Genomic DNA, 47205 nt, shown 5'->3' with positions numbered 1-47205 from the left:
GGCCAGCCGGGCCTGCCCTGGCGGGCCAGCCAGGGCCAGCGCTCACGCAGGGCCATCAGCGGGTTCAGCAGCGCGCGCCAGCGGCGCAGCCGGGGCAGCCACTGGGGCAGGGCAGCGATCAGGCGCTCGCGCAGCGGGCGGGGCGTGCGGGCCCAGCGCTGGGCCAGGGCCTCGGTGCGCAGCAGGGCCATGTCCACGCCGTTGGGGCATTCGCGCTTGCAGCCCTTGCAGGCCACGCACAGGTCCAGGGCCTCGTGCAGGCGCGGGTCCTCGAAGGGGCGCTCGCCCAGCTCGCCGTCCAGCGCGGCGCGCAGCATGGCCGCGCGGTGCTGGGTGCTGTGGGTGCTGTCCTGCGTGGCCCGGAAGCTGGGGCACATCACACCCTTGGCGTCGGCGCGCTGGCAGGTGCGGCTGCCGATGCACACCGCCGCGGCCTTGCCGAAGCCCGCGCCGTGGGCCGGCAGATGGGCATAGGCATCGCCGGCGCCGTAGGCGTCGTAGGCCGTCCAGTCCAGTTGGAGCGGGGGTTCCTGCATGGCGGGCGGGCTCGGTGGCGGTGTCAGGCCGGCGTGTCCAGCACGGCCTTGAGGTTGACCGTGACGTTGTTCTTGATGGCGGCCTGGAAGGGGCAGATGCCCTGGGCGCGCTGCACCAGGTCGTCGGCGGTGGGCTGGTCCAGCGGGCCGGCCAGGTAGACCACCATCGACAGGGCCATGCGGTAGCCGCCCTCAAAGTCCTGGAACTGCGAGAGCTTGGATTCCACATAGCAGCCCTTGACCGGCAACCGGCCCTGGCGGGCGATGTGGCGTACCGAGTGATCCAGCGCGGCGGCCAGTGCGCCACCCACCAGCATCTCGGGGTTGGGGCCGGGGGTGGCGTCGGGGGCGCCGCCCATCTCGGGGGGCACGCTCAGCTTGAGCTTGAAGCCGCCGTCGTCGCTCTGCATCTGGCCGCTGCGGCCGCCCTGGCTGAGCATGGTGGTGGCATAGACGAGGTCCATTGTGTGCTCCGTTCAGACGGTCTTGCCCTTGAGCAGGCGGGCCCGCTCGCTGGGCGAGTAGTGGTTGAACAGGCCTTGGGCGTCGGCCGCGCGGCGGTTGGACAGGCGGATGGCCTCGATCTTGCCGGCCGGGGCGATGCGCGAGACGGCCTTCTCCAGCGTGGTGCTGCCGCAGTGCGGGCAGGTGGGGGTGGTGCTGGCGCGCACCAGCAGCTCGAAGTCCGACCCGCATTGCGGGCAGTGGTAGTCGAAAAGCGGCATGGATCAGGCTCCTGCAACAGGGGTGGATGGGGCGCGCTGCGCGGCGGGCGCGGCGCAGCGTTCGAGGGGCGAGGCGCAGCCCTCCAGGCTGGCGCGGGCGGTGCTGGCGGGCGTCAGGCCCACCCAGGCATTGACCTCGGCGGTGTCGAAGCCGACGCAGCGGCTGTCGTTGTCCAGGCGCTGCATCAGCGGGCGGCGGATCAGCAGCGGCTCGGCCAGCAGCAGGGCCAACGCAGCCTCGGCGTCCAGGGCCTCGGGCTGCACTTCGCCGTTCTTCACGCGCGGGGCGGCCCGGTTGAACCACTGGGCCACCGGCAGCGGGGCGAGAAAGGCCAGCAGGCGCTCGCGGGTCCAGGGTTCGGCCAGCAGGCTGCGCACCTGCAGGGTGTGGCCGGCGGCCAGCAGGGCGGCTTTCTGGCGGGCGTTGCCACCGCAGCCGGGCTTTTCAAAGAAGAGCAGGGCGGTCATGCGGATCTCCTTCAGGCGGCCTGCCGGGTGGCGCTGCGCAGCAGGTGCAGGCATTCAACCGTGGCGGCCATGTCCAGGGCGCTGAAGTCGTCCTGGGTGCGCCGATGCGGGTCGGCGCCCAGGGCCAGCAGGGTGGCCACCACCTCGGCCTTGCCGGCCGAGGCGGCGTACATGAGCGCGGTGGCGCCGGTCAGGTTGGCATGGTCCAGCGGCACGCCGCGGGCAGCCAGCGCGCGGATCAGGCCCGGCTCGCCGTTCACGCAGGCCAGCCACAGGGCGTTGTTGCCGTCGCCGTTGGTGGCGTCCAGCGGCACGTCCAGGGCCAGCAGCTCGTCCAGCACATGGTGGGCGCCGCGCCAGGCGGCGTGCATCAGCGGGGTGTTGCCGTGCGGCCCGGGCGCAGCGGGCTCGCTCGGGTCGAAGCCCTGGGCCGTGAGCCAGGCGGCCAGGCCCGCGGGCACCGGACGGGTGACAGTCGCGCTGGGCGTGGCGGGCGGGGCCGGCGGGAAGACGGCCTCCAGCGGCTGCGGGCCGTACAGCCGGCCCCCGCCATCGACGGCGCTCCAGCCGCCGATCAGGTCGGCCACCTCGGTGAAGCCGAAGTCGGCGAACATGCCGGCCCAGGTCTGGCTGGCGTTGCCGTGGTAGCAGTAGATGAAGACCGGCCGGCTCTTGCGCTCGCGCATCAGCAGGGCTTCGTGGTTGCGGCCGTCCAGCCGGGTGCAGCCGGCCAGGTGGCTCATGGCGTGATGCCGGGCCTCGCGGGCGTCCAGCAGCAGGGCGTCGGGCCGGGCCTGCAGCCAGGCACCGGCCTGGGCCGCCGTCAGGCGGTGAAAAGGTCGCTCGTTCATGCGGGGCTCCTGGAGGTGTCGGCCAGGCGCTCGGGCCAGGCCGGCAGGTGGGCGTAGGGCGCGGTGGTGGCGATGCGGCTGTCCGTCAGCGCACGGCCGATGGTGAAGTGGTAGACCGACTGCAGGGCGGCCTGTGGCGCGGCGGTGGGCGTCAGGCCGATGAGCTGGTGCAGGGCGTCGTCGAAGAAGCAGCCGATGCCGGTGCCGGCCAGGCTCATGGCCTCGGCCTGCAGGTACAGGGCCTGGCCCAGCAGGCCGGCCTCCATCAGGCGCTCGCGGTAGGCCCAGGGCGTGGGCAGGGGCTGGAACTCGGCCAGCAGGGCCAGGCCCAGGATGGCGTCCGAGCCCAGGGCCTGGTGGCAGTTGAGGGTGCGCAGCGTGCCGGCCAGGGCCGGGTTGGCGGCCAGGCGCCACAGCGGTAGGTCGGCCGGTGCCTCGGCCACCGGCGCCCAGTCCAGCGACACCGGCAGCTGGCGACGCAGCAGCGTGGCGCCGGCCTCGCTGCGGGGCAGCAGGTAGGCGCCCGGCGCCAGGCCGTCCACCCGGTGGGCGAAGAGCAGCACATGCACATGGTCCGCCTCGGGCAGGGCGGAGAAGGGCAGGCGACCGGGTAGCAGGGCCTGCAGCAGGGGCCACAGCGCCGTGCGGTCCAGCCGGGCCTGGGCGTCGAAGCGCTGGGCGCTGCGGCGTCGGCGGATCAGGCTGGCGGCCGGCTCGGGCGCGGCCTGCGGTGGGACGGTGGTGGCCTGCGGCAGGGGGGCCTCGGCGGTGGCCGCGCCCGCCGTGGGCCGGGTGGCCTCCAGGGTCTGGTCGATCACCGGCCAGCGGTACATCGGGTGCGCGTCCAGCCGGTTGGCCTGGCCTTGCCACAGCGGCTGGCTCAGCCAGTCGCCCGGCAGAGGCGCCGCGGCGGTGTCGGGTGGCCGCAGCTCGAACAGCAGCTCGGGCTCCTCGCACTCGGCGCCACCGGGGAAGTCCATGTCGCGGTCCAGACCCAGCCAGGCGGCCAGATCCGCCGCGGCCACCGGGCAGGGCTGCAGCTGCCAGCCCTGCAGCGCGGCGGCATAGGCCAGGGCCCCGGCGGCGTGGCCGGCGTCCAGCAGGCAGTAGCGCAGGGCGCGCTCGCCGTACTTCCAGGCCTCGCGCCAGGCGATGCTGCTCTGAGCCACAAAGACGCGTGGCGATGTGGGCGCCGGGCTGGCCGGCAGCGCGGCACGCAGCTCCAGCGCGTGTTCGTGCGGGGCGTAGTGGTGTACGCCATCGGCCAGGCCGGGCACGCCCTGGCACAGCAGCCAGCCCTCGGTGGGGTGCAGGTTGCCGCTGGAGGGATTGATGCGCACCGACCAGCGGTCCGGCCCAGCCTGCTTCCAGGCGGCCAGGGCCAGGCTCAGCTCGAACAGCGCGCCCAGGCTGGCCAGGCTGAAGGGCTGGGCCGCCACGGCGCCGGGCCGGTGCAGCGCGTCCCAGGGCGTGGCCGGGTCCTGGGCGAGCAGGGGCAGGGGCTGCAGCGGGGCCCCGCGGTAGCGGCGGAAGGGGTCGGGCTGGGCGTCCCAGTCCAGGGTCTCTGGGCCATTGGCGTAGCGTTCCAGCCGGTGCTTGCTGCGCTCGTGGTAGGCCGCGGCCAGCGCGCTGCGTTGCACACGCAGGGCGTCGTCCGCCGGGGCGAGGAGGGTGTCAGACATGGGGGGCCTCCGCCAGGCGCTGGGACAGGGCCAGCAGGCCACTGGTCTGGTCGGTGATGGCCTGCACGGTGGCGGGTTGCAGGCGCTGCACCCAGCGCGGCGGCAGGCCGCTGGCGCCGCAGCGGGCCCCGGCCAGCATGCCCACCAGGGCGCCGGTGGTGTCGGCGTCGTCGCCCTGGTTGACGGTGGCCACCAGGGCCTCCTCGAAGAAGGGGTGCTGCGTCAGATGGTGCAGCACGGTCTGCACCGTGTCCACCACATAGGCGGTGGCGCGGCCGGGGTAGGGCGTGAAGCGGAAGGCGGGCTGGGCCTGTACCCAGGTCGCGGCCCAGCGGGCCGGCAGGGCCGGATCCTCGCTGTGCAGCAGGGCGCGCAGCAGCTGGCCCAGGCCCAGCGTGGCGGCGTCGGACAGCGGGTGGTGGTGGGTGATGCGGGCCTGGGCCAGCGAGACCTGTTCGAACAGGGTGTCGTCGCCCAGCGTGGCCAGGGCGGCGGGCAGGTTGCGCATCAGCGCGCCGTTGCCGCCATCGCCCTCGTTGGGCGGGCCGGCCAGCGTGCCCTCGTTCACATAGCGCAGGATGCCGCGGCGGCAGGTGTGGCCGCAGTCCACCGGCTTGCCGCGCCACCAGCGCACATAGGCCTGCGCGATGCCTTCGGTGAGGGCGGTGTCGCCCGCGGCCAGGCCGCGCAGCGCGCCTTCGCCCCCCAGCAGCAGGGCGTCGCCCAGGGCCAGGCTCATGGTGGTGTCGTCGGTCACCTGGCCGCGGGCCAGGCGCAGCCAGCCGCCGCCGATGATGTCGCGGTGCACGCCGTACTGGGCCTGGATCTCGCGGGGGCGCATGAACTCGACGGTGGCGCCCAGGGCGTCGCCGATGGCCAGGCCCAGGTAGGCGCCCAGGGCCTTGTCGTAGAGCCGGGCGAAGCGGCCGTCGGTGTCAGACATGGACGATCTCCACCTCGACATCGCCGCCCAGGGACAGCACCTCCTGCTCGCCCTGCAGCACCTGGCCCGGCAGCAGACCGGGAAAGACCAGCAGCTTGCAGGCCGGCAGGGCGGTGCGGAAGACCGTGTCGCCGAAGCAGCCGGCCTCCGTTGCATCCAGGCTGAAGGAGACCAGGTTGTTCAGGCGCAGCGTGCCCTGGCGGCGCAGGGGGCCCGGGCCCACGCGCTGCTCCTCGCTCAGCAGGGTGCCGCGCCAGAGCGTGATGTGGCGCGCGCCGGGCGCGCTGTGCCCCGGGATGCCAAAGCGCGCCAGGGCCCATTGGCAGAACTCGTACAGCAGGTCGAGCTGCTGGTGGATGTTGTTGTTGTGGTAACGGCTGGCGGCCTTCTCTTCCAGGTAGCGCACCCAGGGCGGCGAAGGAAAGCGGCCCAGCGGCGCGCGGTGGAAGCGCGGCACCAGGCCGAAGCGGCTTTCCACCCAGCCCTTGAGCACGGCGCCGGCCGGGCCGTTGGCGTCCATGCCCCAGCCCTGCAGCAGCTTGCGCCAGCTGCTGCGCCAGCGCCGCTGTTCGGCCGGGCCCAGGCGGGCCAGTTCGGCCGCATCAGGCTTGCGCAGGCCGAAGGCGGTGCCGAGGTAGTGGTCGAACATCTCGCGCGCCTCGTTCAGGCTGTCGGCGCGGGCCAGCAGCGCGAAGAGGCCCGGGTGGGCCTCCCGCGTGCCGGCGATGTGCAGGGCCTGCGGATGCGCATGGAAGGCGACGCTGGCCAGCACCGGGGCGGGCACACCGACCAGGTTGGTGCTGTACCAGCGGTGCGGTTGCGCATGGTCATCCTCAGAGTGCACGGGCTGTTTACCCAGCGACCGCCGCGGATCCGGCTCTGCCGGTCCGCCAGCGGTGCCCCCTTGAGGGGGCGGCCGAAGGCCGTAGGGGGTGGGCCATCAGACCGGCCGGTTTTCGTACAGGTTGCGCACCGGGCCCATCAGCGCCAGGCCTTCCTCGTAGCTGATCTTCGGGAAGCTGTCGCTGAAGCTCGCGGCCTTGTCGGCCACGGCGTCGGTCTTGCCGGCGGTGTCGAGCTTCTTCAGGTCGCCCTTGTCGATGTAGAGCAGCTGCAGCAGCTCGTTGTAGACGGTGGATTCGTCGATCGGCAGGACGTAGAAGGTCGCGCCGCCGTACTCGCATTGGTACTTCTTCGAGATGTCGATGTTGTCGACGAAGAGGAAGTACTTGCCGGTGGGCGAGAGGGTGTCGCCCAGCACCTCGGCCAGCATCTTCAGGTACTCGAAGCTCAGCAGGAAGCAGGCGAGGAAGGGGATGGTGCTTTCACCGGCCTGGGCCACCGCAATGACCTGGTCCGAGGAGATTTCGGGCGGACGGGCCTCGTCGGCCTTCTTGACCTGGAACTTCAGGGCGATGTCACCGCGGAAGCCGAAGCGGCCGGGCTTGTGGGTGGCGGCCTTGAGCACGCTGTTGAGCAGGCGGCCTTCGGACTCGAGGCGGGCGAAGGCGGTTTCCTGGATGGTGGTCATGTCGAACTCCGGGTGGGGGGTGGAACAGTTGCGGCAGGGGAAACAGACACTCCGGCGGCGGCCGCCGACGCATGCGTGGCCGGGGTGGCATGGGGGGCGACTTCCATCGGCCGGCCGGGGTGCGGGCGCGTGGCGCCGCCGTCCTCGGTGTTGCGGATGAAGTCGGCGATCTTCCAGAAGGCGGCGTCCAGCTCGGCGCGCAGGCCTGGGTCGTCAATGCATTCGGCCAGGGCCTGGCGCATGCAGGCCATCCAGGCGTCGCGCGCGGCGGCGTCGATGGCGAAGGGTTGGTGGCGTCGGCGCAGCATGGGGCTGCCCCGCTGGCCGCTGTAGTCCTTGGGCCCACCCATCCATTCGCACAGGTACTGCACCAGCACGGCCTTGGTGTGGCCCAGGTCGGGCGCGTGCATGGCGCGGATGGTGGCGGCCTCGGGCCGGCTGTCCATGGCGCGGTAGAAGGCGTCGACCAGACGCACCACGGCCACCCGGCCACCCACGCGCGCCCAGTGCGGGTTGGCGGGGGGGGCCGGTCGAGCGGGGAGGGCGGGCGTGTTCATGGCCCTGAAGACTGCAAACCCCGTACCACCTGCGCTTCAGGGCCGTCGTGGGTTCCTTCTTCAGGGTGTTCGCCGACGGCCAAACCCCTGCGTTTCCCTGGGAAAACGCGTGGTGCGCGCTCGCCGCGCGCTCACGCGGGAGCCGCGTGTGTCGGCTTGCGACGGAGGTCCGACAGGCTCACGTCGCGAACCTGTCTTTGTCGGGTTTCGAACATTCCCTGTCGCGCCGCCTTGTCCGGGGTCAAGACGATGTTTTCCCAGGAAAAACAAGCACTTGGCGACGCGCCACCAACATGGCACGGCCGTTGCAATGACGAGGCTGCGCGGCACCCGTGTACGTCCCACGAGGCTTCAGAAGAAGACCATAGAGGCACCCAAGGCTGCAACGAGATCGCGACAAACGCATGAGCCCTCAACCTCGGTTTCGCTAGATCACTTACTTGGAGATCGCAATGGCTGCACTTCGTCAAATCGCCTCTACGGCAAGGGTGGGATCGGCAAGTCCACCACCTCGCAGAACACCCTGGCCGCTCTGGCCGAAATGGGTCAGAAGATCCTCATCGTCGGCTGTGACCCCAAGGCCGACTCGACCCGCCTGATCCTGCACGCCAAGGCCCAGGACACCATCCTGTCGCTGGCCGCGGAAGCGGGCTCGGTGGAGGACCTGGAGCTCGAAGACGTCATGAAGGTCGGCTACCGCGACATCCGTTGCGTGGAGTCCGGCGGCCCGGAACCCGGCGTTGGCTGCGCTGGCCGCGGCGTGATCACCTCGATCAACTTCCTGGAGGAAAACGGCGCCTACGACGGCGTGGACTATGTGTCCTACGACGTGCTGGGTGACGTGGTGTGCGGCGGCTTCGCCATGCCCATCCGCGAAAACAAGGCCCAGGAAATCTACATCGTGATGTCCGGCGAGATGATGGCCATGTACGCGGCCAACAACATCTCCAAGGGCATTCTGAAGTACGCCAACAGCGGTGGCGTGCGTCTGGGTGGCCTGGTCTGCAACGAGCGCCAGACCGACAAGGAACTGGAACTGGCCGAGTCCCTGGCCAAGATGCTGGGCAGCCGCCTGATCCACTTCGTGCCGCGCGACAACATCGTGCAGCACGCCGAGCTGCGCCGCATGACCGTGCTGGAGTACGCCCCGGACAGCAAGCAAGCCGGTGAGTACCGCACCCTGGCCAACAAGGTGCACGCCAACGCCGGCAACGGCACCATCCCCACCCCCATCACCATGGACCAGCTGGAAGACCTGCTGATGGAGCACGGGATCATGAAGCAGATCGACGAGTCGCAAGTCGGCAAGACCGCCGCCGACCTGGCCGCCTGATCACGGCCTTGGCCCGCACCGGGCCGGCGGCAGCCGCCGCCCGGTGCCCCAACCCCCCGCGCTGGAACCTGACGGAGCATCCACCATGAGCATCACTGTTGAAGACCGCAAGGCCGAGAACAAGGCCCTGATCGACGAAGTCCTGAAGGCCTATCCCGAAAAGATGGCCAAGCGTCGCGCCAAGCACCTGGGCACCTACGAAGAAGGCAAGCCCGACTGCGGCGTGAAGTCCAACATCAAGTCGCTGCCGGGTGTGATGACCATCCGCGGCTGCGCCTACGCCGGCTCCAAGGGCGTGGTGTGGGGTCCGATCAAGGACATGATCCACATCTCCCACGGCCCGGTGGGCTGCGGCCAGTACAGCTGGGCCGCCCGCCGCAACTACTACATCGGCGTGACCGGTGTGGACACCTTCGTGACGATGCAGTTCACCTCCGACTTCCAGGAGAAGGACATCGTCTTCGGCGGTGACAAGAAGCTCGACAAGATCATCGACGAGATCCAGGACCTGTTCCCGCTGAACAAGGGCATCTCGATCCAGTCGGAATGCCCGATCGGCCTGATCGGCGACGACATCGAGGCGGTCTCGAAGAAGAAGTCCAAGGAATACGAAGGCAAGACCATCGTGCCGGTGCGCTGCGAAGGCTTCCGCGGCGTGTCCCAATCGCTGGGCCACCACATCGCCAACGACGCGATCCGCGACTGGGTCTTCGACAAGACCGATCCGAACAAGCGTCCGGACTTCGTCTCGACCCCCTACGACGTGGCCATCATCGGCGACTACAACATCGGTGGCGACGCCTGGTCCAGCCGCATCCTGCTCGAAGAGATGGGTCTGCGCGTGATCGCCCAATGGTCCGGTGACGGCACCATCGCCGAGCTGGAGAACACCCCCAAGGCCAAGCTCAACGTGCTGCACTGCTACCGCTCGATGAACTACATCAGCCGGCACATGGAAGAGAAGTACGGCATTCCCTGGGTGGAATACAACTTCTTCGGCCCGAGCATGATCGAGAAGAGCCTGCGCGAAATCGCCAGCCACTTCGACGACACCATCAAGGCCAACGCCGAGAAGGTCATCGCCAAGTACAAGCCGATGGTCGAGGCGGTGATCGCCAAGTACAAGCCGCGCCTGCAGGGCAAGAAGGTCATGCTGTATGTGGGCGGCCTGCGTCCGCGTCACGTGATCGGCGCCTACGAGGACCTGGGCATGGAAGTGGTCGGCACGGGCTATGAGTTCGCCCACAACGACGACTACCAGCGCACCACCCACTACATCAAGGACGGCACGCTGATCTATGACGACGTGACCGGCTACGAGTTCGAGAAGTTCGTCGAGAAGGTCCAGCCGGACCTGGTCGGCTCGGGCATCAAGGAAAAGTACGTCTTCCAGAAGATGGGCGTGCCTTTCCGTCAGATGCACAGCTGGGACTACTCCGGCCCGTACCACGGCTACGACGGCTTCGCCATCTTCGCCCGTGACATGGACATGGCCATCTCCAGCCCGATCTGGGGTCTGTCCAAGTTGCCCTTCAAGAAGAAGGCGGCTTGAAGCCCGGCTCGTCCCCTGCCCATCCAACCTGAATCGTCTGGAGCGCCACCATGCCTCAAAACGCCGACAAGGTCATTGACCACGAAATGCTGTTCCGCGAGCCGGAATACCAGGAGCTGTTCAAGAACAAGAAGGAGAACTTCGAGTTCAACCACAGCGACACCAAGGTCCAGGAAATCCGCGACTGGACCAAGTCCCGCGACTACATGGAGAAGAACTTCGCCCGCGACTCCCTGGTCGTGAACCCGGCGAAGGCTTGCCAGCCCCTGGGCGCGGTCTACGTGGCCAATGGCTTCCACAAGACCCTGTCCTTCGTGCACGGCTCGCAAGGCTGCGTGGCCTACTACCGCTCGCACTTCAGCCGCCACTTCAAGGAGCCGACCAGCTGCGTGTCTTCGTCGATGACGGAAGACGCCGCTGTGTTCGGCGGCCTGAACAACATGATCGACGGCCTGGCCAACACCTACAACCTGTACAAGCCGGACATGATCGCCGTCTCGACGACCTGCATGGCCGAGGTGATCGGTGACGACCTGAACGCCTTCATCAAGACCTCGAAGGAGAAGGGCAGCATCCCGGCCGAATTCGACGTGCCGTACGCCCACACCCCGGCCTTCGTCGGCAGCCACATCACCGGCTACGACAACGCGCTGCTGGGCGTGCTGCAACACTTCTGGGACGGCAAGTCGGGCACCACCGCGCCGCTGACCCGTGTGGCCGATGACTCGATCAACTTCATCGGTGGCTTCGACGGCTTCGTCGTGGGCAATATGCGCGAAATCAAGCGCATCTTCGACCTGTTCGGCGCCAGCTACAACATCATCTGCGACCCGTCCGAGGTGTGGGACACCCCCACCGACGGCGAGTTCCGGATGTACGAAGGCGGCACCACCAAGGACACCGTCGAGAAGGCCCTGAACGCCAAGGCCACCATCGTCTTCCAGGAGTACTGCGCCGAGAAGACGATCAAGTACCTGAAGGACAAGGGTCAGGAAGTCGTCGTGCTGAACTGCCCGGTGGGCGTGGCCGGCACCGACCGCTTCATCCAGGCCATCGCCGACCTGACCGGCAAGGACGTGCCCGATCAGCTGATCAAGGAACGCGGCCGCCTGGTGGACGCCATGGCCGACAGTCAGGCCCACCTGCACGGCAAGCGCTTCGCGATGTACGGCGACCCGGACCAGCTGCTGGGCCTGACCGAGTTCATCCTGGAACTGGGCGCCGAGCCGGCCCACGTGCTGTCCACCAACGGCACCGAGGACTGGGCGACCAAGGTCCAGGCCCTGTTCGACGCGTCGCCCTACGGTGCCGGCTGCAAGGCCTACCCCAAGCGCGATCTGTGGCACATGCGCAGCCTGATGAACGTGGAGCCGGTGGACTTCCTGATCGGCAACACCTACGGCAAGTACCTGGAGCGTGACACCGGCACCCCGCTGATCCGCATGGTGTTCCCGATCTTCGACCGTCACCACTACCACCGCTTCCCCACCTGGGGCTACGAGGGTGCCCTGCGCACGCTGGTGATGTTCCTGGACGAGTACTTCGAAACCCTGGATGCCAACACCATCATCCCGGGCAAGACGGACTACAGCTACGACATCATCCGCTGATGTCCCCCCAACCGGCCCGCGGCCTGCCGCGGGTCGGTCCCGTTTTCCTGCTTCCCTCCAAGGAGCCCGCGATGTCCGAACGAGTTTGGGTCAAGACCACGCTGGACGGTCGTCTGGTCGAGGTGATCAACGGCTGGATCTGTCTCGCGGGCCAGCCCGAGACCGACGAGATCGTCGTCCTGGAGGAGCATCCCAACCGGCAGGCCATTCTGCAGGCCGTTCCCAAGGCCACCCACATGGCCGGTCGCCTGCCGCTGACGCTGGCCGAAGCCTCGGTGGCCCAGGCGGCGCTGCGCCGCCACCATGACAGCTTCGATGGCACACCGCTGGCGGTGTCCGAGCGGCTGCGCCAGGCGGTCTGGAAGAAGGCCTGCGCCGAAGGCGTGGAATAAGGGGATATCGGCCATGATCTTCGTGGTCGAACAGCCCGAGTCCGCGCCAGCGAACTGCTGGTTCGCCTACGACGCCGACGACTTCCTGCGCAAGGTCTGCGCCCAGGACCCGCTGGAGGCCTGGGCCGTGCACGATGTCATCACCGCCCGCGAGCTGCTGGAGATGGCCGATCGCACGCCCGAGAGCGCCGATGCCCGCAGCGCCTGCCCGGCCATCTGCGCCCTGGCCGACGCCCATGGCTGGGACACCCCGCTGTACCGGGCCGACCACCTGCTGGGCCTGGGCCAGCTGCGGCCCGAGCCGGTGACGCCGCTGGATGCCGGCCTGGCCGCGCTGCAGGCCCGCGGCGGCCAGTGGCGGGTCTATGGCCATGAGGACGTGGCCCTGGCGGCGGTGGACGCGCCGGACCCCCTGTTCGATGCCCCGGGCGGCTGGCGTGCCCGCTGGGCCCTGCGCGAGCAACTGATTGCGGTCGAGGTGCTGGCCGACGACCACTGAGGGGCCCCGGGGCTCAGGTTTTCCCCCGGCAGTCCGATAGGACGGAGAATCCCCCGCTTCTGTCCGGAGGCGGGATGCATTCCAACCGGGTGGCGTCCCACCCGCCTCTTCCTCCTGTCCCCGCCCCGCATGCTCCGAGGTCTGCTGCTGTTCCTGTGCATCGCGCTGTCCAGTCTGACGGCGTGGGCGGAGCCGTTCGGCCGCTGGAACGGCTGGGACGACCGCCTCTTCCAGCGCATCGCCAACACCAACGGCGAGCCCAACGACCTGGGCGTGATGGCCATGGCCCAGGACGCCACCGGCTTTCTGTGGGTGGGCACCCAGCAGGGTCTGGTGCGCTGGGACGGCTACCGGCTGCGCACCTATTCCGCCGACTTGAACGACCCGCAGGGCCTGCCCGACGGTTTCATCCAGTCGCTGTGGGTGGGGCCGGATGGCACGCTCTGGGTGGGCACCGCGGCCCACGGCCTGGTGCGCTACCGTGCCGCCACCGACGACTTCCAGCCGGTGGGCGGAGGGCCGGACGGTCTGCGCCATGTGGGGGTGAATGCGCTCGCGGGTGCACCGGGCGGCAAGCTCTGGGTGGGCACCCCGGCGGGCTTGGACCGGCTGGATCCCGTCAGCGGCCATGCCGAGCCCACCTCTCTGGGGGGCAGCCTGAAGAGCCTCTCGGTGAACGCCCTTCTGACCGATCGGGGCGGCCGCCTGTGGGTGGGCACCGGCTGGGGCCTCTTCCGTGGCCGTGCCGATGGCGGCGATCTTCAGGCCGTCAACCTGCCCGGCGTGCCGGCCAGCGATTCCCGGGTGAGCCACCTGATCGAGGATGGCCACGGGCGCATCTGGGTGGCTGTGGACCACCACGGACTGCGGGTGCTGGACCCGGCCAACGGCACGGTCCGGCAGGTCGGCGGGGTCGCGCTCAGCGGCCAGGGGCTGCGGGCCGAGAACATCCGTGCCCTGGTCGATCCCGGCCAGGGGCAGATCTGGGTCGGCACCCAGGCAAGCGGCCTGCTGCTGGTGGACGAGACCACGCTGGTCACCCGCAGCATCCACCGCAACGTGGGCAGCCCCTATGGCCTGGACAGCGACGGCATCTGGTCGATCTTCAAGGACCGGTCCGACGTGCTCTGGGTGGGCACGGCCCGCAGCCTGCTGCGCCACAACCTGCAGACCAGCTTCGTCCACACCATCCTGGGGGGCGATGGCCCGCGAGACACGCTTCGCAGTGATGATGTGCCTTCTGTCAGCCCGATGCCCGATGGCCACATCTGGCTGGGCGTGGGCAGCGAAGGGGTGGACATCGTGGATCCCGAGCGCGGCGTGGTCGGACGCATCCGCGCCGATGCGTCGCGCCCCCGCACCGCCTTGCCCAATGAGTGGGTGCTGTCCGCCCTGCCGCTGCCCGGAGGCAAGGTGCTGATGGGCACCCGCAAGGGCTTGTACACCGCCACCCTGGCCGGCCAGCAGGTGCGCCGGCTGGAGGTGCCCGGGCGCCGCGCCACCGAGGATGCCGCCTACCTGGTGGACGGCTGGACCGGCTACTGGGTGGGGGGCAACGATGGCCTGTGGCGGTTCAGGCTGTCTGCCCGGGGACCGGCGCGGGCCGACCCACCCGATGCCCGCGTCCTGCTGAGCGACCAGCGCGTGCAGGCCATGACCCGGGGCACGATCCACCACCTCTGGGTGGGCACCTCCAACGGGGTCAACCTGCTCAACGAGCTGACCGGCGATGTGCGGCGCCTGGGGGCCGGCGCCGGAGCACCGAACCCGGCGCTGGCCAGCGCCAACGTGATGTCCCTGCTGGTGGACCAGCGGGGCTGGCTGTGGGTGGCCACCGGCGGGACCGGCCTGTTCGTGGTCGAAGACCCGGAGGGGGTGGCCCCACGCATCCGGAACCTCGGCACCGCCCAAGGCCTGCCCAAGGACTTCGTCAACAAGGTCCTGCAGGACAAGGGCGGCCAGATCTGGGCCAGCACCGACCAGGGCATCGTGCAGATCGATCCTGCCACCCTGGAGGTGCGCAGCTATGGCGCCAAGGACGGGGTGGCGCTGGCCCTGTACTGGGGCGGCTCGGGCGGGCGCACCGCGCAGGGCGAACTGATCTTCGGCGGCCTGGGGGGCATCAGCGTGGTGGTGCCCCAGGTGGTGGGCTGGCGCGCCTTCCAGGCGCCAGTGGTGGCCACCGAGGTGTGGGTGGGCGGCAAGCCCCAGGCCCTGGGCGGCTTCAACCAGCCCGGGCACGCCGGCTTGCTGCGCCTGCCGCCGGGCGTGCATGACCTGGCGGTGGAGTTCGCGGCCCTGGACTTCCTGGCGCCCGCGTCCAACCGCTACGCCTACCGCCTCAGCGGCTACGACGACGCCTGGGTGAACACCGACGCCAGCCGGCGCCGTGCGGCCTACACCAACCTGCCGCCGGGCGAATACATGCTGGAGCTGCGCGCGTCCAACGCCGACGGGCTCTGGACCGAGCCGCCGCTGGCGATCCGGGTCGAGGTGCAGCCGGCCTGGTACCAGCACATGCTGGCGCGGGTGTTGATGGGGCTGCTGGTCGCCCTGGCGCTGTGGGGCCTGATGCGGGTGCGCACCCTGTGGCTGACCCGACGTCAGCACGAACTCGAGCAGTTGGTGGCCGAACGCACGGCCGAGCTGCAGCAGCGCACCGCCGAACTGCAGCTCAGCCAGGCCAAGCTGGCCGAGATGGCCTACTTCGATGCGCTCACCGGCCTGCCCAACCGGCGCATGCTGGCCGAGCACTTCGAGCGCCTGGCCAGCGCCGTGCGGCGCGAAGGGCAGGGTGGCTTCGCCCTGCTGCTGCTGGACATGGACCGCTTCAAGCAGATCAACGACAGCTTGGGCCACGCCGCGGGCGATGCCCTGCTGCAGGCCACGGCCGAGCGCCTGCGCCAGGCCGTGCGCGAGGTGGACACCGTGGCCCGCATCGGCGGTGACGAGTTCGCCATCCTGCTGTCGGGCCTGAGCGAGCCGCAGGCCATCGAGCCGGTGTGCCGGCGCATCGTCCAGGCTTTCGAGACCCCGGTCGTGTTCCAAGGCCAGGCCATGAACACCAGCCCCAGCTTCGGTGTGGCCTGCTATCCGGCCCAGGGGGGCACGCTCGACGCCCTGTCCCGCGAAGCCGACCGTGCGCTCTACGAAGCCAAGGGCGCCGGGCGCAACACCTGGCGTTTCGCGGCCACCGGCCCGAGCGTCTGAGTTCCACGGGCGGTAGCTGCCGCGCGGGTCACCGTCAAGTCGCCGGAGTCTTGTTCCGATATCCGAGAACCAGATGTGAACCGTCGAAGGGACGCTCTCATGAATACGTTGGGTCAGATGAAGGTGGGGCGACAGCTCGCCCTGGGGTATGGCGTGGTCATCCTGCTGATGGTGCTGATGGCCGGTCTGACCTTCCGCCAGCTGCGCAAGGTCGAGGCCGACAGCCATGTGCTGCTGAGCGAGCAGGCCGAGCGCCTGGCCCTGGCCCAGGAGTGGCGCGAGAACATCGTCGTCAACTCCCAGCGGGCCCTGGCCATCGGCGTCACCGCTGACGAGCGCCTGGCGGCCTTCTTCAAGGACGTGGTGAAGGCCACGACGGGACGCACGTCCGAGATCCAGAAACGCTACGTGGAGATGGAGACCACGCCCGAGGGTCTGCAGTTGCAGGCTCGGCTGGGCGAGGTACGCAAGCTCTACATGGCCGAGCGCGACGCGGTGATGAAGGCCCAGGGCGATGCCGATGCCCGCCTGACCGCGGGCGAGAAGTTCCGCGATGTGACCAACGCCTACATCGCCGAGGCCACCGAGATGGTGAAGTTCCAGCAAGGTCGCAGTGCCACGCTGGGGCAGCAGATCGATGCCGAGCTGGTGGCGGCCCGCAACACCCTGTGGGGCGTCACCGCGGTGTGCGCCTTGCTGGCTGCGGCGCTGGGATGGAACCAGGTGCGCAGCATCACCGCGCCGCTGGCCCGTCTGCAGGATGCCGCCCAGAGCATCGCCCAGGGCGACCTGAGCCGCGAGGTGCCGACCCTGGCAGGAGACTCCGAAGCCGCCCGGCTGATGCAGGACGTGGCACAGATGCAGGCCGCCTTGCGCCACCTGGTCAGCCAGGCCCGCCAGGCCACCGATTCGATCGAGGTGGCCAGCCGTGAGGTGGCCGCCGGCAACAGCGACCTCAGCGCCCGCACGGAGCAGGCCGCCTCCAGCCTGGAGGAGAGCGCCAGCTCGATGGAGGAGCTCACCGGCACCGTCAAGCACACGGCCGAGGCCGCCCAGACCGCCAACCGCCTGGCCGATGGCGCCGAGACCGTGGCCCAGCAGGGCGGGGTGGTGATGCAGCAGGTGGTGACCACCATGGACGGCATCCACCAGGCCAGCCAGAAGATCGCCGACATCATCGGCGTGATCGACGGCATCGCCTTCCAGACCAACATCCTGGCCCTGAACGCCGCGGTGGAAGCCGCCCGGGCCGGCGAGCAGGGCCGCGGCTTTGCCGTGGTGGCCGGCGAGGTGCGCAGCCTGGCCCAGCGCAGTGCCGAGGCGGCCAAGGAGATCAAGACCCTGATCGGCGCCAGCGTGGAACAGGTCAGCAGCGGTGCCCGCCTGGTCGGCGATGCGGGGCAGACCATCCGGCAGGTGGTGGACAGCGTGGCCCAGGTGCGCCAGATCGTCAGCGAGATCTCGGTGGCGGCCAGCGAGCAGAGCCGCGGCATCGCCGAGATGAACACCGCCGTCTCCCACCTGGACCAGATGACCCAGCAGAACGCGGCCCTGGTCGAACAGTCGGCGGCGGCTTCGGAGAGCCTGCGGCAGCAGGCCGGTCAGCTGGCGCAGGTCATCAGCGGCTTCCGCCTGCCGGCCTGACCCTGCTCACCGGCCCTGCCCGTGCTTCAGTGCGCGGTGGCCGGGTCGATCGGCTCGTAGCGCTGGCCCTGCAGCAGGGCGATGGGCGAGCGCCAGTAGATGTCGATGTTGTGCAGCGGATCGGTCAGGATCTTGCTCATCCAGGCCAGGCCCCAGGCCGGGCTGCGCAGGAAGCACAGCTGCAGGGTGCGCAGCAGCACGCCGCCCGTGCCCAGGGCCAGCCACAGCAGGCCCAGGTCGTGCCAGTAGCCGCTCAGGCCGAGCACGCCGACGGTGCCGGTGCTGGGCGTGATCAGCCCGAACAGGTCGCGCCGGGCCCACAGCAGCAGCGGCAGCGCCAGCCACACGCCGATCAGGATGGCCTTGCGCCGCATGTTGTAGCCGGCCTTGAAGCCTTCCTTGGCCGCGTAGCTGCAGCCGTTGATGTCGTCGTAGCCCTTGGGCTCGAAGAAGATGTGGCCCGATTGGCGGCTGACCATGCCCACGCACCAGCCGACGATGGCGGCGGCGGCCGGGTCCACGAACAGCAGCCCGTAGGCTACCAGGAAGCTGATGGCGCTGATCAGGTGCAGCGTCTGGTTGATGCGGCACTGGTGGTAGTAGCGGTGGTCGTCCCAGCGCAGGGTGCGCAGCTTGTCGAGGAAGGCGGGCACGGTGTGTGGCTCCATGGGGATTGAAACCCCGCCAGCGTGACCACGCGCCGTGACGGTTCCGGGTCGGCTGCATGACGTGACGATGGCAGTCCACCGGCTTCTGCGTCAGATCAAACGCCGTCGCCGGCGGCTGTGGGCTTTGTCGCAAAGCCGCCAAGCCTGTCGGGCCGGGGTGGATGCGCCAAGTGCTTGATCTGCCTCAGCTTCCTGGCGGGCCAGGGGCTGGCACCGAAGCTGCATGGACGCAGGCACCGCACCATGCGCGCACTGCGCCAGGAGGCTTCCCATGTCCGCGTCGCTGAAAGCCAAGATCGCCCAGGTCTTCGAGGAGCCCGGTTGTGACAAGAACCAGGGCAAGAGCGAGAAAGAGCGCAAGAAGGGCTGCACCAAGCAGCTCACGCCGGGCGCCGCGGCCGGTGGCTGCGCCTTCGACGGCGCCAAGATCGCGCTGCAGCCCATCGTCGACGTGGCCCACCTGGTGCACGGTCCCATCGCCTGCGAGGGCAACAGCTGGGACAACCGGCACAGCGCCTCCAGCGGCTCGCAGGTCTACCGCACCGGCTTCACCACCGACATCAACGAGCTCGACGTGATCTACGGCGGCGAGAAGCGCCTGTTCAAGTCCATCCGCGAGATCGTCGAGAAGTACGACCCGCCGGCCGTCTTCGTCTACCAGACCTGCGTCACCGCGCTGATCGGCGACGACATCGAGGCCGTCTGCAAGCGCGCCACCGAGAAGTTCGGCAAGCCGGTCATCCCGGTCAACGCGCCGGGCTTTGCCGGCCCGAAGAACCTGGGCAACAAGCTGGGCGCCGAGAGCGTGCTGGACTACGTCATCGGCACCGAAGAGCCCGAGACCACCACGCCCTACGACATCAACATCATCGGCGAGTACAACCTCTCGGGCGAACTCTGGCAGATCAAGCCGCTGCTGGACGCGCTGGGCGTGCGCATCCTGTCCTGCATCTCGGGCGATGGCCGCTACCACGAGATCGCCACCGCGCACCGGGCCAAGGCCAACATGATGGTCTGCTCCAAGTCGATGATCAACATCGCCACGCGCATGCAGGACCGCTACGGCATCCCGTACTTCGAGGGCTCGTTCTACGGCATCTCCGACATGAGCACCACGCTGCGCGAGATCGCGCGGCTGCTGGTGGAGCGCGGTGCCGACCCGGAGCTGAAGGACCGCACCGAGGCCCTGATCGCGGCCGAGGAGGCGCGGGCCTGGGAGCGCATCCGCGCCTACCGCGAGCGCCTGGCCGGCAAGAAGGTGCTGCTGATCACCGGCGGCGTGAAGAGCTGGTCGGTCGTCTCGGCGCTGCAGGAGGCCGGTCTGCAGGTGGTGGGCACCTCGGTGAAGAAGTCCACCAAGGAAGACAAGGACAAGATCAAGGAGATCATGGGCGACGACGCCCACATGATCGACGACATGACCCCGCGCCAGATGTACGCCATGCTGCGCGAGGCCAAGGCCGACATCATGCTCAGCGGCGGGCGCAGCCAGTTCATCGCGCTCAAGGCCCGCATGCCCTGGATGGACATCAACCAGGAGCGCCACCACGCCTTTGCCGGCTACGAGGGCATGGTGACCATGGTGGCCGAGATCGAAAAGGCCCTGTTCAACCCGATGTGGGCGCAGGTGCGCACGCCCGCGCCCTGGGAGCTGGAAGACCCGCTGCTGCGCGAGCAGGACGCGGCGCAACTGGCCAGCGAGGCGGCGGCGGGTTGAGGTTCTTTTGGTTTCTCGACCTCTGAGAGGTCTGCCTGCGCAGTGCAGTGGCGGGGGCGGCGGATGGGGCATGTCCCGCCCTCATGTCCCCCGCCCTCGGACGGCGTCCGAGGGCTCCTCCTTGACTTCGGGCGGAACACGCCCCATCCGCCGCCGGCCATCGGTGTGCCCTGTTGACCGGGCCAGTGAGACACGTGTGCCGGGGCGAGGGCGTCGGGCCGGGGCGCAGCGAAGTCAGGGAGGAGGTCCGGCCCTGGGGCCGGGCCGGGGGACATGAGCGAAGCCTCTGCCTGGCGTCCTCGCCCTCGCGGACCGCGCCGCAGTCAGCCTCTTCACAGGCCAATCACCGCAAACGCAGACTGATGACCCTGATCGAACCGCCTCAGGCCGCGTGCAACACCGGCGCCGGGCCCGCCAGGCAGACCCGGTCGCGGCCTTCGCGCTTGGCCTGGTAGAGCGCGGCATCGGCGCGGCGCACCAGATCCACCTCGGCCACGTCGGTGGCGCGCAGCATCGCCACGCCGAAGCTGGCGGTCAGTGGCATCTTCAGCTGGGCCTGGGCGCGCTGAGTCAGGGCCTCGCGCAGCCGCTCGCAGCTGCGCAGCACGCCCTCGGCCGAGGGGCCCAGCCAGATCAGCAGGAATTCCTCGCCGCCCCAGCGACCCGCGCTGTCGTAGGGACGCAGCTGCTCGCGCAGGGTCTCGCCCACCAGCGCCAGAGCCTGGTCGCCGGCCTCGTGGCCCTGCAGGTCATTGATGCGCTTGAAGTGGTCCAGGTCCATCATCGCGATGGCCAGGCCGCAGCCGGTGCGCCGGTGCTGTTCCCAGGCCGCGTCCAGCCGCTCCTCGATGGCGCGGCGGTTGAGCACGCCGGTCAGGTGGTCCACGCGGGCGCCTTCGCGCAAGCGGGTCAGCAGGCGGCCCACCAGCAGCACCAGGAAGGCGATGTTGAACACGCCCGACATCACCATGGTCAGGATGGCATTGGGGGTGCGCGCCGCGGCCCGCATGGCCTGCAGGTCGGCGTCGTCGAGTTCGGTGCGGCCCCACAGCGACAGCAGGCCCAGCAGGGCGGTGCTCCAGAGCGGCGCCAGCAGCACCACCGTGGTCCAGGCGCGGTGTTCACGCCGCAGGGGCTGCCAGCTCAGGGCGGCATAGGACAGCAGCATCAGCGACAGCCCCAGGCTGTAGGGCACCCCCTCCCAGCGGGAACGGACCGTCGCCCCCTGGCCCAGCCAAGCCACCGCGCCGATGCCCACCCCCATGGCCAGCAGCAGGGCAAGGCCCCAGCGGTCGTGCCGGGCCCGGCCGGACACGAACACGTCCAGTCCGCGCACGGCCGCGGCAAAGCCCAGGATGGAGGCCAGCAAGGCCGCTGGAGGCGGGGAGGTGCCTGCACTCAGGGCGGGCACGGCCAGCACGACCGAGCCCGCCTGCAGGGCTGCATAGGCCATCCAGTGCAGCATGGCCGGCCGCTCTTCGACGATCAGCCAGGCGGCCAGGCCCCAACCCACGGCATAGAGCGCGAGCTGGATTCCGCACAGGGCTTCGATGGGCATGGTGGGACTCAATGTCGGATGTCACCCTGTTTTCGACCGGGTGGAAGGTCACTGAAGGCGCGAGGCCGTGGCACAGGTGGACTTTGTCTCAAATCCGCCAATTCCCCTCTCCGCCGGATCCCCGTTTTTGCCGAGCGTGGACCCGTTCAAGGGCAAGTCTTTGATTTTTCTCGCTTTTGAAGGCTGGCACCAAACCTGCGATGCAGCGCCTGAACCCGCTTGTGCAGGAGTGCCCCCATGGCCCATGTCAGCGAATCCAAGAAGGCGTGCGCGGTCAACCCGCTGAAGATGAGCCAGCCCCTGGGCGCGAGCTACGCCTTCATGGGCCTGCAGAGCTGCATGCCCGTCATGCACGGCTCGCAGGGCTGCACCTCCTTCGGTCTGGTGCTGCTGGTGCGCCACTTCAAGGAGGCCATCCCGCTGCAGACCACGGCGATGAACGAGGTCACCACCATCCTGGGTGGCTACGAGAACATCGAGAAGGCCATCCTCAACATCCGCCAGCGGGCCAAGCCGCAGCTGATCGCCATCTGCTCCACCGGGCTGACCGAGACCAAGGGCGACGATGTGGAGGCCTACATCGAGCTGGCCCGCCAGAAGCACCCCGAGCTGGCCGACACCGAGATCGTCTACGTCTCCACGCCCGATTACGTGGGGGCCTTTCAGGACGGCTGGGCCCATGCGGTCACCGCCCTGGTGAAGAACCTGCCCGAAGCCGGACGCCCCACCGTGGCCGGCCGCGTGGCGGTGCTGCCGGGCGCCCACCTGACCCCGGGCGACCTGGAGGAACTGCGCGAGATCATCGAATCCTTCGGCCTCACCCCGCTGATCGCACCGGACGTTTCCGGCTCGCTCGACGGCCACATCCCGGACGACTGGCTGGGCACCACGCTGGGCGGCACCCCGCTGGCCGAGTTGAAGGCCCTGGGCACGGCCGAGCACTGCCTGGCCCTGGGCGAGCAGATGCGCGAAGCCGCCGAGAAGCTGCAGGCGCGCTGCGGTGTGCCCTTCACCCTGTTCGACCGCCTGACCGGCCTGACCGCCACCGACGCGCTGATGCAGTGCTTGTCCGAGCTCTCCGGCCGGCCCGTGCCCGCCAAGTGGCGGCGCCAGCGCAGCCAGCTGGTCGACGCGATGCTGGACGGCCACTTCCACTTCGGCAACAAGCGGGTGGCCATTGGCGCCGAGCCCGACCTGCTGTGGGACGCCGGCAGCTTCCTGGCCGAGATGGGCGTGGAGCTGTCGGTCTGCGTCACCACCACCCAGAGCCCGGTGCTGGCGCGCCTGCCCGCCAACGAGGTGGTGATCGGTGACCTGGAAGACCTGGAGCTGGCGGCCAAGGCGGCCGGCTGCGATGTGCTGATCACCCACGCGCACGGCCGCCAGGCGTCCGAGCGTCTGGGCCTGCCGCTGTTCCGCCTGGGCATCCCGATGTTCGACCGCATCGGCAACGCCCACATCTGCCATGTCGGCTACCGCGGCACGCGCAACTTCGTCTACGAGCTGGGCAACCTGTTCATCGACCTGATCCACCACCACCACGCCGACGACTGGCCGCTGCCGGCGCTGTCGCTGGCCGCCGCCCAGGGGCAGGTGGCCGCGGCCATGCCCGGCGTGGCCCATGTGCCGGCCCAGATCCCCCGCGCACGCCCCGCCGACGCGGCGGTGTGACCCCCTATTCCATCCACCCGAGGAGCCTGCAATGAAAGTGGCTTTCGCAACCCAGGACGAGCAGCGTGTCGACGCCCACTTCGGCTGGGCCAAGCACCTGGCGATCTACGACGTGACGCCCGAGGGCTTCAGCTTCGTGCAGACCTTCCACTTCGGTGAGGACCTGGCCGAGGACGGCAACGAAGACAAGCTCGCGCCCAAGCTGGACGCCATCCACGACTGCGCCATCCTCTACGTGGCCGCCATCGGTGGCAGTGGCGCGGCCCGCGTGGTGGCCCTGAAGATCCACCCGATCAAGGTGCCCCAGCCCGAACCCATCCTGGACATCCTGGAGAAGCTGCAGGAGGTGCTCAAGGGCACCCCGCCGCCCTGGCTGCGCAAGGCGCTGGTCAAGGGCCAGGAAGTGACCCACGACTTCGAGGAGTGAACCCATGAACGACGCTGTCGCCACCCCCGCCGCGGAGGTCTCCGACGAGGCCCTGCTGCAGCAGGACCCCTTCATCCGCGAGCTGATCAAGCAGCTGCGCGCCCAGGACACCCACGGCACCTGGGAAGGCAAACCCGATCTCAAGCTGCTGGAGCCCTACATCCTGACCGTCGAGCAGCGCAAGGCGCTGCCGATGATGGGCGATCCAGACCCGGAGACCCTCTGGCGCCTGGACCTGTTCCACAACGCCGTCGGCTTGTGCATCGAACGGGCCACCGGCTGCATGGTCAGCCCAATGATGAAGATGAGCCACGAGGGCTTCGGCCGCGCGGTGCTCACCACCGGCCGCTTGATCGTGGTGAACCGCTATCTGCGCGACGTGCACCGCTTCGGCTATGCCAGCCTGGCCAAGCTCGCCGAGGCCGGCAACAAGCTGGTGGCCGAAGGTGTCGGCATGGTCGAGAAGTACAAGGAGGTGGCCACCTATGGCTGATATCGACACCCTCAAGGCCGAGGTCAAGAAACTCAACGCCAAGGCCACCCAGGCCAAGATGGACCTGCACGACCTGTCCGAGGAACTGCCCACCAACTGGGAAAAGATCCTCGAGGTGGCGCAGACCGCCCACGACGCCCACGCCAAGCTGATGGCCGCCCGCAAGGCGCTGGCCGACGCCACCCCCGCCTGAGCCGGAGCCCCACCATGTCCGCCTTTCAAGTCACCCTGCCCAGCGGCGCCGAATGGACGCCCACCTTCGTGCAGGAACTCAACGAAGACAAGTGCATCGGCTGCGGCCGCTGCTTCAAGGTCTGCCCCCGTGGCGTGCTGGAACTGGTCGGTCTGACCGAGGACGGCGAACGCATCCACGTCGACATGGACGATGACGAGGACGAGGAATACGAGAAGAAGGTGATGACCATCGCGCACCAGGAGCTGTGCATCGGCTGCACCGCCTGCGCGAAGATCTGCCCCAAGAAGTGCTACACGCACGCCGCAGCCGAGGTCTGAGCCATGGCCCAGCCGGCACTGCGCACCGACTTCGCCGACCGCCTGGCCCGCCGGGGCGATGAGGTGGAGGACGTGCGCGGCCTGCTGCTGGCCCATGCCGACCCGGCGGCCGGCCCGGCCGAGATGGCCTGGCTGGTGGCCCAGGCGGTGGCCGTGGCCTGCCTGGGCGACGACCACCTCTGGCAGGACCTGCAGCTGGCCCACCGCGGCGAGCTGGGTGCCCTGCTGCGCCACTGGTTCCCCTCGCTGGTGGCGCTGAACACCGGCGACATGAAGTGGAAGAAGTTCTTCTACCGTCAGCTCTGCCAGCAGGCGGAGATCCTGATCTGCAAGTCGCCCAGCTGCGCTGTCTGTTCCGACCACGCGCAGTGCTTCGAGGCGCCCGAGGACGACAGCACCACCACGCCCCTGGCCCTGGCAACCGCTGCAGCGGCCACGGCCGGCGCCCATCCCCACTGAGCCCCGCGACCGAGCGCGGGTGATCCACGACGAGCGATCTTGGCCCGGTGTTTGCTTGATCTTCGTTATATACGTCAAAATACAGCGAATGTGGCAAACCCTACAAGCCCTGGACTGGGCCCCGTTCTGGCTCTCGCTGAAGGTGGCGGGCGTGGCGACGGCGCTGGCCTGGTGCTTCGGCGTGGGGCTGGGCTGGGTCTTCGCCCGCACCCGGCTGCCCGGGCGCGGCCTGCTGGAGGCCATCTGCATGCTGCCGCTGGTGCTGCCCCCCACGGTGATCGGCTACGCCATCCTGCTGGCCGCCGGCCGGCGCAGTGTGCTGGGCGGCTGGCTGCACGCGCACCTGGACTACTCCATCATCTTCAGCTGGCATGGGGCGGTGGTGGCCTCGGCCATCGTGGCCCTGCCGCTGGTGCTCAAGTCGGCCAGCGCCGCCTTCGCCCAGGTGGACCGCCAGCTCGAAGCCGCGGCCCGCACCTTGCGGCAGTCGTCCTGGTCGGTCTTCCTGCGTGTCACCTTGCCGCTGGCCGGGCCGGGCATCGTGGCCGGCACGCTGCTGGCCTTTGCCCGCGCCATGGGCGAGTTCGGTGCCTCGCTGATGGTGGCCGGCTCCATCCCGGGCAAGACCCAGACCCTGTCGATGGCCATCTACGACGCGGTGCAGGCGGGCGAGGACGACATCGCCCTGGCCCTGGTGCTGCTCACCTCGGTGCTGTCCGTGACGGTGCTGGGCCTGTCCAACTGGCTGCTGGCCCGCAAGACCTGAATCTTCTTTCCACTTCTGGAGGTGTTGTCCATGTCCTTCCCTGAAACCGCACTGAGCCGCCGCAGCCTGCTGAGCGCCCTGGGGGCGATGGTGCTGGGCCTGTCCAGTCTGGCGGCTTCGGCCCAGCAGCTGACCGTGTCGGCCGCGGCCAGCATGACCAATGTGCTCAAGGACCTGGGCGCCAAGTACGAGGCCGCCCATCCCGGCGTGAAGCTGCAGTTCAACTTCGCCGCCTCGGGGGTGCTGCTGCAGCAGATCAGCCAGGGCGCGCCGGTGGACCTCTTCATCAGCGCCGACGAGGCCACGGTGGACAAGGGCATCGGCCAGAAGCTCTTCGATGCCCCGACCCGCAAGACCCTGGCCACCAACACGGTGGTGCTGATCCTGCCGACCCAGGACCCGAAGCCGGTGACCGGCCTGGCCGATCTGTACGGCAGCGGCGTCAAGCGCATCGCGGTGGGCAAGCTCGCCAGCGTGCCGGTGGGCCGCTACACCAAGGAGTCGCTGGAGTCGGTGCACCTGTGGAGCGCCCTGGAGCCCAAGCTGGTCTATGCCGACAGCGTGCGCCAGGTGCTGGACTATGTTTCGCGCGGCGAGGTGGACGCCGGTTTCGTCTACTCTACCGACGCGGCCATCATGGCCGACAAGGTCAAGGTGGTGATGACCGTCGGCGGCCACACGCCGGTGAGCTATCCGATGATCCTGGTCAGCGACAGCAAGCAAAAGGCCGCGACCGAGAAGTTCGCCGCCTACCTGCTGAGCCCGCCGGCCCAGAAGGTGCTCGCCGCCGCGGGCTTCGGCAAGCCCTGAGCTGGCCGCGCAAGACCGAAGCGGAGCAGTACCCGGCATGATCGACGTCGACCTGCAGCTGGCGGTGGCCGACCGCCGCCGGCATTTCGAGCTGGCGGTGCGCTTTGCCAGCGACGCGCCGGTGCTGGCGCTGTTCGGCCCCTCGGGCGCGGGCAAGTCGCTGACGCTGCAGGCCATCGCCGGGCTGATCCAGCCGCAGGGCGGGCATGTACGCATCGGTGGCCGCACGCTGTTCGACGCTCGGGCGCGCGTGGACCTGCCCGCCGCCCAGCGCCGCGTGGGCTATCTGTTCCAGGACTACGCGCTCTTTCCCCACCTGAGCGTGCAGGAGAACGTGGGCTTCGGGCTGACCAGCTGGCGTCGTCGCCGGCTGCGCCCGGCCGATGCCCAGCGGGTGGCGGAGCTGCTGGAGACCTTCGGCCTGACCGGTCTGGCGCAGGCCCGGCCGGGCGCGCTCTCGGGCGGCCAGCGGCAGCGCGTGGCCCTGGCCCGCGCCCTGGCCTGCGAGCCCGAGCTGCTGCTGCTGGACGAACCCTTCGCCGCCCTGAACCCGCTGCTGCGGCAGAGCCTGCGCCAGGAACTGGCCCTGGTGCGCGAGCGCTGGCGCATCCCCATGCTGCTGATCACCCATGACGTGGAGGACGTGCTGGCCCTGGCCGATGTGGCCTGCGTGCTGGAGCAGGGCCGGGTGGTGCGCGAGGTGGACGTGCACCGGGGCATCGGCCGGGAGCTGCTGCACAGCGGCCTGGGCCTGCGGCCACCGCCGGTCGAGGATGACCGCACCCGCGCCGTGCGCCAGCTGCTGGCGCAAGCGGGGGGCGGATGAGCCCCGCCCTGCAGCCTGCTCTGAGCGGCCCCTGGGCGGGTGGCCTGGAAGATGAGCGCCTGCGCGCCCTGCTGCGCGAGGACGCCCCCCATGGCGACCTCAGCACCCGCGCCCTGGGCCTGACGGGATGCGCGGCCCAGATCCGCTTCCAGGCGCGTGGCGCGGGCGTGGTGGCCGGCATCGAGGCCGCCACCCGCCTGCTGCAGCTTTGCGGCGTGGCCGCCCAGCCCGCCGTGGCCAGCGGCGCCCGGGTGGACGATGGCGCGCCGCTGCTGGCCGGACAGGGGCCGGCCGAGGGCGTGCTGCTGGGCTGGAAGGTGGCCCAGAACCTGGTGGAGGCCGCCAGCGGCATGGCCCGCGGCGCGGCCGCCATCGTCGAGGTGCTGCGGGCCGAGGGCCTGCACACCGCCGTGGCCTGCACCCGCAAGGCCCCGCCGGGCACCCACTGGTGGGCGGCCCAGGCCATCGAGGCCGGCGGCGCCGTGATGCACCGGCTAGGCCTGTCCGAGACGCTGCTGGTCTTCCCGGAGCACCGGGCCTTGCTGCCGGCCGGCGAGGTGGCCGCGCGCCTGCAGGCCCTGCGCCATCAGCAGCCGGAAAAGCGCCTGGTGGTGGAGACCGGGGATGAGGACGAGGCGCTGGCCCTGGCCCGGTTGGGCGTGGAGGTGCTGCAGCTCGAACGCTTCACGCCCGAGGCGGTGGCCCGGCTGCACCGGGCCCTGCGGGCCGAGGGCCTGGCCCCGCGCCTGGCGCCGGCCGGCGGCGTGAACCGGGGCAATGCCCTGGCTTATGCCCGCGCTGGTGCCGACCTGCTGGTCAGCTCGGCACCGTACTTCGCGCCGCCGGCCGAGGTGCAGGTGCGCATCGGCCCGGTCGACGTGGCCTGAGGCCACTCAGGCCGACGCGCGGAACCAGGCCCGCACCTCCTCGAAGGGGTAGCGCCGCAGCGGTGCACGCCGGGCCCGGGGCGCCAGCAGGTGCAGCGACAAGGGCTCGGCCCAGCGCCACAGATCGGCCCGCAGGCCGCGTGGCCAGCCCACATCGTCGAAGCTGTGCCAGAGCTGCACCAGCCAGATCTCGCGCCCCACCTCGTCCAGCAGCACCGGCAGCCCGCCGCCGGCCTGCAGGCGGCTGTGGTGCTGGCTGTAGTACAGCGGGCCGCCGCAGGACTCGATCACGAAGTCGGCCACCCGGTCGGCCACGCAGTCGAAGCAATCCTGCACCTCGGCCAGCAAGGGGGTCAGCCGCAAACGGGTCATGTGGCGGTGCACCAGGCGGCGGATGCCCGCCTCGCCGCACAGGGCCAGCACGCTGTGGGCCGGCGGTGGCACCTCGGGCAGGGCTGCCGGCGGGGGCAGGGCGGGGCCGTCCCCTTCCGGCAGCAGGGTGGCGTCCTGCCGCACCGGCCAGCGCAAGGTGCGCTGGCAGGCGTGGTCGCAGGGCTGCCAGCGCGCAGGCGCGGGGAGCTCGGGTGGGAACTGGGAGGCCATCGGGGGGGCGGGTGTCGCCGTTGTCGGGTTTGTCGGCTTGGGGGCGGATGTCAGGCCGAGGGCAGCGGGCTGGGGGCCGGGTGCGGGCCCTCGCGCACCACCCGGGGGCGGCAGCTGTCCAGGCGGTCCACCCGGTCCAGCAGCGTCAGCCACTGGCCGTCGGCCAGGCGCCAGGCGATGCGCCGCTCGCGCAGCACCGCCACCTCCAGCGGGAACTCGTCGATGTCGAAGCGGTCCTCGGTCACGGTGTGGGTGTGGCGCAGGTAGCAGCGCTGGCCCTGCGCATCCAGCCCCACCACCATGCGGGCATGTGCCAGGCCGTCTTCGTGGCTTTCGTAGCGGATGGGCGGCACCACCTGCACCGCATAGTCCGCGGGCAGCTCGTCCAGCCAGGCCAGGGGGTCGATGGCGGCTTCAGCCATGGTGCGGCTCCTGCACGCTGCTCATCTGGCGGGCGTCCAGATCGACCTGCACGGCCTGCCCCACGCGGGGGCGCCAGCGCGCGGCCTCGCCGGGTGTGAGCGGCAGGCGCAGGAACTGCCAGCCCGACAGGGCCAGCACGGCTTCGGCCCCGCTCGGGCCGGGGTGGATGCCGCGCAGACAGGCGATCTGCACGGAGGGGGAGCTGACCTGGGGCATGGGGCCTCCTTGTCGCGTTATATACATGAAACTATAGCGAACCTATCGATGCAAAGCCTGTGCCAGCCAGTGGGTGGCGGCCCGGGGGGCGCCGTCCCTGATGGGTTCCTGACGCCACTGCCGTTATCGTTGCGCCCATGCCGCGCTTCGCCTCCCCCGAATCTGCCCGCGCCCGGCCGCATCCGGCCTGGCGCGTGGGCGCGGCCCTGGGCCTTTGGCTGCTGGGCTGGAGCGCGCTGCTGTGGGGCGGCCCCCGGCTGGACCTGGCCAACCAGGCGCTGATCCTGCTGGCCTGCGGGGCACTGGCCGCCGTGTGGTTGCCCGTCGGGGTGAGCATCGCGCTGGGCGGCCTGGGCACCCTGTTGTTCAACTGGGGCTTCGTGCCGCCTCAAGGCACCTTCCGGGTCGACGGCATGCAGAACCTGGGGCTGCTGCTGGGCATGCTGCTGATCCATGCCGAGGTGGCCCTGCTGCTGGGCGCGCAGCGACGCGAAGCCGCGCGGGCCCGCCGCCATGCGCGCGAGGCCCAGGCCCTGCGCCGCTGGAGCGAGCGCCTGCGCGAAGGCGACGAGCCCCTGTCCCTGCTGCCGGAACTGGCCGATCGGCTGCGCCAGGCCTGCGGGGCCGACGTCAGCCTGATGGCCTGGCCGCCGGGGCCCCGGATGTCAGGAGCCGAGCCCGCCTGGGCGGTGGCAGGCCCGGTGGGGGATGACGAAACCCGTGCCGCCCTGCGCCACACCCTGGCCGAAGCCCGCCCCATGGGGCCGGGCACGGGCTACCACGAGGGCCTGGGCTTCTGGGTGCTGCCCCTGCGTGGCACGCGCCAGGCCTGGGGTGCGGCGGCCCTGCGGGGCGAGGCCGTTCAGGCCGAGGCCCAGGCGCTGCGCCTGCACCTGCAGGCCTTGTGCGACCTGTGGGGCGCGGCCCGCCAGCGGGCCCAGGCGGCGGCCGACGAGCAGGCCGCCCGGGCGCGTGAACAGGCCCAGGGTCTGCGCAATGCCTTGCTGGCGGCGGTCTCGCACGACCACCGCACGCCGCTGGCCACCATCCTGGCCGCGGCCTCGTCGCTGGAAACCCAGGGCGAGCGCATGGCGCCGGCGCAGCGTCAGCGCCTGGCCCGCACCATCGTCGAGGAGACCGAGCAGCTCAGCCGGCTGACCGACAACACCCTGCAGCTGGCCCGGCTGGAGGCCCCGGGTCTGCAGCTGCGCCTGGACTGGGAATCTCCGGAGGAGGTGGTGGGCGCGGCCCTGCACCGTCTGCGCCGCCGCTGGCCCGAGGCCCGGGTGAGCGGCCGCGCCGAGCCCGATCTGCCTCTGTTGCACTGCGACGCGCTGCTGCTGGCGCAGTTGCTCGACAACCTGCTGGACAACGCCCTGCGCCACAGCCCGCCGGAGGCGCCGGTGGAGGTGCTGGCGCGGCGGCAGGACGGCCGCATCGTGCTGGCGGTGCGCGACCGCGGCCCGGGCCTGCCCGCGGCCTGGCGCGACAAGGTTTTCGAGCCCTTCCAGCGCGGCCCCGACGGGGCGGCGCCCGCGGGCCGCCGGTCCGGGGCCGGCCTGGGGCTGGCGGTGTGCCGGGCCATCGCCCGGGCGCATGGCGGCGAGATGCGGGTGCGGCCCCGCGCCCACGGCGGCAGTGCCTTCGAATGCTGGCTGCCGGTGCAGCCGCAGCCGGCCGGGCCGGAGCCCGTGGCCACAGACGAGACCGGGAGGCCCGGCATGAGCCGCCGCGTGCTGCTGGTGGAGGACGACCGCCAGCTGCGCAGCACCTGGCAGGCCGCGCTGGAGCTGGAGGGCCTTGCGGTGCGCACCGCGGCCAGCCTGGCCGAGGCCCAGGCCCTGTGGCGCCATGCCGGCGAGGCGCTGCCCGAGCTGGTCATCCTGGACCTGGGCCTGCCCGACGGCGAGGGCGAGGACTTCCTGGCCCAGGTGCGCCGCCAGGGCCAGGTGCCGGTGCTGATCGTCTCGGCGCGGCAGGCCGATGCCCACAAGATCCGCCTGCTGGACGCCGGGGCGGACGATTACCTGGTCAAGCCCTTCAGCGTGGGCGAGCTGCTGGCCCGCATGCGGGTGGCCTGGCGCCACCGCGGCACCACGGTGAACCCTGCGGCCCTGCACTACCGGCATGGCGAGGTCTGCATCGACCTGGCCCAGCGGCGGGTGACCCGGGCCGGCGAGCCGGTGCGGCTCACGCCCACCGAGTTCGGCCTGCTGGCCCGGCTGGTGCGCAGCGCCGGCCAGGTCGTCACCCACCGGCAGTTGCTGGCCGACGTGTGGGGCCCCGAGGCGGTGGAGCAGACCCAGTACCTGCGCCTGTACATGGGCCAGCTGCGCGCCAAGCTGGAGGCCCAGCCCTCTGCCCCGCGCTGGCTGCTGACCGAGCCCGGCGTGGGCTACCGTCTGGCCGAGCCGGCCGAGCCGGCCGAGCCGGCCGATGACGCCGCCGGCTGAGGGCCGGACGCCGCTTATGCGTTCCTGATGCCGGCCGGCCCACACTGCCGGCATGAGCTCCGACCCACGATCCTCCTCCGGTGCGTCCGCGGCGCATGGCCCGCTGAGCGCCCTGGTGCTGGGCGCCATCGGCGTCGTCTACGGCGACATCGGCACCAGCCCGCTCTACACCATGGCCGAGGTGTTCTCGCCGGCCAACGGCGTGCCGCTGACGGCCGAGGCCGTGACCGGCGCGGTGTCCACCCTGTTCTGGGCCCTGATGTTCGTCGTCACCCTCAAGTACGTGGTGCTGGTGCTGCGGGCCGACAACCGGGGCGAGGGCGGCATCCTGGCCCTGACCGCGCTGGCGGCCCAGGTGGCGGGCGGGCGGCCGGCACGGCGGGCGGCGCTGCTGATGCTGGGCGTGTTCGGCGCCACCCTGTTCTACGGGGACAGCGTGATCACCCCCGCCATCTCGGTGCTGGGTGCGGTGGAGGGTTTGGTGGTGGTTGCGCCCGGGCTGTCGCATGCGGTGCTGCCGCTGTCGCTGGTGGTGCTGGTGGCCCTGTTCGCCATGCAGCGGCACGGCACGGCCGCGGTGGGGCGGCTGTTCGGGCCGGTCATCGTGCTGTGGTTTCTGACGCTGGGGGGCACCGGCCTGTGGCAGATCCTGCGCGAGCCGGCCATTCTGGCCGCGCTCAACCCGCTGCATGCGGCCCGTTTCCTGGTGGAGCGGGGCTGGCATGTGTTCGCCGCGCTGGGGGCGATCGTGCTGGCGCTGACCGGCGCCGAGGCGCTGTACGCCGACATGGGCCACTTCGGCCGCCGCCCCATCCAGCTGGCCTGGACCGGGCTGGTGCTGCCGGCCCTGGCCCTGAACTACCTGGGCCAGGGCGCCTTGCTGCTGCGCGATCCGGCCGCCCTGGCCAACCCCTTCTTCCACATGTTCCCGCCGGCCTGGCAACCGGCGGCGGTGGTGCTGGCCACCCTGGCGGCCATCATCGCCTCGCAGGCGGTCATTTCGGGGGCCTTCTCGATGACCCGGCAGTCGATGCTGATGGGCTTTCTGCCGCGCATGGCGGTGCGCCACACCTCGGCCCGTGAGCAGGGCCAGATCTACCTGCCGCTGGTGAACTGGGCCCTGCTGGTGGGGGTGCTGGCGGCGGTGCTGGCCTTCCGCAGCTCGGCCGCGCTGGCCGGGGCCTATGGCGTGGCGGTGACGCTGACCATGCTGATCACCACGGTGCTGGCCTATGTGGTGGTGCGCCGGGCCTGGGGGCTGCCGGCCTGGGTGGTGGGGCCGGCTACGGCCCTGTTCCTGGTGGTGGATGTGGCGCTGTTCGCCGGCTGCGCCATCAAGTTCGTCGACGGCGGCTGGTTCCCGCTGGCCATGGCCGCGCTGTTCTTCACCCTGATGAGCACCTGGCGCCATGGCCGCGCCCTGGTGCTGGAGGCCATCCGCCGCGACGGCCTGGAACTGGCGCCCTTCGTGCAAGAGCTGGCCGCCAGCAGCACGCCGCGGGCCAGCCGGGTGGCTGTCTACGCGGTGGCCGACCCGAGCACCGTGCCGCAGGCCCTGCTGCACAACCTCAAGCACAACCAGGTGCTGCATGAGCGCAACGTCATCCTGAACGTGCGCTTTGCCGACCAGCCCTGGGTGGAGCCGGCGCAGCGGGCCGAGGTGGAGGCGCTGGCGCCCGGCTTCTGGCGGGTGCGGCTGCTGTTCGGCTTCATGGAGACGCCGGACGTGCCGCATGCCCTGGCGGCCTGTGCGGCCCAGGGGCTGGACGTGCCGCTGTTCGACACCAGCTACTTCCTGAGCCGCGAGACGGTGGTGCCCACGCCGGGCGAGGGCATGGTGGCCTGGCGCGAACGCCTGTTCGCCGCGATGAGCCGCAATGCCGGCAATGCGGCCGGTTTCTTCCAGCTGCCCGACAACGCGGTGGTGGAGCTGGGCACCCGGGTGCAGATCTGAGCGGAGCCGCTCAGGGCACCAGCACCGCCGCGCCCACCAGCTCGCCCGCGCGCAGCTGGCGCAGGGCCTCGTTGGCTTCCGTCAGCGGGAAGACGGTGGTCGTCACCTCCAGCTGCAGGGTGCGGGCGGCGGCCAGGAATGCCTCGCCATCGGCCCGGGTGAGGTTGGCCACCGAGCGGATCTGTCGCTCCTCCCACAGCAGGCGGTAGCGGAAGGCCGGGATTTCGCTCATGTGGATGCCGGCGCAGACCACCGTGCCGCCCTTGCGCAGCTGGCCCAGCGAGATCGGCACCAACGCGCCCACCGGGGCGAAGATCAGCGCGGCGTCCAGCGGCTCGGGCGAGGGCTCGTCCGAGCCACCGGCCCAGACGGCGCCGAGCGAGCGGGCCAGCTCCTGCGCAGCCGTGTCGCCCGGCCGGGTGAAGGCCAGCACGCGGCGGCCCTGCTGGCGGGCCACCTGGGCGATCAGGTGGGCGGCCGCGCCGAAGCCGTAGAGGCCGATGGTCTGCGCATCGCCGGCCATGCGCAGCGCGCGCCAGCCGATCAGGCCGGCGCACATCAGCGGGGCGGCGTGCACATCGTCCAGTGGCAGGTCCTCCAGCGAGAAACAGTACTGCGCGTTGGCCACGACATGGGTGGCGAAGCCGCCGTCGCGCCCGTAGCCGGTGAAGACCGGTGTGTCGCACAGGTTCTCCTGGCCGCGTCCGCAGTAGAAGCAATGGCCGCAGGTGCCGCCCAGCCAGGGCACGCCCACGCGCTCGCCCAGGGCCAGTCCGCTCACGCCCGCGCCCAGGGCCTCGACCGTGCCGACGATCTCGTGGCCGGGCACGATGGGCAGGGGGCCGGGTGGCAGGTCGCCATCGACCACGTGCAGATCGGTGCGGCAGACGGCGCAGGCCCGCACCGCCAGGCGCACCTCGCCCGGGCCCGGTTCGGGCAAAGGGCGGGTCTGGGGGACCAGGGGCTGGCCAATGGCCGGTAGCGTCATCGCGAGCATCGTGGGCATCTCGGGGCGGGGTGAGGATGCGGACGATTGTGCGACCCCAAGCCAGGCCGCGGGCTGCGCAGCGTCAGCCAGCGTGGCGCCGCACCAGATCCTCGGGGGTGTTGACGTTGAGGAAGGCGGCACCGTCTTCGAAGGCGACCTCCACCGTGCGGTGGCGGCCCAGCCAGTCGCGCACGCGGCGGCCACCCTGGCCCAAGTAGGCGGCCAGGTCCTCGCGCAGCGCGGTGCGGGCCAGGCAGAAGACCGGGTGCAGCTTGGGGGCCCGGCGGCCGGCCTCGTGCGGCGCCGGGGCCACGGCCACCGCCAGATCGGCCTGCTGAGCCTGTGCAGCGGCGGCCAGGCGGGCCACCAGGTCGGCCGGAAAGTCCGGGCAGTCGCAGGGCACGCTGGCCAGCCAGGGCGTCTGCGCGTGGGTCATGCCGGTGAGCAGGCCGGCCAGGGGGCCCGGCTGGTCGGGCAGGGTGTCGGGCCAGACGGGCACGCCCAGGGCCTCGTACAGGTCCAGGTGACGGTTGGCGCTCAGGGCGGTGGGGCCCACCTGCGGTGCCAGGCGCTGCAGCGCCCGGGCCGCCAGGGCCTGGCCGTGCAGGGTCAGCAGGCCCTTGTCCTGCCCGCCCATGCGCCGCCCCTGGCCGCCGGCCAGCACCAGGCCGGTGATGGCCTCGCGGGCGATCGCATCGGGCACGGACGCTCGCTCAGGTGTTCTTCGAGACGGTGATGGTGGGGAACTTGGACGAGAAGTCCTTGGCCCGCTGTGCCACCTTGACCGCCACCTGGCGGGCCACGCTCTTGTAAAGGCCGGCGATCTCGCCGTCGGGCTGGGCCACCACGGTGGGGTTCCCGGCATCGGCCTGCTCACGGATGGACAGGTTCAGCGGCAGGGCGCCCAGGTAGTCCACGCCGTACTCGGCGGCCATCTTCTTGCCGCCCTCGGCGCCGAAGATGTGCTCGGTGTGGCCGCAGTTGGGACAGCAGTAGACGGCCATGTTCTCGACGATGCCCAGGATGGGCACGCCCACCTTCTCGAACATCTTCAGGCCCTTCTTGGCGTCCAGCAGCGCGATGTCCTGCGGCGTGGTGACGATGACCGCGCCGGTGATGGGCACGCGCTGGCTCAGGGTCAGCTGGATGTCGCCGGTGCCCGGGGGCATGTCCACCAGCAGGTAGTCCAGATCCTTCCAGTTCGTCTGGCGCAGCAGCTGGTCCAGGGCCTGGGTGGCCATGGGGCCGCGCCAGATCATGGCCTCGTCCGGCGCGACCAGGAAGCCGATGGAGTTGACCTGTACGCCGTGGTTCTGCAGCGGCTCCATGCTCTGGCCGTCCAGCGTCTCGGGGCGCTGGCCCGACAGGCCCATCATCATCGGCTGGCTGGGGCCGTAGATGTCGGCGTCCAGGATGCCGACGCGCGCACCTTCGGCTGCCAGGGCCAGGGCCAGGTTGACGGTGGTGGTGCTCTTGCCCACGCCGCCCTTGCCGGAGGCCACGGCGATGATGTTCTTCACGCCGGGCAGCAGGGCCACGCCGCGCTGCACCTGGTGCGGGGTGATCTCGCTGCGGATGTCGATCTCGACCGGCCCGGTGAGGCCGGCCTGGCGCAGGGCGTCGGTCAGTTGCTGGCGCAGGCTGGCGTGCAGGCTGCGGGCCGGGTAGCCCAGCACCAGTTCGAAGCTGGCGCCTTCGCCGCCCAGGCGCAGGTTCTTGATCTGCCGGGTGCTGACGAAGTCCTTGCCGGTCAACGGGTCGATGACGGCTTGCAGGGCTTGGAGGACGGCGGGTTCGGTCAGGGCCATGGCGTCGGGTGCGCAGCGGTGTGGGTCAAACAGGACGCCAGTCTAGCGAGCCGCGGACACCCGAGTGCCCGGCGGGGCCGAAGCCCCTGCCGGTGCCGTGCCGGCGCTGCGGTGCTCAGCGCAGGAAGAGACGGTAGATCGGGTTGTCCGTCTCGTCCACGCAGGGGTAGGCCAGGCCGTCCAGGAAGGCCTTGAAGGCCTTCTTGTCCGACTTGGGCACCTGCAGGCCGACCAGGATGCGGCCGTAGTCGGCGCCCTGGTTGCGGTAGTGGAACAGGCTGATGTTCCAGTCCGGGCTCATGGCCGAGAGGAAGCGCATCAGCGCGCCCGGGCGCTCGGGGAATTCGAAGCGGTAGATGCGCTCGTCCTCGGCCAGGCTGCTGCGGCCGCCGACCATGTGGCGCACATGCTCCTTGGCCAGTTCGTCGTCCGTCAGATTGACGGTGGCGAAGCGGTGGCGCTGGAAGCTGCGGGCGATCTTGTCGGCCTCGTCGGGCTTGCTGATCGACATGCCGACGAAGACATGCGCCTGCCGGGTGTCGGAGATGCGGTAGTTGAACTCGGTGACGCTGCGCGAGCCCACCAGTTCGCAGAAGCGGCGGAAGCTGCCGCGCTCCTCGGGGATGGTGACGGCGAACAGGGCTTCGCGCTGCTCGCCGTACTCGGCCCGCTCGGCGACGAAACGCAGGCGGTCGAAGTTCATGTTGGCGCCGCAGGCGATGGCCACGAAGGTCTGACCCTTGCACTTGTGGGTGGCTGCGTACTGCTTGAGGCCGGCCACGCCCAGGGCGCCGGCGGGTTCGACCACGCTGCGGGTGTCCTGGAAGATGTCCTTCATCGCCGCGCAGAGCTCGTCGGTGGTGACGCGCACATAGCCGTCCACCAGCTCGCGGGCCAGGCGGAAGGTCTCCTCGCCCACCAGCTTGACGGCGGTGCCGTCGGAGAACAGGCCCACGTCGCCCAGCGTCACGCGCCGGCCGGCCTCGACCGAGCGCGCCATCGCGTCGGAATCGACCGTCTGCACGCCGATGACCTTGATCTCCGGGCGCACGGCCTTGATGTAGGCGGCCACGCCCGAGATGAGGCCGCCACCGCCGATGGCGACGAAGACCGCGTCGATCGGGCCTTCGTGCTGGCGCAGGATCTCCATCGCGATGGTGCCCTGGCCGGCGATGACGTCCGGGTCGTCGAAGGGGTGGACGAAGGTCAGACCCTGCTCTTGCTGCAGCTCGATGGCGCGGGCATAGGCGTCGGAGTAGCTTTCGCCGGCCAGCACCACCTCGCCGCCCAGCGCGCCGACGGCGTCGATCTTGAGCTTGGGCGTGGTGGTGGGCATCACGATGACCGCACGGCAGCCCATGCGCTTGGCGCTCAGCGCCACGCCCTGGGCGTGGTTGCCGGCCGAGGCGCAGATCACGCCGCGCTTCAGCTGCTCGGGCGTGAGGTGGGCCATCTTGTTGTACGCGCCGCGCAGCTTGAAGCTGAACACGGGCTGCAGGTCCTCGCGCTTGAGCAGCACCTGGTTGCCCAGGCGGCGGCTCAAGGTGCGGGCCGCGTCCAGCGGCGATTCGATCGCCACGTCATAGACCTTGGCGGTCAGAATTCGGCGGAGGTAGTCGATGGGGCTGGGCGCGGGGCTGCGGGACGGGGTTGCTTTCAGGGGCGCGCGCGAAGTGCGGCGCGCCGGGGTGGCGCCAGCCATGGGACTCTCCTGGATGCGGTGGGGACGAAGGGTGTCGCATCGCCCGGCGTCATCAGGCGGTGCAAGAGGACCGCATGGTATGTCGGCCGGAACCGCCCAGAAAAAAGCCCGGAGCCGCGAAGCTCCGGGCTGAATCCACCAATGGAGGAGGTGGAGGAGACAACCGGGGCATTGATCGGTAAACCATCAATGCGATGGCAATCAGTGTACACCCGCACGATGTTGCGCCGCAATGACGGCGTGTGTTTTCCCCGATACGACCTGTGACGCAGTTCCGGTTTGTCCGGGTTGCCGATAATCGCCGTCCCGGGGTGATGCTTGTCCCGGGGCGGAACACAAGGAATGACGATGGAGTGCACGATCCACTGGGAGCCGGATGCCGGCATGGCAATGATGGCGGTGACGGGCAGCGGCCACACCCTGGTGATGGACGGCGCGCCCGAGGGCGGTGGCCGCAACCTGGCGCCCCGGCCGATGGAGACGCTGCTGGCCGGCGCCGGCGGCTGCACCGCCTATGACGTGGTGCTGATCCTTAAGCGCGGCCGCCATGACGTGCGGGACTGCAGTGTGCAGCTCAAGGCCGAACGGGCCGAGACGGACCCCAAGGTGTTCACCAAGCTGCATCTGCACTTCGTGGTGACGGGCAAGGGCCTGCCGCAGGCGGCGGTGGAGCGCGCGGTGGCGCTGTCGCACGAGAAGTACTGCTCGGCGACAGCCATGCTGGGCCGCACCGCGGAGATCACCGCCAGCGTCGAGGTGAAGGAGGCGGCCTGAGCTGCCTGCCGCCTCAGAGGTGGTGTGCGGTGGTGGTCATGACCTTGGCCGCCAGGCGCATGGCCTGACGCACGGGCCAAGGCAGTACATGGCCGCCGGCCGCTTCGGCGGCCTGGGCGTGCCGGGCCTCGTCGTCCTTCATCTGGGCCACGATGGCCCGCGAGGCGGTGTCTTCCGCCGGCAGGCGTGACAGGTGCTCGGCCAGATGGGCCTCCACCTGGCGCTCGGTCTCGATCACGAAGCCCAGGCTCCAGCGGTCACCAGCCCGGGCCGCCAGGCTGCCCAGGGCGAACGCACCGGCATACCAGAGCGGGTTCAGCCAACTGCGGTGGGATCCCAGCTCCTCCAGTCGGCGGCTGGTCCAGGCCAGGTGATCCACCTCGTCCTGCGCGGCTTCGCGCAGGTGCTGGCGCTGGGCGGGCGTTCGGCTGCCCAGGGCTTGGGCCTCATAAAGGGCCTGGGCGCAGACCTCGCCCACGTGGTTCACCCGCATCAGGGCGCCGGAAAGTTTCTGGGCCTCGGGTGTCAGCGCGACAGGGGGCATGCCTTGTGCTGGGCTTGGGCGTCGGGCTTTGGAACCGCCCGAAACAGTGCGCAACATGCTGTCTGCTGCGCCGATCCAGTCATCAACCGTGGTGTTCATGCGGGCGTGATTCGGAGAGGTGATGTGTCCGGAATGCAAAAATCCAGGGAGGAGACTGGTGGAAATACGGATTCCTGCGCTAGGATTATGACAATCTTGCTACATGCCGGCTGCGTTGTGCGTCGGCAACGCCTGCCCCCTGTATCCGCGGAAAGACTTTGCCAGACGCCATGGGGCTCTGGTGCAATAGCGTCAGCTTCCGCGATGGGCCGTTCACCCACCCGAGACGTTTCATAACGCGACGTATCGCGATCAGAAATGCTCGGAGTTCATGTGGTGTGTCGACGAACGCCGGTGGAATCTCTCGTTCTCTCACACTGGAGATAGTTGCAATGAAAAAATCCCTCCTCGCTCTCGCCGTTCTGGGTACGCTGGCTGGCGTGGCTTCTGCCCAATCGTCTGTGACCATCTACGGCCGCGTGGATGAGTCGTTCGCCAAGCCGATGGTGTCCAAGGACAAGCAGATCGCTGACAACGGCACCGTGGGTGGTAGCCGTCTGGGCTTCAAGGGCACGGAAGATCTGGGCAATGGTCTGTCGGCCGTGTTCCGCTTCGAGCATGGTTTCAACCCCGACACCGGTACCGCTGCGGCGACCCAGTTCTGGAACCGTTACTCGATGGTGGGCCTGTCCCACGCCAAGTTCGGCACGCTGTCTCTGGGTCGCCAAGAAAACGGCGCCTGGGATGTGATCAGCTCGTTCGACCCGTTCGGTGGTGAGACCGTGGGCGAACTGCGTGACATCGGCTCCGCTCTGCGCATTGCCAACTGGAACACCGGTACCCCGTTCAACAACACGCTGGACGTGCGTCGCTGGGACAACTCGGTCCGCTACGACGTCGGCTACCAAGGCTTCAAGGGCTCGGTGTCCGTCGCCGAAGCCACTGCCCAGAACAAGCCTGTGGCTGCGGGTGGCTCTTACACCGCCGGCCCCCTGTACGTGGGTGTTGGCTACGAGAAGATTTCCCCCCAGAACGGCAAGCTGTGGATCGTGGGTGGCGCCTATGACTTCGGCATGGCCAAGCTGTACGCGAACTACGCTGGCGGCACGACCGGTGGCACCACCTCCACCGGTGACCGCGATGTGAAGGGTTTCCTGGTGGGTGCGACTGCTCCCTACGGTGCCCTGCTGTTCAAGGCTGGCTATGCGCAATCGAAGGTGGATTGGGTCGCTGGCGCACAGACCTACAAGAAGGCCAGCGCTGGCGTGGACTACAACCTGTCCAAGCGCACCAAGCTGTATGCTGACTATGCACGTATCGGTGGCGATATCGCTGCCAACAGCCTGGCCGACGACAACCGCAACGGCTACGACGTGGGTATCCGTCACAGCTTCTGATGCCGAAAGCAGCCCCGTCCAGTGCGGGGTCTGCAGGCACAGAAAAACCGCCCCTCGGGGCGGTTTTTTTATGCCTGTCGCGAGCTGCCGCTCAGGGGTGGGGTGAAGAAACTGCTGGCTGTGCGGCGGAGGGAAGGGCATGGTCAGGCAGCACCAGCGGTGCGCGCTGACCGCATGCGCTCAGCAAGCTGGAGAGGGAGGTTGCGCAGCAGAGCAACAGGGTCGGAAACAGGGCTCTTCGCCCGCGGTGGGGCATCCGCGTGGCTACACTGCCCCCACGGCCCAGAGAGGGCATGCCCGGAATTTTGCTCATGACCATTTTTGTACTCTCCGATTCGGACTATCACCGCTTGGCATCCAGCGTACTCGGGGCTGTTGAGGCCCAAATCGACCAGTGGCTGGATCAGGATGTGGTGGACATCGATACGCACCGCACGGGGGGGCTGCTGGAGCTGTCATTCCCCAATGGCAGCAAGATTGTGCTGAACACGCAACCCCCTTTGCATGAAATCTGGCTTGCGGCGCGGGATGGGGGTTTCCATTTCCGATTCGATGGCAGCCATTGGGTGGATACGCGGGAAGGCCAGGAATTTTTCGCCAGCCTGTCCCGCCATGTGTCGGCTCAGGCGGGGTGCTCCCTGGCCTTTGCTTCGCCGGCCTGAGGGCTCTCTGCCGCATCTCATCGGAACAGGTCGAGGATCCCTTTCTTCTCGTCCTGGGAGGGGGTGGCCGGCAGGTGTTCGTCGCCGCTGAGCGCGCTCACGCCCTGGCCATTCGCAAATTCCTCGTAGTACCACTCGCCATTCACATTGACCACGCCGGCCGGAGGCGTGTACTCGCTGACGGGAACGTTTTTGATGGCGGTGCTCATGTATTGGATCCACACCGGCAGGGCGAGTCCCCCGCCCGTTTCGCGGGAGCCCAGCTTTCGGGGGTTGTCGTAGCCGATCCAGACGACGGCGGCCAGGCTGGGCTGGAAGCCGGCGAACCAGGCGTCCATGGAGTCATTGGTCGTGCCGGTCTTGCCGAACAGGTCGGGGCGCTTCAGGGTGGCTTGGGCCTTGGCGGCCGTGCCTGAGCGGGCCACTTCCTGCAGCAGGCTGTCGATCATGAAAGCGTTGCGGGGTTCGATCACCCGCAGGCCTTCTGCTGGCTGGGTCTGCGGGGTCTCGTGCAGCACATGCCCGCGGGCGTCGGAGACCTTGGCGATCAGCACCGGATCCACGCGGTAGCCACCATTGGCGAACACGCTGTAGGCGACGACCATCTGCATCGGGGTGACGGAGCCTGCTCCCAGCGCCATCGTCAGATAGGGGTCGTGCTTTTCCTTCTCGAAGCCGAAACGGGTGATCCAGTCCCGTGCATAGGGCACGCCGATGGCTTGCAGAACCCGGATGGACACCATGTTCTTCGACTTGGCCAGTGCCCGCCGAAGCGTCATGGGTCCATCGAAAGTACCGTCGTAGTTTTTGGGCTCCCAGGGTTGGCTGCCTGTGGTGCCGGCATCGAAGAACAGCGGCGCGTCGTTCACCACCGTGGCGGGGCCGAAGCCCTTTTCCAGTGCGGCCGAGTAGATGAACGGCTTGAAGCTGGAGCCAGGCTGACGCCAGGCCTGTGTGACGTGGTTGAACTTGTTCTTGTTGAAGTCGAACCCTCCCACGAGGGCGTGGATGGCGCCGGTGTTCGGGTCCATGGACACAAAGGCGCCTTCGACCTCGGGTTGCTGGGTCAGGGTCCACAAACCCTTGGCATCCTGCAGGACGCGAACGATGGCGCCCCGGCGGATCTGGATTTTGGGGTCTGCCTTGTCTGACAGGCCGGACTGCACGGGCTTGAGGCCGTCACCGGTGATGGTGAGCACCTCGCCGGACTGCAGTGCGGCCACCACCTTGCGTGGAGATGCATCGAGAACGACGGCGGCGCGCAGCTCGTCGTTGTCGGGGTGGTCGGTCAGGGCCTCGGCCACGCGGGCATCCAGTTCCTTGGGGTCGGCGGGCAGGTCGACATAGGACTCGGGGCCCCGGTAATGCTGCCGCTGCTCGTAGTCCATCAAGCCCTTGCGCAATGCGCGGTAGGCGACGTTCTGCTCGTCGGATCGCACGGTCAGTTGCACTTGCAGGCCGCGGGTGTAGGTGTCCGGGCCGTACTCGGCAAAGATCATTTGCCGGGCCAGTTCCGCCACGTACTCGCCGTGAACCGGGATGTCATTGGGGGCTCGGTACACCAGCTTCTGTGCCAGGGCCTCATCCCGCTCCTGCGCCGTGATGAAGCCGTTCTCGAGCATGCGATCGATGATGTAGCGCTGCCGGATGGTGGCGCGCTTGGGGTTCGCGATCGGGTTGTAGGCCGAGGGGGCCTTGGGCAGGCCCGCCAACATGGCAGCCTCGGCCACCGTCAGGTTTTGCAGCGGTTTGCCGAAATAGATCTCACTGGCCGCCGCGAAGCCATGGGCACGCTGCCCCAGATAGATCTGGTTCATGTAGATCTCGAGGATCTGGTCCTTGCTGAGCTGGCTCTCGATCTTCAAGGCCAGCAGAACCTCATACAGTTTGCGGGTAAGTGTCTTTTCAGTGGAGAGATAAAAGTTGCGAGCCACCTGCATGGTGATCGTGGAGGCGCCCTGGCTGCCGGCGCCGCCGAACTGGGCCAGGCCGGCTCTCAGGACGCCCAGGTAGTCAACGCCACTGTGCTGGTAGAAGCGGGCATCTTCAATGGCCAGGACTGCATCACGCATGACCTTCGGAATCTGCGCAATGGGAGTGAAATGACGCCGCTCGTCGCCAAATTCGCCCATCAGCACCCCATCGGCGGAATAAACCCGCAAGGGGAGCTTGGGCTGGTAATCCGTGATGGCGTCGAGTTCGGGCAGCGCGGGGTAGGCGACGGACAGCGCGATCGCGCCGCACAGCACCACGGACACGACCAGTGCGGCGGTCAGTCCCAGCAGCCACAGCAGACTCCTTCCGAGCAACCAAGCCAGGCGAGGGCCCCACGGACGAGGGGTGGCTTTGGGGGGAGGGGTGTGTTCAGGCTCAGTCATGAAGATCCCAGCAGGGGTGCGGGATTATAAAAATTGCCACGGGGCATGCCGGTACGGGCAGTCCGGATTCAAGCCTGCCTGAGTGTCGAGCGGTGTGGGGGTGTAGCGTTTTCTTACCAAACGCGTCGGTGGTGCAACGATCTGTCGTGCGAGTTGACCTGAATTCCTTGTTGCGTCAACGGGCTTGCTGCTAGGATTGAAGTGCCTTCTTAACTTTAACGTGGCCATTCTTGGCTGCTGGAGCCGTCTTTCGTGGGTTTTCTAGAACGCCTTGCAGGCCGGAAACATCCTCCGATGATGGGTCTGGACGTCAGCACCTCCAGTGTCAAGCTGGTGGAGTTGGGTCAGACTGCGTCAGGGGACTTGGTGCTCGAGCGGCTGGCCAGCGAGCCCTTCGAGAAGGGCTGGATCGTGGACGGTCAGATCGAGAAGTTCGATGAGGTTGCTGATGCAGTGCGGCGCGTGGTTGCGCGCAGCGGCAGCCGAAACCGCCAGGTGGTCATGGCCATGCCGGCGGCCTCGGTCATCACCAAGCGCATCGTGCTGCCGGCCGGTCTGAGGGAGGAGGAGATGGAGGTGCAGGTGGAGGCCGAGGCCCACCAGTACATCCCCTTCTCGCTCGACGAGGTGAGTCTGGATTTCTGCGTCATCGGTCCGAACGCGAACTCGGCCGGCGATGTCGACGTGCTGATCGCGGCCTCTCGCAAGGATCGAGTGCAGGACCGGCAGGGTCTGGCCGAGGCTGCCGGGCTGGTGCCTGTGGTACTGGACATCGAGTCTCATGCTTCTCGCTTGGCCATCGGCAGGATCATCGCGTCCCTGCCGGACAAGGGCAAGGATGCACTGGTGGCGCTCTTTGAGTTAGGGGCGGACACGACCAGTCTGAAGGTGTTGCGCGACGAAGAACTGCTCTATGACCGTGATCAGTCCTTTGGCGGCTCCCAGCTCACGCAGTTGATTTCGCGGCAATACGGCTTCTCCTATGAAGAGGCCGAGCAGAAGAAACTCAGCGGTGACCTGCCCGATGACTATGGCCCGACGCTGCTGACCCCCTTCGTGGACAGCCTGGCGCACGAGATTGGCCGTGCTCTGCAGTATTTCTTTACCAGCACCCCCCACCACAAGGTGCATCACGTGATGTTGGCGGGTGGGACGGCTGCCATGCCGGGGTTGAGTGACCGGGTGAAGGAGGTCACGGGGTTCAACTGCCGCGTGGTCAATCCCTTCGAGGGAATGAAACTGGGGCCGGCGGTGCGTGAAGCCAAGCTCAAACGCGAGGCGCCCTCCTATCTGACGGCCTGTGGCCTCGCGATGCGGAGGTTTGTGCAGTGATTCTCATCAACCTGTTGCCTCACCGTGAGGCAAAACGACAGGCTCGCAGGCGCGCCTTCTTCTCGACACTCGGCTTGGCAGCCTTGATCGGTGTAGGCGTGCTCATGATTTGGTACGGGCTTCTGCAGCAGATGATCTCGACCCAGGAGGGCCGGAACACCTTCCTGAAGACCGAGATCGCCCAGCTTGACCTCAAGATCAAGGACATCGCTGACCTCAAAGCCGAAATCGAGGCCCTCAAGGCCCGGCAGAGCGCGGTCGAAAACCTTCAGACCGACCGGAATGTTCCGGTCTATCTGTTGAATGAACTGGTGAAACAAACCCCTGAAGGGGTCTACCTGACGGCGGTTCGGCAAGTGGGCTCCGTGGTGACCTTGACCGGTAAGGCTGAGACCAACGAAAGGGTGTCCGAGTTCCTTCGGAATGCGCTGTACAACTCGCCCTGGCTTGAGCGGCCTGAACTGGTCGAGATCAAGGCTGCCACCAACTCCCCAGGGCGGGACAGCGATTCGCGTCGGCTGTTCGATTTCTCCATGAAGGTGTACATCAAGCAGCCCGCTGGTGCAGCAGACGCTGCCAGCAAGCCAGCAGCCGGCAAACCTGCTGGCAAGCAAGCGCCCAAGCCGGCTGCATCGTGAGGTTGTGATGGCGACAAAAGGCAAGAAGATCGACATCGACCTCGCGGCGGTCCTCAAGACTGCGGGCGCCCAGTTCCAGGGGCTGGATCCCAAGGAGCCGGGGCAATGGCCCACCCTGCCCAAAGTGGTGGTCTGGGTGTTTGCGGCCGTGCTGGTCATCGGTTTGGGCTGGATGGTCCTGCTCAGTGACGAGGCAGACCGACTGCAGAGCGAGCGGGACAAGGAGCCTAAACTCAAGGCCGAGTACAGCCAGAAGTTGGCGCAGGCCGTCAATTTGGGGGAACTTCGCAAGCAGAAGGAGCAGGTGCAGGAGTACGTGACTCAGCTCGAGAAGCAACTGCCCGGCAAGGCCGAGATGGATGCGCTTTTGTCTGACATCAACCAGGCAGGCATCGGTCGAGGCCTTCAGATCGACCTGTTCCGGCCCGGTCAGGTGGCGGTGAAGGACTATTACGCCGAGTTGCCCATCGCCATCAAGGTCTCGGGCCGTTACCACGACATTGGCGCGTTTGCCGGGGATATCGCCAATCTGTCTCGCATCGTGACTCTGCACGATCTCTCCATCACGCCGCCTGGCAAGGACGCCAGTTCCGGCAATCTGGTGATGGAGGCTACCGCGCGCACTTACCGCTATCTGGACCCTGCCGAGGTGGCAGAGGTTCGGCGTGCGGCCGACGCGAAGAAGAACGGCGCGAAGAAGGGCGAGAAATGAACCCGCGTTCGCTGATTCCGCTGGGTTGCATCGCGCTGATGCTGGCCGCATGCAGCGGTGAAAACGACGACCTTCGGGCCTGGATGGACCAGCAGGCGCTGGCCGCCAAGCCCAATGTCGAGCCCATCGCGCCTCCTCGCAAGTTCGAGCCGGAACCCTATGCAGGGGCGGGTGGCCAGGACCCATTCAGCTCGGGCAAGCTGGTGGCTGGCACGCGCCTGAACAGTGCCAGCTCGAACGCCTTGTGGCGCTGA

At 69.2% G+C, this 47205-nt stretch carries 47 protein-coding genes and 1 pseudogene; 27 read left to right on the top strand and 21 right to left on the bottom strand.

The window, feature by feature from the left end; translation table 11 throughout:
* The 10 genes from I73_RS21450 to I73_RS29690 form a co-directional block, all read right to left on the bottom strand.
* On the bottom strand, window positions 1-536 hold a 536-nt coding region (locus I73_RS21450; RefSeq protein ID WP_022982501.1), incomplete at its 3' end, for a (Fe-S)-binding protein.
* A 23-nt stretch (window positions 537-559) separates the two neighbouring features.
* On the bottom strand, window positions 560-1000 hold the full coding sequence (locus I73_RS21445; protein ID WP_022982500.1) for an OsmC family protein: 441 nt from the start codon (window positions 998-1000) through the stop codon (window positions 560-562).
* Window positions 1001-1012: 12 nt separating this feature from the next.
* Window positions 1013-1261 (bottom strand): zinc ribbon domain-containing protein, encoded by a 249-nt coding sequence (locus tag I73_RS21440; RefSeq protein WP_022982499.1) that lies wholly within the window; start codon window positions 1259-1261, stop codon window positions 1013-1015.
* 3 nt (window positions 1262-1264) lie between these two features.
* Entirely contained in the window at window positions 1265-1729 is a 465-nt protein-coding gene (locus I73_RS29695; protein WP_040501281.1) for an ArsC/Spx/MgsR family protein, read from the bottom strand.
* An 11-nt stretch (window positions 1730-1740) separates the two neighbouring features.
* Complete coding sequence (locus I73_RS21430) at window positions 1741-2580, bottom strand: ankyrin repeat domain-containing protein (RefSeq protein ID WP_022982497.1); 840 nt, start codon at window positions 2578-2580, stop codon at window positions 1741-1743.
* Entirely contained in the window at window positions 2577-4262 is a 1686-nt protein-coding gene (locus I73_RS21425; protein ID WP_022982496.1) for a nitroreductase family protein, read from the bottom strand. Before I73_RS21425 ends, I73_RS21430 begins: the two co-directional genes overlap by 4 nt.
* Window positions 4255-5205 (bottom strand): ADP-ribosyl-[dinitrogen reductase] hydrolase, encoded by a 951-nt coding sequence (draG, locus tag I73_RS21420; RefSeq protein ID WP_022982495.1) that lies wholly within the window; start codon window positions 5203-5205, stop codon window positions 4255-4257. The genes I73_RS21425 and draG overlap by 8 nt, the downstream gene beginning before the upstream one ends.
* On the bottom strand, window positions 5198-6049 hold the full coding sequence (locus tag I73_RS21415; RefSeq protein WP_022982494.1) for an NAD(+)--dinitrogen-reductase ADP-D-ribosyltransferase: 852 nt from the start codon (window positions 6047-6049) through the stop codon (window positions 5198-5200). Before I73_RS21415 ends, draG begins: the two co-directional genes overlap by 8 nt.
* 96 nt (window positions 6050-6145) lie before the next feature.
* A complete protein-coding gene (locus I73_RS21410) occupies window positions 6146-6736 on the bottom strand; it encodes a hypothetical protein (protein ID WP_022982493.1) in 591 nt (196 codons plus the stop codon).
* A complete protein-coding gene (locus I73_RS29690) occupies window positions 6733-7293 on the bottom strand; it encodes a group II truncated hemoglobin (protein ID WP_022982492.1) in 561 nt (186 codons plus the stop codon). The genes I73_RS21410 and I73_RS29690 overlap by 4 nt, the downstream gene beginning before the upstream one ends.
* Window positions 7294-7745: 452 nt before the next feature.
* On the opposite strand from I73_RS29690, the pseudogene nifH reads away from it, so the two are divergent.
* The 7 genes and pseudogenes from nifH to I73_RS34635 all read left to right on the top strand — a co-directional run bounded on the left by nifH (window position 7746) and on the right by I73_RS34635 (window position 17533).
* A pseudogene (gene nifH / locus I73_RS29685) lies at window positions 7746-8626 on the top strand (nitrogenase iron protein).
* A gap of 85 nt (window positions 8627-8711) precedes the next feature.
* Entirely contained in the window at window positions 8712-10178 is a 1467-nt protein-coding gene (gene nifD, locus I73_RS21395) for a nitrogenase molybdenum-iron protein alpha chain (RefSeq protein WP_022982490.1), read from the top strand.
* A gap of 50 nt (window positions 10179-10228) precedes the next feature.
* Complete coding sequence (gene nifK / locus I73_RS21390; protein ID WP_022982489.1) at window positions 10229-11788, top strand: nitrogenase molybdenum-iron protein subunit beta; 1560 nt, start codon at window positions 10229-10231, stop codon at window positions 11786-11788.
* A 71-nt stretch (window positions 11789-11859) separates the two neighbouring features.
* On the top strand, window positions 11860-12180 hold the full coding sequence (locus I73_RS21385) for a hypothetical protein (protein ID WP_022982488.1): 321 nt from the start codon (window positions 11860-11862) through the stop codon (window positions 12178-12180).
* Between the two features lie 13 nt (window positions 12181-12193).
* The gene (locus I73_RS21380) at window positions 12194-12679 is read left to right on the top strand and encodes a hypothetical protein (protein WP_022982487.1); all 486 of its coding nucleotides are present in this window, start codon (window positions 12194-12196) and stop codon (window positions 12677-12679) included.
* A gap of 129 nt (window positions 12680-12808) precedes the next feature.
* Window positions 12809-15889, top strand: a complete 3081-nt coding sequence (locus tag I73_RS29680) for a ligand-binding sensor domain-containing diguanylate cyclase (protein ID WP_022982486.1) — start codon at window positions 12809-12811, stop codon at window positions 15887-15889.
* Between the two features lie 99 nt (window positions 15890-15988).
* On the top strand, window positions 15989-17533 hold the full coding sequence (locus tag I73_RS34635) for a methyl-accepting chemotaxis protein (protein ID WP_026097037.1): 1545 nt from the start codon (window positions 15989-15991) through the stop codon (window positions 17531-17533).
* Window positions 17534-17559: 26 nt separating this feature from the next.
* Here the strand turns inward: I73_RS34635 and I73_RS21365 are convergent, their stop codons facing one another.
* Window positions 17560-18186, bottom strand: coding sequence for a hypothetical protein (locus tag I73_RS21365; protein WP_026097036.1), 627 nt, complete (start codon window positions 18184-18186; stop codon window positions 17560-17562).
* A gap of 286 nt (window positions 18187-18472) precedes the next feature.
* Here I73_RS21365 and nifE point away from each other — a divergent pair, with 286 nt between their 5' ends.
* Window positions 18473-19918 (top strand): nitrogenase iron-molybdenum cofactor biosynthesis protein NifE, encoded by a 1446-nt coding sequence (gene nifE, locus I73_RS21360; protein WP_022982483.1) that lies wholly within the window; start codon window positions 18473-18475, stop codon window positions 19916-19918.
* 382 nt (window positions 19919-20300) lie between these two features.
* Here the strand turns inward: nifE and I73_RS31120 are convergent, their stop codons facing one another.
* Entirely contained in the window at window positions 20301-21476 is a 1176-nt protein-coding gene (locus I73_RS31120) for a diguanylate cyclase (RefSeq protein WP_022982482.1), read from the bottom strand.
* A 237-nt stretch (window positions 21477-21713) separates the two neighbouring features.
* Here I73_RS31120 and nifN point away from each other — a divergent pair, with 237 nt between their 5' ends.
* The 10 genes from nifN to modD all read left to right on the top strand — a co-directional run bounded on the left by nifN (window position 21714) and on the right by modD (window position 28328).
* The gene (gene nifN / locus I73_RS21350) at window positions 21714-23147 is read left to right on the top strand and encodes a nitrogenase iron-molybdenum cofactor biosynthesis protein NifN (RefSeq protein ID WP_022982481.1); all 1434 of its coding nucleotides are present in this window, start codon (window positions 21714-21716) and stop codon (window positions 23145-23147) included.
* 31 nt (window positions 23148-23178) lie between these two features.
* Window positions 23179-23574: a nitrogen fixation protein NifX gene (gene nifX / locus I73_RS21345; RefSeq protein WP_022982480.1), complete on the top strand. Its 396-nt coding sequence runs from the start codon at window positions 23179-23181 to the stop codon at window positions 23572-23574.
* Between the two features lie 4 nt (window positions 23575-23578).
* On the top strand, window positions 23579-24067 hold the full coding sequence (locus tag I73_RS21340) for a NifX-associated nitrogen fixation protein (RefSeq protein ID WP_022982479.1): 489 nt from the start codon (window positions 23579-23581) through the stop codon (window positions 24065-24067).
* Complete coding sequence (locus tag I73_RS21335; protein ID WP_022982478.1) at window positions 24060-24260, top strand: CCE_0567 family metalloprotein; 201 nt, start codon at window positions 24060-24062, stop codon at window positions 24258-24260. Before I73_RS21340 ends, I73_RS21335 begins: the two co-directional genes overlap by 8 nt.
* 14 nt (window positions 24261-24274) lie before the next feature.
* Window positions 24275-24580: a ferredoxin III, nif-specific gene (gene fdxB, locus I73_RS21330; RefSeq protein WP_022982477.1), complete on the top strand. Its 306-nt coding sequence runs from the start codon at window positions 24275-24277 to the stop codon at window positions 24578-24580.
* Between the two features lie 3 nt (window positions 24581-24583).
* Window positions 24584-25039 carry a nitrogen fixation protein NifQ gene (locus tag I73_RS21325; RefSeq protein ID WP_022982476.1) on the top strand — a complete coding sequence of 152 codons (456 nt, stop codon included), beginning with the start codon at window positions 24584-24586 and terminating at the stop codon, window positions 25037-25039.
* A gap of 88 nt (window positions 25040-25127) precedes the next feature.
* Window positions 25128-25805: a molybdate ABC transporter permease subunit gene (modB, locus tag I73_RS21320; protein WP_022982475.1), complete on the top strand. Its 678-nt coding sequence runs from the start codon at window positions 25128-25130 to the stop codon at window positions 25803-25805.
* Between the two features lie 30 nt (window positions 25806-25835).
* The gene (gene modA, locus I73_RS21315; protein ID WP_022982474.1) at window positions 25836-26615 is read left to right on the top strand and encodes a molybdate ABC transporter substrate-binding protein; all 780 of its coding nucleotides are present in this window, start codon (window positions 25836-25838) and stop codon (window positions 26613-26615) included.
* A 37-nt stretch (window positions 26616-26652) separates the two neighbouring features.
* A complete protein-coding gene (locus I73_RS21310) occupies window positions 26653-27441 on the top strand; it encodes an ABC transporter ATP-binding protein (RefSeq protein ID WP_022982473.1) in 789 nt (262 codons plus the stop codon).
* On the top strand, window positions 27438-28328 hold the full coding sequence (modD, locus tag I73_RS21305; protein WP_022982472.1) for a ModD protein: 891 nt from the start codon (window positions 27438-27440) through the stop codon (window positions 28326-28328). Before I73_RS21310 ends, modD begins: the two co-directional genes overlap by 4 nt.
* A 6-nt stretch (window positions 28329-28334) precedes the next feature.
* On the opposite strand, the gene I73_RS29670 is transcribed toward modD, so the two are convergent.
* The 3 genes from I73_RS29670 to I73_RS21290 are packed head-to-tail and all read right to left on the bottom strand — an operon-like array spanning window position 28335 to window position 29570.
* Entirely contained in the window at window positions 28335-28931 is a 597-nt protein-coding gene (locus I73_RS29670; RefSeq protein WP_022982471.1) for a hypothetical protein, read from the bottom strand.
* A gap of 50 nt (window positions 28932-28981) precedes the next feature.
* Window positions 28982-29353, bottom strand: a complete 372-nt coding sequence (locus tag I73_RS31115; RefSeq protein WP_022982470.1) for a hypothetical protein — start codon at window positions 29351-29353, stop codon at window positions 28982-28984.
* A complete protein-coding gene (locus tag I73_RS21290; protein WP_022982469.1) occupies window positions 29346-29570 on the bottom strand; it encodes a hypothetical protein in 225 nt (74 codons plus the stop codon). Before I73_RS21290 ends, I73_RS31115 begins: the two co-directional genes overlap by 8 nt.
* 137 nt (window positions 29571-29707) lie before the next feature.
* Here I73_RS21290 and I73_RS34190 point away from each other — a divergent pair, with 137 nt between their 5' ends.
* Both I73_RS34190 and I73_RS21275 read left to right on the top strand, forming a co-directional pair.
* A complete protein-coding gene (locus tag I73_RS34190) occupies window positions 29708-32023 on the top strand; it encodes an ATP-binding protein (protein WP_083876969.1) in 2316 nt (771 codons plus the stop codon).
* Window positions 32024-32075: 52 nt separating this feature from the next.
* Window positions 32076-33977, top strand: a complete 1902-nt coding sequence (locus tag I73_RS21275) for a potassium transporter Kup (protein ID WP_022982468.1) — start codon at window positions 32076-32078, stop codon at window positions 33975-33977.
* A 10-nt stretch (window positions 33978-33987) separates the two neighbouring features.
* Here the strand turns inward: I73_RS21275 and I73_RS21270 are convergent, their stop codons facing one another.
* From I73_RS21270 to ilvA, 4 genes are all read right to left on the bottom strand, one after another.
* Entirely contained in the window at window positions 33988-34983 is a 996-nt protein-coding gene (locus I73_RS21270) for a zinc-dependent alcohol dehydrogenase family protein (RefSeq protein ID WP_199899079.1), read from the bottom strand.
* Window positions 34984-35047: 64 nt separating this feature from the next.
* On the bottom strand, window positions 35048-35668 hold the full coding sequence (mobA, locus tag I73_RS21265) for a molybdenum cofactor guanylyltransferase MobA (protein WP_022982466.1): 621 nt from the start codon (window positions 35666-35668) through the stop codon (window positions 35048-35050).
* 10 nt (window positions 35669-35678) lie between these two features.
* Window positions 35679-36773 (bottom strand): iron-sulfur cluster carrier protein ApbC, encoded by a 1095-nt coding sequence (gene apbC / locus I73_RS21260; RefSeq protein WP_022982465.1) that lies wholly within the window; start codon window positions 36771-36773, stop codon window positions 35679-35681.
* Window positions 36774-36888: 115 nt separating this feature from the next.
* Window positions 36889-38475, bottom strand: coding sequence for a threonine ammonia-lyase, biosynthetic (gene ilvA, locus I73_RS21255; protein WP_022982464.1), 1587 nt, complete (start codon window positions 38473-38475; stop codon window positions 36889-36891).
* 348 nt (window positions 38476-38823) lie between these two features.
* Here ilvA and I73_RS21250 point away from each other — a divergent pair, with 348 nt between their 5' ends.
* Window positions 38824-39249 (top strand): OsmC family protein, encoded by a 426-nt coding sequence (locus tag I73_RS21250; protein WP_022982463.1) that lies wholly within the window; start codon window positions 38824-38826, stop codon window positions 39247-39249.
* A 13-nt stretch (window positions 39250-39262) separates the two neighbouring features.
* On the opposite strand, the gene coq7 is transcribed toward I73_RS21250, so the two are convergent.
* Window positions 39263-39892, bottom strand: a complete 630-nt coding sequence (coq7, locus tag I73_RS21245; RefSeq protein ID WP_022982462.1) for a 2-polyprenyl-3-methyl-6-methoxy-1,4-benzoquinone monooxygenase — start codon at window positions 39890-39892, stop codon at window positions 39263-39265.
* 332 nt (window positions 39893-40224) lie between these two features.
* Here coq7 and I73_RS31110 point away from each other — a divergent pair, with 332 nt between their 5' ends.
* Entirely contained in the window at window positions 40225-41229 is a 1005-nt protein-coding gene (locus tag I73_RS31110) for a porin (RefSeq protein ID WP_159105914.1), read from the top strand.
* Between the two features lie 311 nt (window positions 41230-41540).
* Entirely contained in the window at window positions 41541-41891 is a 351-nt protein-coding gene (cyaY, locus tag I73_RS21235) for an iron donor protein CyaY (RefSeq protein WP_026097028.1), read from the top strand.
* A gap of 17 nt (window positions 41892-41908) precedes the next feature.
* Here the strand turns inward: cyaY and I73_RS21230 are convergent, their stop codons facing one another.
* Window positions 41909-44269, bottom strand: a complete 2361-nt coding sequence (locus I73_RS21230; protein ID WP_026097027.1) for a penicillin-binding protein 1A — start codon at window positions 44267-44269, stop codon at window positions 41909-41911.
* Between the two features lie 294 nt (window positions 44270-44563).
* Between I73_RS21230 and I73_RS21225 the strand changes: the two genes are divergently transcribed.
* The 4 genes from I73_RS21225 to I73_RS29650 are packed head-to-tail and all read left to right on the top strand — an operon-like array spanning window position 44564 to window position 47205.
* Window positions 44564-45601, top strand: coding sequence for a pilus assembly protein PilM (locus I73_RS21225; RefSeq protein ID WP_051049315.1), 1038 nt, complete (start codon window positions 44564-44566; stop codon window positions 45599-45601).
* Complete coding sequence (locus I73_RS21220; protein ID WP_022982457.1) at window positions 45598-46239, top strand: PilN domain-containing protein; 642 nt, start codon at window positions 45598-45600, stop codon at window positions 46237-46239. The genes I73_RS21225 and I73_RS21220 overlap by 4 nt, the downstream gene beginning before the upstream one ends.
* Window positions 46240-46246: 7 nt before the next feature.
* Complete coding sequence (locus tag I73_RS21215) at window positions 46247-46951, top strand: type 4a pilus biogenesis protein PilO (protein ID WP_022982456.1); 705 nt, start codon at window positions 46247-46249, stop codon at window positions 46949-46951.
* Window positions 46948-47205 (top strand): pilus assembly protein PilP, encoded by a 258-nt coding sequence (locus I73_RS29650; protein ID WP_022982455.1) that lies wholly within the window; start codon window positions 46948-46950, stop codon window positions 47203-47205. Before I73_RS21215 ends, I73_RS29650 begins: the two co-directional genes overlap by 4 nt.

Origin of the sequence: Ideonella sp. B508-1 (assembly GCF_000333615.1) — a bacterium.
Taxonomy (GTDB): Bacteria; Pseudomonadota; Gammaproteobacteria; order Burkholderiales; family Burkholderiaceae_C; genus Ideonella.
The sequence above is the reverse complement of the archived record's forward strand: the minus strand, read 5'-3'. Positions and strand labels throughout refer to the sequence as shown.

Coding starts and splice junctions, on each gene's coding strand:
- I73_RS21445 (WP_022982500.1), bottom strand. CDS start 1,000: ATGGACCTCGTCTATGCCACCACCATGCTCAGCCAGGGCGGCCGCAGC.
- I73_RS21440 (WP_022982499.1), bottom strand. CDS start 1,261: ATGCCGCTTTTCGACTACCACTGCCCGCAATGCGGGTCGGACTTCGAG.
- I73_RS29695 (WP_040501281.1), bottom strand. CDS start 1,729: ATGACCGCCCTGCTCTTCTTTGAAAAGCCCGGCTGCGGTGGCAACGCC.
- I73_RS21430 (WP_022982497.1), bottom strand. CDS start 2,580: ATGAACGAGCGACCTTTTCACCGCCTGACGGCGGCCCAGGCCGGTGCC.
- I73_RS21425 (WP_022982496.1), bottom strand. CDS start 4,262: ATGTCTGACACCCTCCTCGCCCCGGCGGACGACGCCCTGCGTGTGCAA.
- draG (WP_022982495.1), bottom strand. CDS start 5,205: ATGTCTGACACCGACGGCCGCTTCGCCCGGCTCTACGACAAGGCCCTG.
- I73_RS21410 (WP_022982493.1), bottom strand. CDS start 6,736: ATGACCACCATCCAGGAAACCGCCTTCGCCCGCCTCGAGTCCGAAGGC.
- I73_RS29690 (WP_022982492.1), bottom strand. CDS start 7,293: ATGAACACGCCCGCCCTCCCCGCTCGACCGGCCCCCCCCGCCAACCCG.
- nifD (WP_022982490.1), top strand. CDS start 8,712: ATGAGCATCACTGTTGAAGACCGCAAGGCCGAGAACAAGGCCCTGATC.
- nifK (WP_022982489.1), top strand. CDS start 10,229: ATGCCTCAAAACGCCGACAAGGTCATTGACCACGAAATGCTGTTCCGC.
- I73_RS21385 (WP_022982488.1), top strand. CDS start 11,860: ATGTCCGAACGAGTTTGGGTCAAGACCACGCTGGACGGTCGTCTGGTC.
- I73_RS21380 (WP_022982487.1), top strand. CDS start 12,194: ATGATCTTCGTGGTCGAACAGCCCGAGTCCGCGCCAGCGAACTGCTGG.
- I73_RS29680 (WP_022982486.1), top strand. CDS start 12,809: ATGCTCCGAGGTCTGCTGCTGTTCCTGTGCATCGCGCTGTCCAGTCTG.
- I73_RS34635 (WP_026097037.1), top strand. CDS start 15,989: ATGAATACGTTGGGTCAGATGAAGGTGGGGCGACAGCTCGCCCTGGGG.
- nifE (WP_022982483.1), top strand. CDS start 18,473: ATGTCCGCGTCGCTGAAAGCCAAGATCGCCCAGGTCTTCGAGGAGCCC.
- I73_RS31120 (WP_022982482.1), bottom strand. CDS start 21,476: ATGCCCATCGAAGCCCTGTGCGGAATCCAGCTCGCGCTCTATGCCGTG.
- nifN (WP_022982481.1), top strand. CDS start 21,714: ATGGCCCATGTCAGCGAATCCAAGAAGGCGTGCGCGGTCAACCCGCTG.
- nifX (WP_022982480.1), top strand. CDS start 23,179: ATGAAAGTGGCTTTCGCAACCCAGGACGAGCAGCGTGTCGACGCCCAC.
- I73_RS21340 (WP_022982479.1), top strand. CDS start 23,579: ATGAACGACGCTGTCGCCACCCCCGCCGCGGAGGTCTCCGACGAGGCC.
- I73_RS21335 (WP_022982478.1), top strand. CDS start 24,060: ATGGCTGATATCGACACCCTCAAGGCCGAGGTCAAGAAACTCAACGCC.
- fdxB (WP_022982477.1), top strand. CDS start 24,275: ATGTCCGCCTTTCAAGTCACCCTGCCCAGCGGCGCCGAATGGACGCCC.
- I73_RS21325 (WP_022982476.1), top strand. CDS start 24,584: ATGGCCCAGCCGGCACTGCGCACCGACTTCGCCGACCGCCTGGCCCGC.
- modB (WP_022982475.1), top strand. CDS start 25,128: ATGTGGCAAACCCTACAAGCCCTGGACTGGGCCCCGTTCTGGCTCTCG.
- modA (WP_022982474.1), top strand. CDS start 25,836: ATGTCCTTCCCTGAAACCGCACTGAGCCGCCGCAGCCTGCTGAGCGCC.
- I73_RS21310 (WP_022982473.1), top strand. CDS start 26,653: ATGATCGACGTCGACCTGCAGCTGGCGGTGGCCGACCGCCGCCGGCAT.
- modD (WP_022982472.1), top strand. CDS start 27,438: ATGAGCCCCGCCCTGCAGCCTGCTCTGAGCGGCCCCTGGGCGGGTGGC.
- I73_RS29670 (WP_022982471.1), bottom strand. CDS start 28,931: ATGGCCTCCCAGTTCCCACCCGAGCTCCCCGCGCCTGCGCGCTGGCAG.
- I73_RS31115 (WP_022982470.1), bottom strand. CDS start 29,353: ATGGCTGAAGCCGCCATCGACCCCCTGGCCTGGCTGGACGAGCTGCCC.
- I73_RS21290 (WP_022982469.1), bottom strand. CDS start 29,570: ATGCCCCAGGTCAGCTCCCCCTCCGTGCAGATCGCCTGTCTGCGCGGC.
- I73_RS34190 (WP_083876969.1), top strand. CDS start 29,708: ATGCCGCGCTTCGCCTCCCCCGAATCTGCCCGCGCCCGGCCGCATCCG.
- I73_RS21275 (WP_022982468.1), top strand. CDS start 32,076: ATGAGCTCCGACCCACGATCCTCCTCCGGTGCGTCCGCGGCGCATGGC.
- I73_RS21270 (WP_199899079.1), bottom strand. CDS start 34,983: ATGCCCACGATGCTCGCGATGACGCTACCGGCCATTGGCCAGCCCCTG.
- apbC (WP_022982465.1), bottom strand. CDS start 36,773: ATGGCCCTGACCGAACCCGCCGTCCTCCAAGCCCTGCAAGCCGTCATC.
- ilvA (WP_022982464.1), bottom strand. CDS start 38,475: ATGGCTGGCGCCACCCCGGCGCGCCGCACTTCGCGCGCGCCCCTGAAA.
- I73_RS21250 (WP_022982463.1), top strand. CDS start 38,824: ATGGAGTGCACGATCCACTGGGAGCCGGATGCCGGCATGGCAATGATG.
- coq7 (WP_022982462.1), bottom strand. CDS start 39,892: ATGAACACCACGGTTGATGACTGGATCGGCGCAGCAGACAGCATGTTG.
- I73_RS31110 (WP_159105914.1), top strand. CDS start 40,225: ATGAAAAAATCCCTCCTCGCTCTCGCCGTTCTGGGTACGCTGGCTGGC.
- cyaY (WP_026097028.1), top strand. CDS start 41,541: ATGACCATTTTTGTACTCTCCGATTCGGACTATCACCGCTTGGCATCC.
- I73_RS21230 (WP_026097027.1), bottom strand. CDS start 44,269: ATGACTGAGCCTGAACACACCCCTCCCCCCAAAGCCACCCCTCGTCCG.
- I73_RS21225 (WP_051049315.1), top strand. CDS start 44,564: ATGATGGGTCTGGACGTCAGCACCTCCAGTGTCAAGCTGGTGGAGTTG.
- I73_RS21215 (WP_022982456.1), top strand. CDS start 46,247: ATGGCGACAAAAGGCAAGAAGATCGACATCGACCTCGCGGCGGTCCTC.
- I73_RS29650 (WP_022982455.1), top strand. CDS start 46,948: ATGAACCCGCGTTCGCTGATTCCGCTGGGTTGCATCGCGCTGATGCTG.